Raw genomic sequence first — 57,671 nt, forward strand, 5'->3', positions numbered from 1 at the left:
CAAGATGACAATGCAGTAAGTCTTTGGAGGACACAGCGACTATGCCCTACCGCCATCCTGGACAGGCGTTTTTGTCGTGCTATGGCACGCTTCAGAGGGAACAGGATGTCTTAAGGTACGTCGAGTTTTTACGCCAAGAAGCTGGTCTGAACGATGACCCACCTATAGACCTAACGCTTATCTACAGCCACTTTGGCATCCCGACGCCACGACGAGCACCCTTAGATGAACAGCAGGGCATTCTGGTGGATAGCAGCACAGGCATCATTTTGATTAAAGAAGACGATCCACTTGTCCGACAGCGCTTTACGGAAGGGCATGAGCTGATGGAGTTGCTCTTTGACGCACAGGAGCAGGCACGCAGGGGTAGCTTTCTGCCAAACTGGAGCAGTGATCACAAAGAACGCCTGTGCGATCAGGGAGCCGCAGATTTGCTGATGCCGCAGGCTTCGTTTGTGCCCCGGTTGCATGAGTTGGAGGTGTCTTTGAGTACAGGACGATCGCTGGCAGCCCTCTACCAAACGTCCTTGCTGGCAACCCTGGTTCGCATGATGCAATATGGTGAGGGGGAACATGCGTTAGTGCTGTGGCACCAGGCCTTGACTCAAAAAGAAGCCGCTCAGAAACAATCAGCACGAACCACAGAGGCTCAAAAGAAAATGCGGATTTGGTGGAGTCTTCGTACAAGTGGTTGGCAGAGCGGCTTCATTCCCAAACATAAATCGATTGCCTCCGACTCGTTGATTGCCAAGGCTCTTTCTCAAGGACAGCCTTATAACGGCGCTGAGACGGTTCATTTCGGCTGGGGCGCAATTCAATGTCAGATTGAAGCAATGCCCTTGCAGTTAGGCAATAAACCTTGCGTTTTATCGCTGCTGCATTTGTAAGGGCAAAGTTTGCGGTTGTAAATCGTTCTTGACCATAACCATTGCTAGGAGTGCTGTTGTCATGTCTGAACGAGCCTATGATGTTGTCCTTTACGGTGCCAGCGGCTTTGTCGGTAAGCAGACGGTACAGTACTTTGCTAACCATGCCTCGTCTGAAGGGGTGCAGTGGGCGATCGCTGGGCGCAATCGTCAAAAATTAGAAGCCGTTCGAGCTGAGGTTGGTGTCGGGGTAGAGGTACTGGTTGCCGATAGCCAGGATCAGCAGGCGATCGATGCGATCGTCGCTCAAACCCGTGTGATTCTCAATACGGCTGGTCCCTTTGCTCTTTATGCGAATGCCCTGGTTGATGCGTGCATTCGGTTTCGCACCCATTACGTTGACATTACCGGAGAAACTCCCTGGGTCAAAACCCTGATCGATCGCTACCAGGCTCAGGCTGCTACTGATGGCACACGGATTATTCCCTGTTGTGGCTTTGATTCGGTGCCATCTGATCTGGGCACTTATCTGGTCGTTCGTCACCTACAACGAGAATGGGGAGTGCCTTGCAAAACGGTCAAGGCTTATTTTCAAGCGTTCGGCGGGTTCAACGGTGGCACACTGGCATCCGCAATGCATCTCTATGATTCATCAGGGGCAACCCAGATGCATGACCCTTTTTTCCTCAATCCTCCTGCCTCTCACTCTCAAGCCGAAGTTGATCGCAACCGTGATCCGCAAACGCCAACCTTTGATGCGAACCTCAACACCTGGGTGGCACCCTTTTTCATGGGAGTTGTCAACACTCGCATCGTCCGTCGTAGTAGTGCCTTGTACCAAGCATGGCAGGAACCTTATGGACCCGACTTCACCTATCAGGAGTATCTCAAGTTTGATGAGCCACTGGCATGGTTGAAGGCAACGGGTGTAACGGCTGGGCTGGGACTATTCATAGGGATGCTACAACAGCCCCAAACGCGATCGCTACTACAACCCATCCTGCCGAAACCGGGCGAAGGACCTTCGGAGCAAACGATGAACGAAGGTTGGTTTGCCTGTGCCTTGGTTGGCACTGCGATAGACGGGCGTCAGGTACGAGGACTCATTCGAGATCAGGGCGATCCGGGCAACCGAGCAACGGTCAAATTTGTGTGTGAAGCAGCCTTGTGTTTGGCACTACAAACCAATGAGTTGCCCGGTGGTCAAACACGGGGTGGCATTCTTACACCAGCAACCGGGTTGGGGGATGTTCTAGCAGAGCGCTTACGTCGGGTTGGAATGACGCTAGAGGTGAACTTATAGTTATAACTAGGTTGGGAACGCGCCTAGATTTTTCTTAGGGTGGTTGCAGTGAGCGTCCTTGCAACCCTGAGCATTCCTTAATTAGGCACAATGAAGCTGTTTCTTCGCTGTGGTAGGTCATCAGAGAACGAAAGCCGTCTGTCAAACTACTGGATTATAGTCAGGAGAGTGCCTCAGATCAGATTGTTCCCAAACCTACCATCGGAACACCTGCACTTGCATAACTGCTCCCTCACCAGCTTCAGTTGCATCGCTGCCATTAGAGACGCTTCAGGGTGTCATTGAACGCCTGACGTTTCATGCAGAGGGCTCTGGCTACATGATCGCACGGCTCAAGGTTGCTAGAGAGCAAGACTTAGTAACGATCACAGGCACCTTTGCCAATATCCAGCCGGGGCAGACCTTAGAGCTGACCAGTTTTTGGCGTAACCATCCTAAGTACGGGCTTCAGTTCCAGGTCACGCACTACTAGGAAACGAAACCAGCCGCACTCATAGGCTTAGAGAAATACCTGGGAAGTAGATTGATCAAAGGTGTATTTCGCGTTCGTTGATGGACTTCTGCCTCTACCAATGGCACCCCTGCCTATGCACATACAGCACGACAAAGAACCTCATGAGCTGCATTGAGCAGTACCACTTGATCCTGCTGTTCTCATTTTTTAGCAGTCTCCTGTTACTGCTGCCAAGTTAGCTCAGTTAACTGCGCTACCGTTTAGGCGTGAAGTTGAAAGCCACCCGTCCCGTCCGTGCCAAGCAAAACCTAGCAGCCCTTACGGCCTTTAAGCAAACCTCAGCGACGACCTCATCCTGCTCAAATAATATGCAGCGCTGCTCAGACCGGAGTTTGAACAGATGCGCTACTTTGCTCAGGACGAGAGTCGGTTTGGGTTGAAGATGACGGTTGGACGCTTAAGCACGAATTTAGGAGTCAAACCATGAGGCCGCTGGCAGTTCAAAGCTTTTTGGCTCTATGGAGCGGTGGAACCGACCACTGGAGAGCAGTTCTTTTTGCAATTTACCCATGTCGATAGTGAGTGTTATCAGCTTTTTCTCGACCAGTTTGCTCAAGCGTATCCCGATAGCCTCAACATGCTTCAGGTCGATAACGAAGCTTTTTACAAAGCTAAAGCGCTGGTGATTCCAGCCAACATGTCAGCTGTCACGCTATTTTGCGCTGGCGTCAAATTGATTGCGCTAAGTAAGAAGTATGAGAGGTAAACTACCTTTTACTTTAAGGTCTTTACATTTTTTTGTAGAAGGAAGCATTTTGGATTCCGTCATTGGCCTGTCAAATTAGTTGCGCCGCCTAGGCACCTTACGATAAGGGATTATAGCCTCTAGGAACTCTGTAAAAGGAGGTGTCAAATTAGTTGCGCTGTACCAAGCAGACGTGACTGAGTAAATCAAATGGCATGGTGGCTGTACGGTCAAACAAAGCGCTGCAAACCCTGTGGCAAACGCCCGTTCCACTAGGGCTTTGCTCAAGCCGCGTTCCCGATGCACAGAGAGCTGAAACCAGGGTAAGCAAACTGGCGCTAGCAATCAAATTGCGCTTGCTCTTGCGCCCAAGCAATGTCTACGCTGTAGCGCAAGAGCAATGGGTGCTAAGAGGATTCACATTACTACCAACCTGATTTAGTTGCTCTTGACCTGTCTGTAACCCCAGAGCATTCCCGCTCCAGCGAGCAGCAGCAGCCACTCAGTGGGTTCAGGTACAGCGCTAATATTCGATTGATTAGGCTGGGGCAGTTGTGAGTCTTCGACCTCCCGATTAAAGCGATCGGACTGTTTTTCTGCCTGCTTTAGCTCGTCGCGTTGTTGGTTGTTCACCAGCACCAGCATGGATGAGTAGGGTGTCACAATGCCGTACTGCTTAGCAGCGGCGTGAATGGCATCCAACTCGTTTAGCTGGTTCGGTTGCAGGTAATGGCTGAGATGAGTTGTCCACTGACGAGCAGCCAGCGCTCCAAACGCTTTCTGCTCAGATGTCGCAGTGGCTGTCGCACCATTTTTGGTGAGGAACCAGGCATAACCATCAACCAGATTTAAAAACGAGGTGCCTGCACCACGTGAGGGTTGGGTAGCAAGCCGTTGCATCACGGTTTGGACCTGAGTAGCAACGCCGCCGTCGCTGTCTTGAATTGCCTTTAAGGTGGCATCATCATACGCAAACGCCAGTCCACCTAAATGCACCAACCAGAGTGGGGCTGGCAGCTTTCCTGCTAGTTTAGTGTTGTTGTTCAGCTCGTAGCTGCCCGCATCGGTGATGACGAGAATGGCATCGTAGGGGCGATCGCCGCGCAACTGCTGGAACTGCGTCAGCATCTCTTTGGGCTGCACCATACCGTAGAAAACAGTGCTAGAGGGATCGAAGTTGCTTTGCTCCAAGCCCTCAAGGCGTTGGGGTTGAGCAGGCGCGATCGCCGTGAGATATAAATCGGCGCTGTTTTGTGGCAGGATCTTGTCTTTTAGCCAGCGAAAACTCTCTATAACCTCCGGTCGATGGGCTTCCATGCTGCGAGATTGATCGAGAATCACCGCAAAGCGTTTGCCCTGCGGTAGTTGGTAGCCGCTTTGAGCAACGGGTGTTGCCAGCAATTGGGCACCCCACGGCAGGGTCATTTGGTGCGAAGTCGGCGGTGTGCTCTCAGCAGGAAGCGTTGCGGGTAGCCACTGCTCTGAGGCACTAACTGTTTTACCGTTGACAAACCGCTTAGTTGCGCCCGTCCAGAAGACGTTGCGCTGTTCTCGCAATGTAGGCAACTGCCAACCTGACGGTTGCTTCAGCACTTTATATTGCAGCCAAAGAAACAGCCTCGGTGTCTCAGTTTGCGAACCAAGAGTTTGTGTCATCGCTGGCACTGGAAACGCCCGTAGGCGATACTGCTGCGGACCGACCTGCTCTAAAAGGGCAGGATCAACATTTCGCTGTACCTGGTTAGTATACACCTGTTGAGCCGCTCCGCGAGGCGCGATCGCAAACGGGTATTTCTTCGGAACCTTTGCTTCATCACTGAGCCACAAGCCTGTAATAGCAGCACTTTCTGGCAGCGAGAAATAGTAAAGCACTTCCTCCGGCAGGGTTGTCTTGTTTTGGTACACCTCGTAAAGCTCTACGTCTGCCCAATCGCCCTGCGGTGTAACAGTAAGGTGCTGTGACTCCAGCCATACCCGTTTCTGGTTGATATCATCCAGCCCTGCTTTTGCCTCACTCCGGTTAAAGGTAGACTGCAAGGCTTTTTGGATGGTAGCGTGTTCGCCCCGCAGAATGGGCGTATCAAAAAACTGGGCGTAGAGTTGAGCTGCTTTGTCAATGTCTGCTGCGGTGCCCTGGTAGGTAAAGGGAGCCGTTAGAACATTGAAGCCCTTTTGGATCGTTTGGGCGATCACGGTGGGAACGCGAAGATTACTTTGGTAATAGTCTTCCATCGCACTGCTGTTCGATCGCGGATAGCGGTAAGACGAGAGATAGGCATTTAGCAACCCACTGCGAATAGTGTCCGACTTTTTCAGCACAGACTGCCGCTGCTGATCAGTTTTTGGGGCTGGGTTTAGCAGACGGAAGGCGGCAATTTGTGGCTGTTGCTGCACCAGCAAAAAGGCTCCTAGCCCAACCGCTAAAACGGTTCCTATAAACGCCCTTACCTGCCAGGTGCCATAGCGAGTGCCCAGTTGCTTGAAGATACTGTGCAGCGATCGCCCATACATGACTGAGATGCCAAGCGGCAAAGTACATAAGCCAACGATCACAAGTGTCAAGGGCAGCATGATGAGTGCGTAGGGCAGCACGCTTGGCAGTGCCGCTAGCAGATTCACCAGGGTTGGCGGCACGTAAAAGCTCAAGATTGCCGTGGCGTACAGCGCGATCGCCAGCACCATTACTTGACCAGCCAGATGCCAGAGGTTCACGCGCAGCCAGTTTTCTTGCCGATTCAGCAGCCAGTGCCCGGTGATGATCGTGCCCAATAGCAGCGTCAGCAGTAAAAAGGTGGTTGGCAAGGTGAGATCGCGCAACCAGAAGAAGCGCGTCACGCAAATCAGCAACAACGGTGCTTCGATGCCGTAAAACAACTCAAACAGCGTCGCAGGTTTTTGCATGCTGTTACGGAAGCCCGCGATCGTACAAGTCGTTGGTACGCCGACTAAGCCAACAAATGTTAGCAGGAAGTTGACTGGCACCTGCCCGGTGACTGCATCGCTCAAGAGCATTAACCCCAAAAAGGGCACCACTCCCAGGTAGACGATCGCCAGTAAGGTCAGATTGAAGATCCAGAAAAAAGCGACAAAGAGGGTATTCATAAGTGAGAGGATAGGCGGCGGATACAAGTGTCCAGACCAAAGACTCAAGCCTTTTGTAGAGTCTCACCGAGCGACCGATAGATGTCCGTTACCAACACTTGCAGCTTTGGATCATCTGGGTTGTGGAATTGGTCAAACAAAATCGAAACCAGTGTCCAGGACGATTGCTGTCGCGAAGCTTCCTGCCAAAACCGAGTCAGAAAATCTCCTGTGGTTTGATCCGGTGCTTGAAACCAGTAGACAGCCGTTTGGGTTCTGTTATTTAAGGACAACCAGCGTGCCAAGGGTCCCGCAACAAATTGCTGTGGAGCGATGTGATCTAGGTGAAATCCACTGCCAATTAAACAGAGTTCGGGAGCGTGATGCGCCTGCAAACTGGGACTGCTAACTAACAGAACCGAGCCAGTGAGTCCTTGATAAGTGAAGCGCTGCTTGTGCGCTACTACATCAGGATGGTTGGCAAAAAAGCTCTGCTCAGTCGGTGTCAGTGGAATCGTTTGGGTCTGGGTTGCGATCGCCCAATCCAACTTCGTGACAGCAGGTGGAGCCGCAGGAGCAGGGGGATGAGGAATCAACGCGAGTGCTAGCAAGCAGGCGGCAAGCAGAAAGGGGAGTTTTGCGTCTGCAAGCACGTTGTTCTCCTGGTGATCGTTTTGTCCTGAAGCCATTGATCGCGGCACCCAGCGCAGCAGTAGCAAGGTGAAACCGCAGGCCACCACAAACGTGATAACTCCCAAGGGCACATGCAGTATTTCTGCTAAAGTGGCCTGCTGCCATACGTGTGCCACCAGCACCAGCGTCAGCACGCGAGCGATGTTAGTGATCGCTAGCAACCCCAAGTTTGCGATAAACACAACTAACCAACGTAGCCCAAACTGTCGCCGTTCCAGCCAGGTCGCCATCAACAAAAAGAGCGTACCTGTCCACAAACTTTTCAGCCCACTACAGGGCAAATCGACCTGAGCAATACCCGTATCGAGCACAATGATGTCCTCTGAGGACAAAGCAGCGACGTGCCAAGTTCTCAGGAGAAGCTCAACTGTGTGAGCAGTCAGAATACGGGCTGGAAACCCTAGTCCAGTGCTGTATTGTACTCCAAACGGCACCATAACTGCGATCGCCGCCCCAATGGGTAAACCCTTTCGCCAAACAGTAGACTCTAGAAATAGCCCCAGCAAACCATAAGTACCCAATAGTGCAAACACTACAGGCACCTGATCAAGCATGAGTAGCCACTGAGCAGCAATCATGCCGATGGCACTGCTCAGCAGCAGCAGTAGCGGACTCCAATGAAAAATTGGCACGGCTGAGAAGCGGAACTGCTGCCGATGGCGAACGCCTTGAATGAGCAAGAGTACGACCCCAGCCAGCAGCATAACCTGGTTAAACAATGAGATTTCTTGAACTGTTTGGATCAGCCAGCCCAGCGTAGCCCTATTCAGCAACAGCCAACTCAGCAGCAGGACCGCCGTAGCTGTTCGTTCTAGCTTGCTAAAGGTCTGCGATCGAGTAGCCAGACGCATTAAATGATCGCTGGTCATGCAGGATTCCTTCCGATTTGCTTAGTGACTCAGTGCGAGTAGACGACACCAACGGCGATAAGTAGACCCCTAAAAAAATAGTGCGTCTGACTTCACGGACACTGAGGGATATTGCGGAAAGTCAAGGCAAAACTACACTAATTTGAAGGCTCTATGAAGTTTGCGTAAAGGGCTTAAGGCAGAAGGGAACAGAACTGTATGTTAAGAAGCTTTGTGAAAAGTGTCTGGCGGCCGAAACCGTAACAACGAAAACATAGTCTGCGGTCGTAGACTACCTAAATGCAAAGTTGCAACCTGTGTCGAAGCACTAGCAGTTTAATACCTGGACGATGAAGACGTTTGGGTGCGCCGACCGGATCTGTAGCCATAGTTGGAGTCCGAATAAACAGAGCGCATGGTTGCGTTATAGCCAGGCGAAGAGTACACCGTAGTCGTCACACCACCGTTAACCCTTTTCACCACAGACCGAACTCCCGTGTGCGAGCGAGACGAAGCTGGGCGGCTGTAGGAGGAACGTGTTTGGCTCGAACGGCTGGCAGGTTGAGTGCGGCAGAGCGATTGCCTCAGGTCGATGACTTGCCCAGACGCAGTGGTCATGTAACAAGCACTATCAGACTCCACTGGTAAAGCCTCGGCACGCAAACCAGTGAGCGTCATTGAGGCAAGTCCAACAGCGGCAGCGATTGACCAAAGATGGCGGTTCATGAAGGCAGCAGGTACAGGTGCTCTTTAACCATGCACCTACAGAACTGCTACCGCTAGTCCGACTGCCGAGCCTTCACAGAATTTTCATTGACCCATGTTTAAACGAGCACGCGATCGCTACTACCAACGAGATCGCTCACCGCTAACCCTGATGAGGCTGAAGGAGTCGAGAGCCAACGAGTCGCAACCATGTTTGACCGCACCTTCCGCATCGAGATTGAAGCCTATGCTGGCTTTAAACTCGATCACGGTTCATTGTTAGCCGAGAGTAGTCTGCTAGGAAGGAAAAGACTGATCAGGCGATCGCGCTAACGTTTCGGTAAAACTACTGACATTGTTAACGGTGCGTTAGAGACACCTTAAAGTTCTTGTGAGATTGGTAAAGATTGGTACAGAAAATGGCAGCGCTCTTTGTAGCCCTCAGCAAATTTCTGACTTCACCACCGATTCCTTTACCCAGGACACCGCTATGGCAAGCGCCCCCATTCGTTTTTCCCAGTTCAATGCTTCACTGAACCGCAACGCAGAGGGACAGCTTGTTTCTGATCTGTCCACGCCAAACAATGCCCAGGTAAAGGCGGTGGCTGAAACAATCCAGCGCGTTAACCCCGATGTGCTCTTAATCAATGAATTTGACTACGTGACTGCTAACCCGCTTCAGCCTGTGCAGCTTTTGCAGCAAAACTATCTCTCTGTCAGTCAAAACGGTGCCACACCTGTTGAGTATCCCTATGCTTACATTGCGCCATCTAATACAGGTGTTGCCTCTGGCTTTGACCTGAACAACAACGGTGCTGCGGTAACAACTCCAGGTGCGCCAGGGTATGGCGATGATGCCTATGGTTTCGGTAACTTCCCCGGTCAGTTTGGCATGTTGCTGCTGTCTAAATATCCGATCGACACAGCGAATGTGCGAACCTTTCAAAACTTTCGCTGGCGGGACTTACCAGGAAACTTGCTGACGAACGACCCAACTGTAGACAAGCCTGCTACCGCCGTGAAGAAAAACCTCGGTGGCTTCTACACGGCAGAAGAACGATGACATCATCGGAGTGATCAAACCCGCGCACACTGTTGTCTAGCTCGTTGAGAAAGGTGACCGAGTTGCGGTTGAAGATTTGCTCTAAATCCCACTCCGCATCAAACACGTCAAAGCTGTCTTGAACACTGCTTTGACCATCAAACGCAAGGTTTCCAAGGTTCACAGATGCTCCAGTAGACTGGCTCAAATTGTCCAGGTTGTCCAATTGAAAATTCCGTAGAATGGCGCCTGTATCGGCAACTCCCTCAAAACTGACCACTAGATCATCGCCGTTCTGAGTCAGTATCAGATTGCGAGCGGTCAAGTCTGCACCTTTAAATTGGATCGTGTCTACTTCCGCGATCGTGTTTTCTGAAGGATTGGCACCGCGACCAAGCCCGCCGAAATTTACTACGGCTAGATAGCCCTCGCCTGCCGCCACTTCAGCCGTCCTGGCTCCACCCTCAGCCTTGACCACTGCCGAAAAACGCACTCCAAACAATGTTTGGTACATAAGGCGGTAAATTTCGGTGTTGTCTAAAGTGCTAGGCAGCTGTTCAGCATTCATACCGTAGGTTTTGGAAACAATGCTGCCAGGGAAGTCGGGTGTGCCGACCCACCCAACGGCAAAATTTCCCATGGCACCATCCAGACTAGCCATCGACGTGAATGGTCTCCAGGGAAAGTCAGCGCTCGCCGTGCTGCCATTCACACCATCCAGAAAATTACGAGTTGTGTTCGTCGTTGGGTTGACGTTGATAAAAGGCACTTGAGGCTCACTGTCGAGTAGTGCCGGGGTACTGGTGAAATTTCCGGTCGGACGGGCATACGGCACATACTGGACCACCTGTAAACCCCCGGCATCGCTGTCGGCAGCCGTAATCACCAGCGTGTTGGGATCTTGGCTATCAACGTAGTCTATGGCAACCCCGATCGCCACATCGGCTCGTCGAATCGCTTCCACCGCGCCAACCGCATTATTGTTGTTGGCAAAGTTATCGCTACCTTCTTCCTCAACCACTGCAAAGAAGCCATCTGGGTCTTGCTTGAGGATTTTGAGCGATGTATCCAGCATTTCAGCCACCGTCGGAGCGGTGGCGACGTAGAGCGGCTGTGGATTTGCTGTGTTTAAACCAAGTGCTTCCTCAGTGACATCATCAAAGGTATGAATAGCCGCAAAGACACCCAGAAGTTTCTGGGGTGGGTTTGATCCACTCACCGCTGCATTCATTTGCTCCTCGGTGTAGACCACTGTTGTGAATGAGCAGAAAATATAGCGCAATTTGCAAATGAGTTGCGCAACGAGTGAGAGCAGCTCCAGTCTAGTGTTCTAGCTTCTGATCAGTTGACATCCAACTGCCTTTAAGGAACAGCCATTGGAAGTAAATAGAACCCTGCAACGCGCACAGGTTTCAACTTTATAAGCTTGTGCTACCTATTTGCAAATTGCGCAAAATCTTTTGCTCAGTCACAACAGTAGTTCGGGTAGGTAAAGCCCAGGGCGGGCAGGAGAACGACTGTTCAGTCCCAATACCGACTCGAGCGAAAGAACGATACTGAGACCCGTGAGTGAACATGCGCCATGCTTGAACTCCAGCGTCGAGCGCGAATGCTTCGTTCGACCATCGGACTTGCCCTCGATCTCGACAATGATCTCGTGAGCCGTCTCACTGCCCCGGCGATGGCTGGACGATTCGTCAGTCACCAAGTCGAAGCGTACATCCGACGCCCCGGTAGCGGCATGGAGACTCGTGATGTCGAACGTGGAAAAAGCGGTGGCAGCGAGCGATCGACCGTCAACGGCTTCGATCTTGCCCTTGGCAGCATCGCCAGATAGCCAGACACGCCGCCCACCCTCGAATACTAGTGCGGCAGGAGCAGCCCCGTGTACCCGCTCCATGTCTTCGAGCGACGCTGGACCGGCAGGATCTTTCTCGTCGAGGATTGCGCCTATCCGCCGGATGGCTAGTGCAGCTACATTTCTGGCGCTGCACTAGCCATCCAGTGACTGGCGAGCACGACGGGTGCTGCGATCGCCAAGTCCGTTTGGGACAGCATCACTTTTGCCTGTTCCACCCGCCGATCAAGAACCCCGCTGCAAGCAGACGGGGTATGGAAGCAGATTTACTCCCGACCCCAAGGAGTCGGATTGCAAGCTTGACGTTTCGCCGCAGAGCGGCGGGGAATATGACCCATACTCGATTAAAGGGGTTTTTTATACGCTGTTGCATGTAGCGATCGCCTTTCTGCAAGGGGTAATGGAAGAGCCAAAGTAAACTCGTAATGCCATCTAATTGGGCAGAATGATTGGAGTACTGTAATGGTATTCGCAGCATGACTTTAGTTCCTCCTCTAGTTCCCCTTCAAGAAATTACTGAATTTCTTCAGCAGCTTACTTCGATTCCATCGATTGAATCGGAGCAAGCGATCGCCACCTTTGTCTTTGAAAAACTTGCCGCTCTTGGATTCGAGCCACACTTGATTGGAGGACTAGAGCATCCTTCCGTCATTTGTCATCATCAAGTTACAACTACAACGAAAACAATCTGGCTGGAAGCACGCCTTAATACCGCTTAAAGAGCGAGTAAGTTAGTCCAGTAGGTGGTGACGGGTAAGCAGTTGGCAATCTGCCCAGTATGGTGCATCCAGGTCTGTAGTTGGTCGTAGTAGTCAGTAGTCATCGCAAAGTCATAAGTGAAACAGGGAACGGTTGCCTGATAGATAGCTTGCCCGATCGCATCATCAGCATAGGCTCCTGTGTGCTGGTTATAAATTGCCTGTGCCGCTTCAGGCTGCTGATGGATGAAGTCAATGCCTCGTCGGAATACCTTCAGGAAAGCCTGGAGTTCTTGCCGTCGCTGCTGCAATAACTCTGGAGTCGTGATGAAAATGAGTTGACAGAAATCTGGAATGCCCCAATCCTTGAGGGCAAAAAACTGAGCATCATAGCCCCGAAGCCGAGCTTCAATCACTTCAAAGTTGTAGAACGCTAGCGTTGCACAGTCTGCTTTGTTGTCAATGAGTGCGTCTGTGTGGAAGAAACCATTGTCTACGGGGGTGATAGCATCATCAGTGAACTGACCGCCATCCGCCTCGATCATCGTTTTAGCGATCGCCTTTCCTAAAGCTGAAGGTGCGCCGGGGTATTGCAAGCGCTTGCCCAACATATCTTTGGGGCGCTCAATCCCTTGCCCTGCAAAGTACATGACCCCACCATTAGTGTGTAAAAACCGCGCCCAACCAATGACCGGATGACCGTTACTGCGATCTTCAACTAGATGCACTGGCTCCGTAATGGCAATATTGAGCGTTCCGTCCTGGATCTGGGTGATCGCATCAATGTGTTCGGATGGTTCAACTAATTCCAAATCGATATCTAGATCTGCAAACCATCCCTGCTTCAACCCCACCAGCAGAGGCACATGGTCTGGATTCAAAAACCATTCCAATCCCAAGCGTAACTTAGCCATTAGCCGCCAACTTAAATTTATAAGATCGAAATTGTCTTTCTAAAGCTTACCGTCTTCCAGACCCCTGACCTCGTAGAACCGATGACTAAGCCCTAAGTACAGGACAAAAGCTTGTGAAAAGTGAGTAGAAGAGGATTTCATGAGAATTACCACATTCGTCCATAAAACCCTCATGCATCAGGTTACTCTACTTCGAGATGCTTTGTGCCCTCGCTTGACCTGGCATGGAGCAAAATTAAGCTTTTTGGCTGCGTTTCTCATTGCTCTGTTGCAGGTGAAAACGGTAAACTTTTCCGAGTTGGCTACAGGCTTCAGCGGTAAGGCACAAATCGATTCACACTACAAACATCTGCAACGCTTCTTCCGCTCCTACGAACTCAATTACACTGAGATTGCGCAAACCGTTGTTGCTCTGATGGCTATTCCAGAGCCTTGAACCTTATCGCTGGATCGAACGGAGTGACCTTCGGCGATTGTGTCTTCAACATCCTGATGCTCGGGGTCATTCATGAGGGCGCTGCCTTTCCCCTAGTTTGGTGTCTGCTCGACAAGCGAAGCAACTCTAACAGTGATGAACGCATGCGGTTATTCAACCAGTTTCTAGAACGATTCGGTGAACGGTAAATCACTTGTCTGACGGTTGACCGGGAGTTCGTGGGCAAGGACTAGTTTGAGTATCTGCTGCATGATCCACTGGCACCCTTTCGGATCCGCATTCGAGAGAATCATAAACTGAGCGGGTAGTTCTAATGTACGGTCACTAGATATATGACGCGGGTCACACATTAATGTCGCAAGATGTTCCCAAGCTAAAAAGTTTGCAGCTTATGCATCATAGCTTCTTTTTTTTTGTCCTTGAGACCCAAAAACACTGTCGCGTGATCGATGTCGTCTTCCTGAGAGCCGCGCGATCAACGTCGTTGCTTTGAATTCAATTCATTGCATGGTCAATGTCGTTTATCCCAGTTCAAAGAAGTTTATAAATTTTCCAGGCTAAGGTTTGAGCAAATCGGCTTGGAGTTACCTCATTTTGAGGTGTGCAAAATTTCACGAACTTGGTTTTTTGCACAATTTGGTGATCATCTTTAACCACGTGACAACAGTTTGAATCTACTGAAGGGTGAGAGTGCTAAGAACAATTGACGTGGCTCAAGCAAATGATTCAGCTGAGTTTGTTGCCGAGGTCTCCGACCAAGTTTATGGAAGCAAGCTTTGGCATGGCTGCTTCAGGGGATGCAAACATTACCGATCGTTTGTCCTTAAAAAGTTTTTGCGACACAACCGGCGTTGTTAGGCACCAAGTCCGGATGATGAAAGTGGGCAGACTTCCATAGATTGAATCAATCCATCTTTAAAGGTGAAACGATGACCAACGTGCTCATCTGCAAGCACAATTCCAGCCAGATCGCGCACGACCTGATGGACCTCGACCAAGACCTGCCCACCCTCCACCGGGTGAAAGGCAACTGGCTCATCATGCAGATTGATCTCGCTCCATTGCTCCGTCCAGTAAGCACGGATTTCCTCATGTCCATGGACAAAACCGCCTTTGAACGCTCGCGGCAAAGCCACATCTGGCGTCATGAGGACGAGGGCGGCAGCAGCGTCACGCGCGTTAAAGGCCTCATACGCTGTACGTAACAGCTCAATTTCTGGTGCAGGTTGATCTGGCATAAGCGGTAGGTGAAAGAGATGGAACAGTGTCTAACTTGCGATTGGACGAATTTTTTTCCTTTTATTGGGATGCTTGTTACTATCGCCTTTTGTGGACGTTCCTACACTAGTCTTAGCCTCAACCTGCCGTCTCATCCAATTCTGCTAAAGTTATCCCAATCCTACTTGGGGTGTGAAATCTTGATTGGGTAAATCTATGGTGAGTCATTCAACCTCCACACTTGACTTTACAAACCAGGAGGAAGCAGCGCGAGTGCTGCCACAAACACCCTTAGTCGCTAGCTATCATACGGGATGGAAAGGGTTAACCTTCCTCCACTACTGCCATCCTCCCCATAAAACGGTGGAGCATTGCCTTCTACAACATTCACTGGTGATCACAGATCCCAAAAGTTGCTTTCAGGCAGAGCGTCGTTTGGATGGCAAATTTAAACACTACGCCCACGGTAACGGTCGCGTAGATGTTATTCCAGCCTTTCTAAGTCATTGGACAAACTGGGATCAGGAAGTCGAATTTTCGGTGATTGCGATTTGTCCAACATTGTTGAATCAAACCACTCAGGAATTGATGCAGCGTGAAATAGAACTGATTCCACAGTTTTCGATCGCTGATCCGGTCATCCAGTAATTAGCCCTCGCGCTCAAGATGGAAATTCAAACGGGTTGTATGTCTGGCAAATTGTATGGCGAGTCATTGGGAACAGCGCTTGCCGCTCGTTTGTTGCAGAACTATGCAGTCAGCAAACCTTCGCTTGAGTTCAAAACCGATGGTTTACCCCAGTCACAGTTGGCGCGAGTCATGGATTACATAAAGACCAATTTGGCACAAGATTTGTCGATTTTGGATTTGGCGAGCCTGACCAGCATAAGCGAATCTCACTTTAGCCGATCCTTCAAGCAATCAGTAGGCATTGCGCCTTATCAGTATTTGATGCAACAACGTGTGGAACGAGCTAAGCAATTACTGAAACAGCCAGCAATTTCAATTAGTGACATTGCTCTAAATTGCGGCTTTGCAAATCAAACTCATCTAACAAAAGTCTTTCGCCAGATAACAGGGGTGACACCCAAAGCTTATCAAAAGCGATGACCCAAAGTGGTTTTTGAGGTCACAATCTACACACTGCAAAATGTAAGCCTAACGCACAACTCACCTGCCGCCGGAGCGGAGGAAGCGAAGTGAGGAACGAACTGAAGCTACTGGGGCGTAGGCGGTCAGGTGCAGCGCCTGTGCTGTTTGTCGGTGAGTTTAGGCGCGTTTCATCTTGAAGTGGGTGTCATCTTCACCTTCGACAACGAAGCCTAGCTGCTCATAGAGCTGTCGTGCGGGATTCACTTTCAGCACTTGCAGAGTCACAGGCTGCTCCTGCCGTTGAGCTTGTCGGATAATTTTCAAAATAATGAGACTGCCAATGCCTTTGCTTTGGTGTTCCGGCAGTATTTGGATGTTGCCAATATGCACTCTATCTTTCTTGTCATCCACCTCAACGCGCCCAATCTCGTGACCGTGCAGCACGATAATCTGGTTGGCTTCAGATCGGAAATGCTGCTTAAAATAGCTTTGCTGCCACACCTCATCCCAGCCCTAAGTCGCTTCGATGTAATCATGCATAGTTATGCCATGTAAGGCATACAAGAAGCCGTAATCTTTTGGTGTAGCAAGGCGAAGTTTGATGACATCTTCCATACGCTTTAGTTTCGCCTTCAGCACTGCCACGCGCAAATAGCACAACTATGTATTCACGGTCAGATCTGCTGAATAAGCACCCTACTTCCCAGACTTATCTGTCAGATCCACAGGATGCTACCCTCCTTATAAGGAACTATACAGAAACTTTGCCGGTTAAGTTCGTGTTTTCGAGGCGTTAACCATCAAAAGTGATGGTTAATCCTGGAGATTAGGGGTGTTATCTAGCATTGTTGATGGATAACACCCCGGTTCTGCCGCAAGAATTTCTAATGATGAATGAGCTGCATCATTCACATTGCTCTACGTAGCAATGCCAAAGATCGATTCAATATACAATGTTCCCTGGTTTTAGCTCTTTCACTTGTCCTTTTCTAATCATACTTAGCGCTTCCATCCCGCTTAAGGTCATCCTCGCACTATTAAATGATTTGAATCCTATCATCGGGTTCACCATCCGCGTGATGGTTTGATGATCTTGCTCAATGACGTGATGCAAAGACTGGCGCTGCCTCAACTCGGCCTCCTCAGCGCTCGTCCCTTCTTCCTTGAGCGCATCCATTGCTACTGGGTAGGCGACATTCTTGTCCACAGTGCTGACTCGCGGAGCTTGCGTGTGCTGTGTTTTGAGCACCTTGCGGAAAAAGCGGGCGGCTGCCTTGCCATTGCGCTTTGCACTCAGTATGCAGTCAAGCGTATTACCCTCTGAATCAACTGCTCGGTACAGGTACTTCCACACGCCCTTGCTTTTGATCTAAGTCTCGTCCACCCTCCATAAATCATTGGTCGGCTTGAGGCAAGGACGAATGCATTGGTCCAACACTGGCGCGTACTGCAACACCCTATGATTGATCGTCGAGTGGTCTACCGCCACCCCCCGCTCCTGCATCATCGCTCCTAAGTCGCGATAGCTGAGGGAGTAACGGCAAGACCACCGCACATTGAGCAAGATGATTGCGGGCAAGAAATGCCACCACTTGTAGCTTACTTCCCGCAGGGTACAGAGCAGGAGTAGACATTGGAGTGGAAAAAAGCAAGGTTAAGCTTACCAACCTTACCATTGACCAATTTTTGCGACACAACTAACAAATCTATAGCACTACTAATTCGTCCGATCGATCGGTCTAGCTCTACGAAATCGGGGGAGCTGCAAAGACTGTAAATTTAGCAATCTATTTATTCAAGGACGACTGAGCGTTCTTGATAGCAGATTGAGCCAATACTGCATCCTCTAAACGCTTCACGCCTTTTGATAGAAAGTCAGTGACAGCGCGATCGCTCTGGGCACGATCAACATCAGTAGGGGGTGCAAATACAATTGTTAGGGAAATGCGATCGCCCAAAGTTGAAACTCCGACGACTCGTTCTGGAGCGTTGCCAGACAAAACAGCGGGGGCATAAAGTGCTTCAATCCGAATCTTGTCGTACTGTTGCGGGATCTTAATCAGACCTAGATTTGTCACCACCAGATGAAACGTCAATTGCTTCAGTATCTCAGCGAACGCAGCAGTGTCCGGTAAGTTTGCCATTGTTGCTTGCCGCCGCTAGGAATCCTCGACCAGTTGTTCAGCCATATCAGTTTGTAAAAGTTGGGATTTGACTGATCGAGCCACATTCCAAAAGGCAGAATTTGGCTTAAGCGAATGAGTCGTCATACCACTGTTAACGTAAAGCCCAACCGCATCAAGCATTGGTAGGGAGAGGTGTGATCGCACATTCACCGGATGTACACATTGCACTGGATCGCTCGATCGAAGAGGTTGTTGCATCAAGGCAAGCAAGAACGCAGCTGTGGTCTGCTCGGCTCGACTGCGTTCAATCAGTTGCTGTGTCAGTTCGGCAGAGAGCATCGCCCTGCGAACATGAGGTTGGGGACGACGAGAAATAGTGGTTGAATAATGGACACCTTCACCCATCACTTCTGGAGCGGGTGCAAGCCGAGGAAACACTTCTTCCAAAGATAATGATGTAGACAAATCAAACGGCTCAAAGGTTTTGCCTTCTAGTGCTTGCACAATATCTCGCAGCAGGTAAATGCTTGACGTTGCATCTGCAATTGAGTGATGACAGACAATGATTAGTTCAGAGTTGTCTCCCGCTTGGAGTAGCACCATTCGCAGCAGCGGAGCAACCTGCTAATCAAGCGAATAAGTCATCTCTAGTTCGAGTTCTCGTTGCTAGTGCTGATCATCGATTCTGGAGACCCACTGCACTGGAATTTCACCATCGATTTCGACAAACTTCGGTCGTCCAATCTCATCTGTGACGATACAGACTTGCAGCAGTGGATGGTGATGCTGAACCTGCCGAAGTGCGATCGCGAGTTGGTTCGGACTAAACTGCCCCTGTAGTTTCGCGACGATCGCAAACTGTAAGGGATGGAGCTGGTCCCAGAGCCAAAACCAATGTTCAAACGCACCTAAATACCGTTCCATGAAAGACTCCTAATGAAGGGCAACGAGGCTAGATGATTTTCCAACTGTTCAATTAATGGGTGAAGAAGCCTAACTTCTCCCTCTCAAAATCCTGACCTTGAGGTTACGTCCTACACGAAAAAGATTCCAGTTTCTACCTGCGACCAGCCAAGTTAACTCACACAAAGTTCCTTTTTCTCCAAGAGACTTTCGTTGAAACTTTCCTCTCAATTTTCTCGCTATATCTAGACACTGTTTAGTTCCCCGCCCCTCAGAGAACGAGCAAATACCGACCCCATTATCTTTAATGGTCAAGGTGTACCAGCCTTTGTTTTGCTTGCCAGTAGCACTGAGACGGGTTAAACCTTCTGCATGCTTTCCTACATTGCACAGCCCTTCTTCAAGAAATTGACAGAGTTCCCGCTTTTGCTCGAGACTTAAGTATTTCTCCTCAATTCGATCGAACGAGTAAGCTTTAACTTTGAGTGTTTTAAAGTAGGGGAAGTTTCGCTGAAGTGTATGGCTGTAGACTTCATAGAACAGGTCGCGAATTGGCAGCTTTAAGTCTAGAATTAGACCACTGCCAAGACGGAGGCTTTCCTTTCGATCGAGCGCTTCTCGTTTCAGGTATTCGCCAACTTCTCTGATTTCGTAGTTCAAATTCTTCAGTTCTTCGAGTAATCGATATTGTTCTAAATCTTGGTCTTGGACGTGCCTCAATATATTGGCTAATGTTTGCAGAGGTCCGTTATGGATTATAGTAAACGTCCGTTCAATGGTACGTTGGCGGATCTCGATCTGAGATCTCAAAAATCGGACGTATTGATAGAAAGCACTCAAGATTGCACCATTGATGCCCAAAGTTAATAAAGCAGGCGCTACTGGAATCCACCATCCCCTGACGATAAAGGCATAACCAATTCCAACTAAACCTAGGCTAGCAACGGCAACATATACGAGATTTTTTAATGGAGATTGAGTTAGCCGACCCAGATAAATTGCTAAAGCGCCCCAACCAATAATCCAGAGATATTCCCAGCCCTGCGACCATGTCTTTAAAACAGGGCGTCCGTCGAGAACTGCGCTAACAATTTGGCTAGCAACATGGGCATGAAATTCTACACCATAAATTTTCCCCGGCGGTTGTAGATTAGCAATCGCAGAGGTATCGACAAAGTCTTTAATACTAGGAGTCGTCACCCCAATGAGAACGATGCGATCGCGTAGCACATTGGGATTACCCTTTCCGGTCTCGATGTTGTTAATATCTTTAAGCGATAGGGTGCGAAATCGCTGCTGACCGTTGCGGTAATTAAGAAGTACCTGAATACCAAAATCATCAGCACCTACATAGCCGCCGGGATTCAGGGAAAAACGAGGGAGTTCAGTGGAACCAAATCGCATCGCTTCGCGATCGTGAATACCATTGGTGAGTTCCATGCCTTCCACCTTAAGATACGTTTCTGCCAGTCGTAAAGGCAGGGACAAAGCATATTTTTTACTATCTTCAGGTCTATACGTTCCAAGGATTGCACGCCTAACATTACCATCATCGTCGGAAAGAACATCGACAAACCCAATTTTTTCTGGAGGTAAGGTGGAAGGAGGCTTAATAGCAACGGGCAAAACTTTTTCAATTACAATTAGATTTTTGATGTCTTGAAAGGTTGAAACTAGTTCCGTATGTCCGGGTTCGACGGGTATATCCCTAACAATATCAAGACCAATCACTCTAGGTTGGTATTTCTGCAACGTTCTGAGCAGTTTGGCAATTTCGCGATCGGGGATAGGGTAGTTTCTTATCTGTTGGATATCCTCCTCATTAATTCCGACAATCACAACTCGTTCGTCGATCGGTTCCCAAGGTCGTAGACGGAGAAAGGAATCAAGCGTTACCCATTCTACCAATTGCAACGCCCCAGTCAGGCGAACGAGTATGACCAGTCCTATAGCAGCAAGTCCTGGTAATGCTCCTGCAAACCAGATGGGAATTTCTTGTTTAAACTTGCTCCAAAGACTTAACAACAGTTCCTTCCTTAGCAAAATGGCTCAATCAATAAACCCCTCTTCTCTAGCTTGTTTCTCCGTTTGGATGCGAAGACTCTTGCCATCTTCAGGGTAAACGCCTAAAACGTCTTGAATTTTAGTCCAGTAGTGACGGATTGTTCTAAGGGATACATTCATGCGATCAGCGATAAGTTTATCTTCTAATCCTTCTTCGAATGCTAGATTGAGTACCTCGATCCACTCTGGCTTAACTTCTCCTGGTGGCATTTTTAGGTCTTTGGTGTGGGTGATTCCTTTAAGGGCTAAAGCAATTCGGCTCAACATCTCTTGGCTGGAAAGTCCTTTGTCGGCTACAGTGAACCCTCCTTCGTGAGTATCAATGTCTGGTTTAATTCGCACCAGTGCTTTGACATAACTGCTCTGCACAACCAGATTGAGGGTGGGATAGTTTTTCATTAAAGTCCCCAGGCTTTTAATGCCTTGATTGATTTCGGCAGTGCCTCCAGAGGCTTCTGGCAGGGAGAGGTCTACAACAACTAAGTCAGGCGAGAATGCTTCAGTTTGCTCGAGTGCGTTCTGAGTGGTTTTAGCGGTGAGAATTTCAGACTGTGGGTAATGCTGTTTCAGCAGGTCGATCGTTCCATTCAGGATTAGTTCATGGTCATCTACCACAAGTATTTTGAGCGTCTCTTGTTCTGGTGAATTTTGGCTCACGATTAAACCCTTTTGACTTCAGATCTCAGTTCTCAACATTTGGAACACATCAGAATTTGGAGCACAGATAACCAATACACCCCCGTAACTTTCATTACTGCTGTCTCAGTGAATGATAAAACAAATCATCGCCCTAAACCATAAAAATGGTTGACCTCTATAGGGTATAAAAACTTACTAAACAATACATTGCATACCTGTACCAGCCTAATTACATAGGTGTGCAATTAGATTAGCTCATTTAAGTCATGAACTTGACATAGGCGGTTAAGGCATCTCTTCTATTCAACTTCTACCATGTAAACCAAGTAGATAGTTTTGACAGAACAAGGAGAATTGTGCAATGCACACTCAACGAATAGGAGGCTTATACAAGCTCTACTGCATAGGCTGGAGAAATGGCTCCCTTAAGTACCTTTCCCCTCTTGAGCACAAGTTACTCAGTATCTTCCTTTGCTATCGCAGAGGCTATGCCGAAGGGGCTGAGTGGAGACATCAGCAGTGCTTGAAAAGTCTGCGATCGAGATAAACCCACTGGGTGAACACCATTTCTAAGGACATGGGGTCAGTCAAAGTCCTTGCCCATCTACTCACCCACTACAGAGTTGTGCAATGCTAACTACCTTCATAAGCAATAGGACGTACAAACTTAAGTACTTAACTTGGCACGGAATACTCTGACTTCAATCTATCTATTCGTTGTACCAATTAAGCAAACACAGCTTGAAGTTGCAGCAAATTGTCAAACCCTCCACATCCATGAACCCACGCTTTAGATGCAAAGAACAGGTTTATAAACGATGAATAAGTACTTCCCTGTAAGCATAAGGTAGAGGCTAGAGACACCTAATCTTAACGATTGCAATGCTGAGAGCAATGCGGCGGTTCTTTACCCTCAATAACACCAAAAACAAAGGAGAGTAACCAAAATGGCTTACAAATTTATTACTTACTTCAGCAACTGGGCACAATACCGCAAAGTAGGAGAATTCTTACCTGATAAAATTGACCCCTCGCTCTTTACACACATCAACTTTGCTTTTGGTATGTTCGGCTTTGTGAGTTGGAGTGTCGATCCGAACGAAACACGAACCGGAGAGCAACGCTATACAGGTGACTACACCATTCAACCTGTAGAACATAATGATAAAGGAGAACTGTATCCGGCGATCCAGAGTTTAAAGCAGAAAAACTCCAACCTCAAAACGCTGCTCTCAATTGGTGGCTGGAGTTTCAACACTTGCGATGATACGCCTGAGTCAGCCGGAACAGAAAATCCCTATGGTCCCTTTACCTGCCAATTATTCAGCAAAATGGCAGCCGATCCGAATGGTAGGACGCAGTTTATTAAATCTGCGATCGACTATGCTAAAAAAAACGGCTTTGATGGCATTGACCTCGACTGGGAATACCCTGGCGACTCTAAACGAGGGGGGCAAGATGCCGATTATGATAATTACCTGGCACTGCTGCAAGAGTTCCGTCAAACTGCTGGGCAAGATTTTCTGATCACGATCGCTTCTTCTACAGTCCCCAAGGGCAGCAAAACGGGCGATTCATTCTTTCAATGGCTGGCTCAGTGCGGTGAATATTTAGATTGGTTCAACGTCATGTCCTACGACTATCACGGGGCTTTTGACGATCCCAACACAGTGGGAACAGGAGCCAACGCGCCCCTCCTGGAAGATTCCGTACTCGATGGTATTTTTAACATCAAAGATACGGTGGAATCTTACCTGAAGGCGGATATTCCCAAAGAAAAGATTGTGCTGGGATTACCTACCTACGGACGGAGTTATGTTGTTGAAGACCGTACCGATGGTCTTGGAAAGCCTTTTAGTGGGCCTGGACCCGCAGGACCTGGAACACTCACCCCTGGTATCCTCTCTTACTTTGAAATCCTTGAGAAAATTGATAGTGGCGAACTTGACGTATTGAGGTGGGACGAACCTACTTTAACTCCCTACGCCTACAGCACTAAGACTGGACTTTGGGTGACTTATGACAATGAGAAATCACTCGGTTATAAAGTCAGCTATTTGATTGAAAAAGAGTTGGGAGGTGCAATGGTATGGGCGATCGATTTAGACAAGTTTTAGCGATTGCTCTGTTGCACCTGCACACACTGAATCTTTAGCAATGGGAGACTGTTCCATTCAAGCTGCTATAGCTCGAAATCAGTTGCTCACAACATTAATTCAATTTGGTGTTTCGTACATCACAACAATCCTAGTTTACGAGAAAAAATTATGGCTGCTGACTCAAACCGTTTTCCGCTCCAGACCGCGATCAAAAAGATTTTGGATGACCCAAACTCAAGACCAGAAATACCAGGATTAGAACCAGAACCAGAACCAGAACCAGAATGGTCGCTCCCACGACCCGGAATTCTTCGTGGTTCATGGTCTGAGAGTGTTCCGGTATCTAGCTTCACGTCCCTTCAAGCCGGAGGGACAATATCTAGCTTCACGTCTCTTCAAGCCAGAGAGACAGAAGATATTCATACCCATCGCCTGTCGGGCTCTCCAGCCGTGGCAGTCTTTCAAGACACGCTTTACTGCGTCTATGAGGGACCGAATAACGCAGGTGTGCTGCATTACTGTACCTTTGACGGACAGAACTGGTCTAGCGATACACCACTAGATAATCAGACAAGTGGTTCCCCTGCACTAGCAGTCTTTCAAGACAAGCTTTACTGCATCCATCAGGGATATGGAAATGATGGTTGGCTGTATTACTTTACCTTTGACGGACTGACCTGGTCTGGTAGTACAAAACTACCCAAGCATGGCACTTCAATCACCGAACGTCGTTACCCCTGTGCTTCTCTAGCAGTGCACGGAGGATCGCTTTACTGTGTCCATGAGGGACAGGGAGGAGGAAAGGGTTGGCTGTATTACACTATCTTTGACGGAAAGACCTGGTCTGAGGACAAACCACTAGGTGATCACGGCACAACTGGTGGAGGAACTCTCATAGAGATGATTGGATCTAGGGGGGTGGGCAGCAGGCTGGTCTGCATGCATGAAGGGAAAAACGCGTCAGGGTATCTGTGGTATACCACATTTGAAAAAAGAGGTTCAGGTAAGGACGCAAAAGAAGTATGGACTTCAGACGCTGAATTTAAGCTTTACGGTAAGATTACCAGGCATGTCATATCTGGACCTCCCGCGTTGGCATCAGACTTTAACGAATTCTATGCAGTTTTTGAAGAACCGGGAAACGCAGGTTACCTTTCTTCCTTTAATAATGTAGAGCGTGTGCCAGAATGGCTCAAATATGATAATGGTCAGACCACTGGGTACATTGATACATCTGGTTCTCCCGCTCTTGTAAAATACAAGGACAAGTTTTACATTCTGAGTCAGGGACGAAGAAATAATGGTTTGCTTCAGATAACAACACAAGATTTCGATAAGCCTACCCCTCCAGGAAAAATTCTTCTAATAGATGCAAATGAAGAAAAAGACTCAGCCACTACGGCTACCTATAACCGAAGACGTAAGGCGCTTTACCCCTACGTAAGTACTACCAGATTTAACAATAGTGTCATATCGCTAATAGGCAGCGAGATGACGCGCACTAACGTTGAAGTCAAACTCAGAGACCCCGATGTCATTTTTTGTTCAGCTTCGGGGCATGGGCTATTCGACTCGCTGTATGGACGAATGGATGCGGAAGGCGTTTATGAGAAGGTTATTGGAAAACGTCAGTTTCAACCTCCTGAGGCGAAGGGCAAAATCTTCCACTTCCTTGCTTGTCATTGTGGATACCCCAACATCGGACTTGGAGTAGATCTAGTATATAACGGAGCATTAGCCTTTGTGGGCTATTCCAAGGCATATCAACTGTTGCTCCGTGCCCGAAGAGATTTTCTGGACACCGATATAGAAATCGATATCGCTTTGATAGAAGGTCTCAGTGTTCAAGATGCCTATGATAGGGCTATTGCAAGGTTTAACGAAACGATTGCAAGGTATAGAAAAAAAGGGTCAGCCGAGTATGATCCTGAAGCAGCAAGCATTCTAGAGTACAACAGGGACATATTAGTATTCTATGGGAATAAGTATGCCAGGCTATATGCACCATGGGGTGGTGGATGAAAAGAATGACATATTACTTCCTTGCCTAACAAATGTTACCGATCCTAGTTCACAACTCTAGAAAGAGGTAAAGTCTCATGGAATCAATGAAAAAACTGTTACAGGAAAAGGGCTTGTGGGATTTACCCATTGGGTATCACAACGAATCTAAAGAAATGGTTGCCCTCGGAAATATTGCTGATCCCTTAAACGCTCTTCAATCGATTAGAAGCCTTGATCAATCCCAACGGGAGAATCTAGTGATAGAACGCTGGAGGGCAGGCGGTTGGTCAGATCTCATCTCCGATGATGAATCAATCACAGTAAATCGTGCCATCAAAGAGGTACAGGAAAACACAGAGTATGGGCAAGATCTTGTCAAGCTCCATATCAGGGCAATTGAAATGCTGCTAGAGGATCTGACTGCCTAGAGCACCAGTCAGGACAAACGCATCTTTCAATAAAAACCTATCAATTTCATTAACGCCTAAAATAATCGCATTAACGCTGTTGATTGACATTAATTTAGGCGATCTCTTTAACGCTTGAAAGAGAAATCAGACAACAAATTCTAATTATTGTGTAATTTCACAATTTAGTTTTTGTCAAGATGAATTTAGATGCACTTGCCCTGATTCTCTAGGTGAGAAATCAGTTGTGGGTTTGACGGTAACGCCACAAGGCGATCGCACTACAAAACGCGCGATCGCCTCGTTTAAACAATTCTTGATGCACATAGGCAAACCTCCGATCGTCCCTACTGGCAATTTTGTATACGCTGCCTAGTAATGAAAATTCGCGCTTGTGTCTTATAGCTAAACTAACGTTTGCTCAACCAAAACTATGATGATTCCAATCCAGTGTTTTCCGAACAAACGCATCATCAAACTAGTTACTAGCTGTACCTTGAGCTTAGTAATGATTGTAGCTCCAGCAGCTTTAGCGGTTTATACACCCGGCACTCAAAAGCCCGTTCCTCCAGGTAGAAAATCGGATGGAGGAACGACTAGAGGATGTTCTGGCGGAGGTCTGCCGCTAACCGTTCTTGCCTCGCGTAATTACGTTGGACGAACGATTTCTCGGCATCCTACATTTGCCTGGTTTGTTCCTCGTGGTTCCGCCTCTAAGCCCATGGAATTCACAATCTACGAGTCGGTTCCAGGCGGTAAACCCAAAGAAGTTCGCAAGCTACCCTTGCAGAGTTCGCCGGGAATTATGAAGTTATCTCCATTCTTGCAGAATGAACCAGGGCTGCAACCAGGGAAAGAGTATTTCTGGCAGGTTGTCATTCATTGTGATCCCGATAACCCATCCGGTGATTTAGTCAGCGAGGCAAGTATTGAAGTTGTAGGAATGCCTGCCGTTGTGCAAAGTAAATTGAACAAAGCAATCAATAGCGTTGAAAAAGCTAACATCTATGCTGAGGCAGGTTTATGGTACAACGCGCTAGATGAGGCGCTCAAACTAGCTGAAGCGTCGAAACTGGGAGTAGCAGGTTCAACTTTGTTAAACGATTTGGCTCAATCGGAAGCACCAGAAACCATATCAGAGTTACCACTTAAACAACGAGACGCGATCAAGAAACAAATTGAAAATTTGAAGCAGATTGCAAACAGCACACGGTGAACGACAATGATTCGCCTACTGCTCGTAGACGACCAAAATTTTATTTGCCTTGGGTTGAAGGCAGTGTTAGAAGTAGAACCCGACTTAGAAGTGGTGGGAATTGCTGAAAATGGAGAAACTGCTATTGAGCAGGTAGCTGCGTTACAACCCGACCTAGTATTAATGGATATCCAAATGCCTGTGATGGATGGTCGAGTCGCGACGCGAGCCATCTGCGAGCAATTTCCAGACGTAAAAGTGATTGTCTTCAGCACCTTTGACGACAATCAGTACGTCATTGAAACACTCAAAGCTGGGGCAAAGGGCTATTTGCTTAAGGATATGCCGCCAGAAGAATTAGTGCAGGCGGTTCGGTTAGCGTATTGCGGATACAGTCTTCTGGGACCAACGCTGTTGAAAAAGCTAGCAACCAGCATTCCTGACTTGAAACGGGCTGAATCACTATCAGCCTCACTAGATTTAACAGCGTTAACGCCTCGTGAACAAGAAGTTTTACGGTTGATTAGCGATGGCTCTACCAATCGTGAAATGGCAGCGCGGCTTGAAATCTCAGAAGGAACGATTAAAACTCATGTCACTCATCTGCTCGATCGCCTCAACTTAAGAAATCGTACTCAACTTGCTATCTACTCTAATTCAATCTTTAAGGAAAATATCTGCCCATGCAGAGCTGCTACTCATGAGCCAGTCGGTGATAGCTAGTAGAAATTGAATGGAGCCTTCGCTGATGAGCATGGTTATACCGTTTCACTTTTTACTAAGATTCAGTTCAGGATGCACTAACGATCTTTTTGAAGAAGCCTAGTTTCTTCGCGTAAGGTGCATATCGCCAATTTAGATCAATCAAAAAAGGTTCCTTCAACACACTTGCGATCGACAATACAGGGACTTTTACCTCCCCGCTCTAGAGTGACGAGAGTGAGTTGTTTTACGGCTGCCTCCATCACAATTTGACCTACACGAATTTCTCCTGTAAAAAAGATGTAGTCAAACTTCTGTGTTAGCAGAACACAAGCTATCTCAACGCCACTTTCTAGAACCGCGACATACCTGGAATCAAAGGTTTCTTTGACCAACTGAGCAACGACATGCGAGGTCGCCGGAGCCAACTCTGAGGGCTTGAGAATGGCACAATTTCCGGCAGCGATCGCCCCTATCAGGGGCAACATTAGTAGCTGAGAAAGTAGCCGAGAAGAATAGTTCCAGGGTCTAATAATAAGAATGACCTCTAGCAGTTCAGATTGCACCTATGCTGTCCAGGCTACTGAACCAAGGGCAGTTTCACCTTACGAGGCTTAACCTAGGATTTGACCTGCTTGAGGACATAGTTCCATTCATCCAATACTCCAAGCTTTAAATAGCAACTAAGACTTCCGCTGGTGCAGCATTTCTATAGAAATCTCCAAACTAGATTTCATGCGTCCAAAAGCAGCAGCTAAGGCCCCAATTTCATCTTGCGAATTGTCTTTAAAGTCAACACTCATCTCACCAGTGCTGATAGCATGCGCTGCTCCGGCAATGCGTTTGATTCTCTGGATTACAGTTAGCTTGAGCAGGAAATTAATTAACAGAATCACAACAGCAAAAACGCTAAATAGTATCTTCATTAGGGCAAACAGCGATCGATTGACGCTATCAAACACGGCTTCAGCAGGCACAGAAACCACCTGAGCCGTAATCGGATCGTTCAATTGCCAACCGAAACCATTGTTCGATCCGTAGATTGTGATCTGACTCTTAGGTGCCATTTCTGGAGCTGTGTGGCATTGAAGACAATTTGGGTCTGTGATGGCAAAGGGATGAGCAATGTAAAAAACTTTTCCTTGGGGCAACGTCCGAAAGCCAGAAAGTTCTTTTAAGTCTGGTTCTTCACGAAACCGTTCAATCAGGGCGGTTTCAAATTCATCTGCCTTGTCTCTTATATTTGTAGGGTTCAACGTGGCATCTTTATAAAAGAAGTTCGCGTAGTTTTCGTGCTGACGCAGCTTTTCAAACACCTCCCTTACGGCGTACGTTGGCACTGACTCTGGAACGAAGGCAGGTGTAGTTTCGATTTTCTCCGTAAGTGAAGGATCTTTAGGAATTTGGGTTTCGAGTTTCTCTGTGAGTGCAGGATCTTTAAGAATTTGGGTTTCGGGTTTCCCTGGGAGTGCAGGAGCGCTGGGAATGTAGGTTTGGAGTTCCTCTGTAAGTGGAGGATCGCTAGGAGTCTCGGTTTCGAGTTTCTCTGTGAGTAGAGGAGTGATGTGAGCCTGGTTATACTCTCTGACTGAATTCATGGTTTGCATCAAAAGCGCTGCTTGAGCAGTCACTTCAAACTGTGCCCTCTGCTCCAAAACATTTGCTAGTGCCGCTCCACTCAGGCTGATGCCGATGATAAAGACAAGAAGCAAAACTAAATTAAATTTGGTGCTAAGCTTGGCATTTCTAAACCGCCTTATCATCAACATTAATGACCTCAAATCTAATTGGCTGTTAGCTAGCAGTGATTAGCCAACGGTTAATAATCTTTGTCAGTGATTGCTTAACAACTCCTACGGGTTAGAATTGCTACCTCGCGCTTGCAGCGATCGCTCACGCCTTTGAGAACCGCTATCGGGAGCCAGCCGTCGTCTAAACGCACGTGCCTCTAGAACGTCGGGAATCTTCTGTGCCAGGGTATCGATCAACTGATTGCGGGAGGTTGGAGCAGCATCCGTCATCACTTCCTCTACAATCAGAGCAGCGATCGGACCAATGCTGTAAGCGAGTTCTTGCTGACACCGTTCGATCAAGATAGGATCGATTAACTGACCAATTTGGTTCGTTGCGTCCGTCGTTTCTGGATCGTCTGGAGCAACAGAAAGGAGGTATTGTTGACGAGACGTTTCAGTGGATGCGGCTTGAATCGGTGCTTGAACGTTAGGCATTAGGCTTATCCCTGACACAGGTGCAGCCGTAGTTGCAATTCGGGTTCTGCTTTGAGACTTCCAGTGCGGATACCTGAGGAACGGAAAGGAAGCGACTCTTTTGGCAAGCGCCCAAAACAGCACATAGCTAGCTAACAAGCGCTCAAACGAGCTAAACCGGGATTCCCTTAATTCTTCAATCACCGCGTGTTGGTCGGCTGGAACCGTTTCTTCAAGAAAATTGGGCTTACTTTCTAACACGATCGCCTGTCTAAACCCTTTGTGAGCGATCGCCGGATTATGTCCCAATGCAACAATGTCTGGACCAACACCCAGATTCCTGACCCCATCGGCTTGCTTACCCGTCATAACGACCGCATCCTGATCATTTTTTTGCATTTGGCTGCGGCGACCGTCAGGCACTCCTAAAAATACCAACGTACCCCTAGTGATGCGGTGCCCAAATTCATGCAACATATCATCTTGTGGGTTGGCTCCATGCACATCTAGAGAGGCAATTCCACAGCTCAGGGAAAACAGTTTGCTCACGTAGGCTCTTAAGAGTTGATTGACCCAGGGCACATCCCCAATGACTAACGTTCGTTTACCCACGCGCGCTAGAGGCTGTCTACCCTGCAAACAGCGCAGTCCCAGCGTCCATAGCCAGGGACCAAAGATGGCAACCCCAATATCCACCAAGATGAGAACCGGACTAGCCAATTCTAATAAAAACAATTGGCTCGATAAGCCAGTGGCTAACAGCAGCCCACGCAGAATCGTCTGAGTCACTGGCAGGATAGATCCGTACGGGATTAACCATCCCAGCACGATCAAAACATACAATGCATGAATGCCCCAGACTAGTGGACCTTCGGTGATATGCCAGGACCACTTGCGCCCCTGTCTTACCAGCGTTTTGTTCTCCGGTGATTTGATCGCGGCTCCCCTGGTCGTGGTTCCGGTGAGCGAAACAAGGCTGCGATTGAGAAAATCTACCTTAATGGTTTCCAGCGTGACTAAGCTTTCTTGGGTCAGGGTCATTCCAAACGGGCTGGAGTCGGGAAACGTTTGTCGGATGCGTTTCGCAAGATGCAACAGAATTTCTGTCAGCGTCGCCTGAGTGGCGGCAACGGTCACGGTGGCAGGTTCAGCCGTTCTGCGTCCGCTACCGTTGATGAAAATTCTACGGCTAAATGCCGCTCCTAAGAAATAAGATTGAGTAATTGCAGATCCCATCAAGCTATTCAGTTCTCCAGTGAGAATAAACAGCCCGCCAATCACTCCCTGCTGATGGAGCTTATCAAAGGCAGCAGTTGCCTGCAACGTGGGAAAGGTTTGACCAGACTGACTGATGGCTAGCACGATCGAGTCTTTGCCTAACTGCAAACTTTGAGAGTCGTGCTTCAATTGCCTCAACACCTGATTAGCTGACAGCGTTTTGACATTTAACAAGGGAAAAATGGTTGTTAAATCCTGAGCGAACCGTTCGCCTAACCACAGGCTATTTTCAATGCCAGTAATTAAGAAATCAACGGTTTGCAACTGCCCCAACTCGCTGCCCAAGCCTGCTTTAACCAGTTTTTCTCGCTTCTCGTCAAAGTGCTTCACTTTTTCGATTAAGAGATCTGCTAAGTATTCTGCACTTTGACAATTAAACGAGGATGGGTTTCTCCATAAGGTCTCGATCGCTTTCAGCACCTGCGGAATGTCCCGAATATCACTGGCGACGGGATCTTTGGCATGAGCGTTAGGACTTTGAATGTAGGGGTTCCCTTGCATCGGTATCCATCGTTTTCCTAGCTCTGACGCCAGCAGTTCGCGGCGTTCTGTGATGGAATAGATCGCAATGTTGTTTGCACCGACTAAGGCAACTTCTCCTGCTGTTTGGTCTAAATCTAAGCGGTAAGAGTCAGGCATCCCGACTAAAACAGCATGGACTGCGGCGGTTTCCGATGCGTAAACCATGTAGTTTTCCGGCAAGTTAAATCCAATCGTCATTGGCTGACCTTGAGCACCTAGCACCAGATTCTCCTCGCTTAAAGTGGAAACCGTGACCAGACCGAAGCTGCCCTCGGCTTGTGACATAAATAGTTGCGTTGCCCGATATAAATCATTGTGCAAGAACGCCTCGATCGCCCCTCTCACAAAAGCGAGTCGCGTTTCCTCACTCCACTGTCCAAACCAAATGTGCTTGCTAATTTCTCGAAAGACCAACGTTTCAAAATACCTGAAGTCGTCTTTAGTGAATGAGTCTTTTGCCTCATTGTGCCGTTGCCAGATTCTGGCAAAGATCTCAGCCCAATCGGCTAACGCTTGCTGGGAAGGAGCCGTATTCGGTGCTGCTTTCGCTGGTTCTTGTCCCCCAAACGCGGCTTCAACTGACTCGGCAACCGCAAGTTGATAAGCCAGTCTAACTGAGGCATCCCACATTCCCTGAGTGATTAACAGATCCATCATGCCGGCGATTTTTGGGGAATCTCCGTTTGTGGAGTTGGGCGTATGTAAGACTCGTTCGAGCCACAAGCCTAGTGTTGTGTTGTCGATCGATCTGCCAAAGATTCTCCAGGCGTCAAAGTCTCCGTTATGGGTAATGCGGTGATTGACGTTTTTGCGGCGGCAAATCCATTTCCCATCTTCAACCTGCCAAACCTCCGCGTCTCTTGCTGGCATCCACTCATGCCAATGTGTCTCAAGAATCGCGGGCGGGCTGCTCGTTCCATAACGGTAGTGCCAGGCTCCAGTAACAACGGATTCCAACGGCTTGCTCTTTGCTTTTGAGACCGCTTTGCGTCTGACCGGGGCAAAGGCGGCTTCCAAAGCATGTGTTAAATTGCCTCGCTTTTGATTCAAGATCTTTTTGCCAACAAATATAACTTGGTTATTTTTGTTGCGTGCTAAAACCAGTCCACCTCCGGCTTGCTCGCCGCGAATCTCGGTTTCACGACCCATTTGCTTAAAGACTTCCACAACTCGAACTGGCAGAAGCTCTTGGTTGTCCTCAGAAATTCGTTTACCTAAAAAGCCAAAATTACCGCACATGATTTGTTTCGTCAGTTGAAGTTGTCATTGATTCAGGTCTTAGAGCTATTGCAGAAGTTGATTTCTGCTATGTAGCTGTAGGGCTGATCGGTTCCCGCTGACTAACTTCTGCAAGGATTCAATCCAAATCGCTAAACTGTTTACTCGATCAAGATCTTCTTTGTGTTTCACAGGATGTACTTTACCACTGTAAATGCATTTGTGAGTGTATTAAAGAGTAATTAATTGAGCACGACGAAGGCAACTTATAACTCTTCAGAGCATAGGTGCTTTGATCAAATTATTCTTCTAGCTCAGGGAAGGGTTTCTATCTCTAACTTTCGCTGAACTATTCTCTAACTTTCGTTGATGTCGTGAAATTGTTTGCGACTTTTGTTGTAGTTATGGCACTGAATTCTTAACTAAGTGAATTTGACTTTAGTTACTTCAGATGCAGCAATGATTAAAGCAGTAGTAGGGCATTGTGTTTGCATTACGGATTAGAATGCTAGGTTAAGCGAAATCCCATTGATCCTGGGGCATATTTTGTGCCCATTGCTTGATGAAAGCGTTGGGTGGTGCATCGAGAACCTCTTTAGGAATTGCTTGCCACTAGTCAAAACTTGCCTAATGCGTAATGATTACAAGCTCATTCGGGCTCTTTGGATTTGTCCATATTTCTTTGCTTTGGTTGTTTTCTTCTGAAAAACGTCTTGAATCCCATCTTAGCGACTTGAAGAACTTTGCTTAGACTTCCGTTGAGGAGCCACTCATTTAGGTTTAGATAGTTCTATTGGGAAAGGATAAACACTAGGGCAATGCTGATCATATGGTCAGTATTTCCGAACATGACATTTGTTCAGCGTCCTGTCTCTAGAGCACTACCCTAAAATCCAATCAGTTCCATTTTTCTTTTCACATCGTCAAAAAGTCGGAATTTATTCGGGAGAAAGGTCTGAATTTGCTTGTAAAATTCGCTTCAATGCTTTACTTCATCGCCTGTGAACACGCCTGAGCGGTACTCTAGGCTTGTGGAAAGGAAGGCAAATCAGACGAGTGGTGGTGCCATTGGGTAAAGGATAGAAGAAAATCGCTAGCATTAGGTTCTGTATCCTACTGATGATTAAGTGATGAAATGCGAATTTCTCATGCGTCAGTTTTACTGCTTAGTCACGCTTGTCTTAAATCTCACCTGAGTATAATGAACTTCACTACTCAACTTCTTGTAGATTCTTACAATAATTTGTCATATTCTTATGGTTTTAGCGCACCTACTTTAGTGTCACTTTCATCCTGTTTCAATCCAGCGGTATACTCTGACCAGTTGCGGACTTTCTAGCTCACAGTGATATTTAGTTTTTGATGGTACTTCAACCCTTTCACGATGCTCCGTCCACAGCCTTTTTTGTGCAACGCTGCTCTCAGGAGTAAAAATTATGAAAATGCGAAAACTAGGCAGTCAAGGACTCGTGGTTTCCGCATTAGGATTAGGCTGCATGGGCATGTCTGAATTCTATGGGAGTCCTAATGATCAAGAGTTGATTGCAACTATTCATCGTGCTATTGATCTAGGCATCAATTTTCTTGATACCTCAGATATATACGGTCGATTCATCAACGAGCAGTTAGTTGGGCAGGCGATTCGCGATCGACGCGATCAAGTGATTGTGGCAACTAAGTTTGGCAATGTTCGCACACCTGATGGGCAATTTTTCGGCATCAGCGGCAAACCTGAGTATGTAAATTCTGCCAGTGATGCTTCCTTGAAGCGCTTAAGCATTGATACAATCGATTTGTATTATCAGCATTGCGTTGACCCAACAGGACGAGACTGGCACCTAGAACCAAGGGGTGTGGACTTGCTACCGCATGATGGAGCCGGAGCTTTTTGGCAGCAGTACCCAAAGTAACGAGAGCGGTAGAGTTCGTTTGCCACTCCATCGTTTTTGCAACACCATCCATTGGAACTCAGTACACTTCAGGAAGAAAATTCAATGCTTCAAACGGTTGTCATTATAGGAGCGGGTCCAGTTGGACTGTTACTTGCCCATTATCTACTGCGTCGAGGGAAGTATCGCATTGAGCTTTATGAGCAGCGTCCTGACCCGCGTTTGGTAGATGCATCGCAAGACCGTACGTTTCCGCTCTCGCTTCAGGCACGAGGGAGAAAAGCACTTCGCCAGATTAGAGGGTTAGAGGAGGCGATCGCTGCTGCTGGTGTATTCTGCAACGGATCAAAGATTTATCGTCAAAAAGGGAAAACCCGTGAGATTTCGCGGGTAGTGCCGCTGCTTACGATTGACCGCAATCGCCTGGTGATGATTCTCTTACAGCACTTAACTCAAACCGACAATTCAGAACAACTCACCGTGAAGTTTGGCTGTCAGTGTGTTGGAGTAAACCGGAGCGCGAAGACCGTGACGTTGCAGCCAGAGCAAGGTGAGGCGTTCACCCTTACCTATGATCGCTTAGTAGCAGCAGATGGAGTGCGATCGCCCATTCGTGACTATTTAGTTCAAGATGCAGGCTTGCAATGTGAGCAAACCTATATCCCGGATGCCTATAAGTCAGTGTTTCTTACTCGCTTAAATCCGGTTCTAGGGTTGGAGCTAGAACCGGACAAAATTCATGGGTGGAATCGGGATAATCGGACACGAATGGTAATGGTGCCTCAACCGGGCGATCAACTGAATGGCGTTATTACTTTTGATGCCCAGGACAATCCGCTCTCAAGCTTGACGACACAAGAGGAAGTCTTACCATTCTTCCGCGAAAACTTTCCCTTGTTTGGGCAGTTGATGTCAACGGAGGAGGCAGAAGCATTCTGGCATCGTCCAGTGGGGCAAGTATTCACGGTACGGTGCGATCGCTTTCATGAGGGCGACAGCATTTTGCTGATGGGAGATGCAGCCCACGCCGTCTCGCCAGCAATGGGGCAGGGATGCAATGCATCCTTGGAAGATGTCCTGATTTTTGAGCGCTTGTTGGAGCAGTATCAGGATGATTGGGCGTTAGCATTACCCACCTTTTCTGAACAAAGAGTACCTGATGCTCATGCACTTAGGGAATTGTCAGATTACTCATTTCCACGCACGAAGTGGTTATTCGTTGAGTTTTTTTTGCGATCGCAGATCAGTCGTTTCCTACATCAATGGTTTCCACAGTGGGTGCAGCCGTTTGTCTTTGATCTGGTGTTCGATCACGATATGCCTTATTCCCAAGTATTGAACCTGCACCAGGGCTGGATTAATAAAGTGAAGCGATCGTCGCCTCATCTTGCATGAAACGTTGCCTTCTGCTTCGAGGGAACAAGCTAGACAGTTCCTTTGCATCTAAAAGGTCGTAAACTGGCTCATGCTGATGCTTTTGATGAAATCGTAGGACGGGAACTAGCTCCCGGTTTAGATTTAACCAGCGATGAAGCGATCGCGGCTTACAAATGTTCGTCAGTAATAGTGAAGATGGTACATTCCGTCTACAGGGCAGCAGCATAGGTAAGTGTTTGGAAGCCCTGGCTGTTGATCGCCCCTATCAGGCAATGAACCTTTCCGGCGTAACTAAAACAAACGCGCAAAAGAAAACATGGCGGGTTTTGGGCACAATCGAACGTTCGATGCAGGTTGTGACGAATTAGAAATTGCTTTGATTAAGCATGGAGTGCTGGCGATGCAGCATAGAATCATCAAAATTCTTGAGTTTAGTTTGGTTGTTGTGTTGATTGCAGGCGCAATTTGGTTTGTCAATCGAGTGGGTATTGATCAAATTAGAACCAATGTTGCTCAGTTTGGCATTGGGGCACCTTTCATTATTCTGTTGCTAAGACTAACTAGTATTGTGGTTCCTGCCTTGCCCGGTACAGCGTATGCGATTTTGTCAGGGGCGTTGTTTGGATTTGCACAGGGTTTAATTGTGATTGCGATCTCAGATTTTTTTGCCTGTGCCACTAATTTTTTCCTTGCCCGTCGCTATGGTCGCGGAGTGGTACAGCGGCTCGTCGGTGAACGCTTGATGGAAAGGCTCGATCGCTGGAGCCAGAAATATCTTGAGGGCAATTTCTTCTTGATGACAGGTGCCTTGATGACTAGCTTTTTTGACTACATTTGCTACGCCGCTGGTCTCAGTCGAATGTCCTGGAAGCGCTTTATGAGCGCTTTAGGGTTAAGTATTGTGATTGTAAAACCTCCCCTTGTGGCGGCTGGGGCTGGCATTTTGCAAGGTGAGAAGCTATTGATCGGCGCTTCAGTGTTAGGAGTGTTGGCGATCGCAATCATCACTGCCTGGACGCGACGTAAGGGAAATCAAATTGCTAATCTGGATCGGTAGGTGACTCTGCATATAGGTACTTTATTTAAATTCGCTTCTGCAAGGTTGCGAAGGTGAGTAACGTAAACACACCAACGGTGCTATAAGTCAGCTGCCAAATAGTTCAATGAGTGATTATGCTGTTTGTTGAGCCGCAGCAAGGTAGAGAGGTAGATTAACCTCTACAATTGCAGCAAGCATTAGCATAAGGTTCCCAGAAAGGTTGTGTTGCAAAAACTGGTTAGTGGTAAGGTCGATAAACCCACCCACAGCTAGCTCCTCTCCAATCGCTACTTCGGTATGGTCAACTTAACTAGGTCTGCTCAGAATGCAGCACAATCATGCTTCCATCATCAGGTGCGCTCAATTGATGCAGCAGTTTTCAGGCAAATGACTGCTTGCAGCTCAACGAGCGAGATTAATACTACAAGCTTAGACTTGGCGTGAGCTAGCTACTTATTCCACTATCCTTTAATGCGCCACCAACGATTCCGACCGATCAACGAAAGGTAGAGAACGTGTCAGCGAAAGTTGGAGGTGAAAACCCCTTCCTGAGCTAGAAGTGCAATTTAACCCAAGCACTTACACTATGAGCAGTTCTAGGTTACCTGCATCGCGTTCGTTCAAGCCACTGGAGGTCTTAATTATGCAGTATAGATTGGTGCTACTGACAACAGCTAGTTGAAACGACGAAAGTTTGATGTCGAAATCAATACACTATATCGGGAGTTTTATTGTGGAGAAGGAATCATCGATCGCTGTTTCAGAGCAAACCTGTACTGACTCTGATAAATCACATGCGCCACAGATTGAGGTTTTAGCAAGTGGTTTGGATGGACCTAGAGGGTTAACGTTTGGTCCAGATGGAGCACTCTACGTCACTGAAGCTGGACGAGGAGGGCCTGGAGCTAGCATTCCATCTCCCAGTGTCCCCGGTGCAGTTCTGTCCTATGGTGCGACAGGTGCGATTACTCGGATTCAAGATGGTATTGTCGAAAGAGTAATTACGAGTTTACCGTCACTGGCATTACCAGACGGTAGTGACGCGGCAGGTGTCAATGATATTGAATTTGATGCCTATGGCAATGCCTACGCCATTATTGGCTTTGCAGGTAATCCAGCACTGCGTGACAGCGTTATCCAGGTGCCCGATTTCAGCCAATTGATTGCAATCGAGAATTTTGACGGTGGTGCTTCCTGGACACGACTCGTAGACTTGGGAGCCTACGAGCAAGCCAATAATCCTGATGGGCAGGACGTAAACACGAATGTTTTCGACTTGCTGATTGAAAACAACACAGCCTACGTGCTTGATGCCGGTGGAAATGATTTGCTCAGCCTGAGAGCGTTTAGCAGTGCGGGACCAACTTTAGAGACAGTGTTTCCTACACGTACCGCCATCAATCCCTTCACAGGTGAGGAAATCGTACAACAGTCGGTACCGAACTCTATTACTGTTGGTCCAGATGGTGCCTTTTATGTTGGTGAATTGACAGGGTTTCCGTTTCAGGAAGGAAGTGCGCGAGTTTATCGCATTGGGGCAGAGGGCGAACCGGAAGTCTACGCGGAAGGTTTCACCAACATCATTGACCTGGCATTCGATCAATCTGGTGGTCTTTACGTTTTAGAGTACGATGCCGATGCCATTTTGAATGGTGGTGAAACGGGTGCTCTGATTTATATTTCTCCCGATGGCTCGACTCAAACTACGATCGCTGATGATGAACTCATTAATCCCACTGGCTTAACCCTGGGTTCTAATGGCGATATCTATATCTCAAACAAGGGCTTTGTTCCGGGACAGGGAGAAGTGCTGCGAATTCGTCCAGGGGATTATCCATTCAGTCCTGATCCACTGTATAACCAGGTAAAACACTATACAACGACGATCGCTGCTGATGGTGATCCGGCAGATGTTTACTACCCCGTTGTGCCCGATGCAACGGCAGATCAGTTACCGATCGCCCTAATGCTACAGGGTGCTCTGGTCGATAAAGCTGACTACTCCAACTATGCAGAAGAAGTTGCCAGTTATGGATTCGTTGTGGTTGTCTCTAACAATGAACGCACTGTCAGTGGGCCTGATGGACAAGCCATTACTGGGCTTCTGGCAGATCAGCAACAGGTGAAAGATGTCCTTGATCAGATGAAAGTGGAGGATGCCGCTGCTGACTCACCCATTTTTGAAATTGTGGACACTGAAAAATTGGGGCTTCTGGGACACTCCTTTGGCGGTTATGCGGGATTGGCTGCCATTCAAAACATCAATGATCCAGCGGTTTCTTCAGGTGACTATACTCGCCCCCCTGAGCTGATGGCAGGTGTTTTCTATGGCACTAACTTCCAGTCTCCGACGAATAGCGGTATATTTCCACCCATTGATAACCAAGATATTCCAGTTGGCTTAATTGCAGGCACCTTGGATGGTGTCTCTGATTTTGGTGAAGTGGCATCAACCTACGTGAAGATTCAAGACCCACCGAAGGCGTTGATTGCTGTTGACGGTGCCAATCACTACAGCATTACCAATGAAGATAATGTTGCCCGTGATCCGAACCGTCCTACGCTTGATCAGGCAACTGCTAACGGAGCGATCGGTCGCTGGAGTGGGCTATTTTTGCGATCGCACCTACTGGGTGATCAGGGAGCATTTGATTATATCTACAACACAGGCGGCGACCTTGATCCAAATGTGAGTGTGATTAGTCAAACCCCATCAGGTTCTTAGCTAAGGTCTCTAAAGGACTGTACAGCGACCCAAGAGCTATGACACAACTTTCTATTACCGAGAACATGAGTAATGCAGAGACAGTCGTTGGTAAAGTGCTACTAATTGGTCAGCAGTAACAGAGGTTATCGAGTGACATCTGCGATTGTTGACACAGTGTCTCAAAGATGAAACGTGCTTACCATGGGGACACGTTGGCGGCAGAAAGCAAGTGAACTCAACGATGGCAGCTGTAGGCGCGCTCTGTCCTATACGAGAAATCGCGTTTGTGCGCTGCGTGACATGAGTGCAGGAGCTGCTACAGCATTTCGAGCTGTCGCCAATAAAGTGTTGATGTTGCTCTACTAAAAATCAGAGCACTATACAAGTGCAGCAAGAAAAACATCTGCACAACATAGAACGTTGTGACGCCAAGAGATGTGACTTGCAAAACGACCGTTCTAAATCATCAATTACGAAAATAGCATTGTGGAGGCTTTGATGAACCAATCTTGTGTCATTCCGGTGGTTAAGTCGCCGCATGAATACCAGGCTTACCGTATCAGTCCAGATGCCACGAATCGGTTAGCAATCGTGTTTGATCCAGCAACCGTTAATTTATCAATCACTTACTGCATTGAGATTTTTGATGTTGGTGGAAAAACGCCACCCAATCGACATCAGTTCGCGACAGAAATGTTTTTTGTGCTGAGAGGTGAAGGCATTGCAGTTTGTGATGGCAAAGAAATTGCGATTCATGCTGGAGATACCTTGCTCGTGCCGCCAACTGGGGTCCATGCAATCCGCAATATTGGAGCGGAGCGTCTATACACGATTACTATTATGGTACCGAATGAGGATTTTGCCGAATTGATTCGTAGCGGCGTGCCAGCTGAACTTGATGCCGAAGATTTAGCTGTGCTGCAATGTTGATCGCACCACAATTTGTAATAGTTAAAACTTAATCTGGTTCTTCTTGTAAAAGATATTGCCCTTTGCCAAGGAAGTATCAAAGATGGTAGTTTTAAAAAGGTAATGATAGCTATAAGTTCTTCTAGCTCAGGTTTTCAGGACTTAAAGCTAACTTTGTAGACCTGAAGTAGCTCGACTTTTTTCACGTCTTTGCAGCAACACATCTGAGAGCATAACGAGAAAATCAGCACTGTGGCTTCTGTTTTAGACCGATACTTGGAGCTTCTTATACGACAGTATCTCAATCAAATTTAGACTGACAAGGTGTTTCAGCCATCATTATCTTTAGGACATGACCCTAAGGGTCAGTCTTGAGGGGCACCGCTTGACTTGCCCACGTCGCAGCTACCAAGCGCTAACAAGACCAGAGACTAAGTGTAGAGCGACGAATTAGCTGGTCGCAGCGACAAATTAGAAGTCAAGTTTTTTACGCCTGTAACCATTACTAGAAGGGCATTTCACTTTTAGCGTTTCTGATATGAGGCTGTAGAAATCGCTTCAGCAGGCGGTGCAGAAGGAGTTGAATTGATAACAAACAATCTGCCGTTCTGGTCAAATAATTCGTCGCCTTACACATATAATTGATTACACCCAACGAGATTTCACCAAGGACTCAATCAAGTACGATATTATCTTTGATGCCTTTGGCAATCGTTCTTTAGCAGGCTGCAAATCCGTCTTGCAACCATAAGAGTTTCGATGTCAAAACACAGCCCTATTCAGGAAACTATTTTCAGAGTTTGCTGACAGTGTTGTTACCGAGCAAAAATACAAAGTGATTTTGCTCAAATCAAATCGGCACGATTTGATTGATCTGAAAGAGCAAATTGAAGCTGGCAAACTCTGCTCCTGCATCGATCGCACCTATCCCTTATCCGAAATTGCTGATGCGCGCACCGACAGCGAAACAGGACAACCAGTGGGCAAAATTGTCATTGCGATCGCAACCTAGAAAAACGTTGATTATACGATGCACCATCCTCGATCTCAGCATATTCTTGAGACCTTTCAGGCTTTTCTAACCACGCCGCTTGCTGCCAAGTTGCGACAGCACAGTCAAGCGGACTGGGACAAAGCGGTGCTGGACTTGTTCCACCAAACGGCTGTAACAGTGCCTGCCTATGGTTCGTTTCTGCACACTCAAGGCATTGATCCGGCTACTATTCAAACGATCGTAGACTTTCAACACCTGCCTCTCACCACGAAGGACAATTACCTGCGGCACTACTCGTTGGCGCAGTTGTGTCGTCAAGGGCAACTCGAAAGCTGTGACATGATTGCCGTTTCCTCTGGCTCCACCGGACAACCTAGCTTTTGGGCGCGATCGCTGGTGGATGAATTTCAGATTGCCACCCGCTTTGAGCAAATTTTTCACGATAGCTTTCAAGCCGATCAGCGCCGCACTTTGGCGATTGTGTGTTTTGCCCTAGGAACCTGGGTTGGCGGGATGTACACTGCAAGCGGTTGTCGTCATCTGGCAAGCAAAGGTTATCCTCTTACCCTGATTACCCCTGGAAACAACAAAGTTGAAATTCTGCGAGTCGTTCAAGCCCTCGCTCCCCAGTTTGAGCAGGTGGTACTCCTGGGCTATCCTCCCTTCCTGAAAGATGTGATTGATAGTGGCATCACTCAAGGTCTTGACTGGCAGGCTTATCGCGTTAAGTTGGTCATGGCGGGGGAAGTGTTTAGTGAAGCATGGCGATCACTGGTTGGCAGCCGGCTTGGTTCTACAAACTACTGCTACGACTCGGCTTCGCTCTACGGCACGGCGGATGCTGGAGTGCTGGGAAATGAAACGCCTTTGAGCATTTGCATTCGTCGTTGGCTAGCGGATCATCCCGATGCGGCACGATCGCTGTTTGGCGAATCCCGGCTGCCAACCCTGGTGCAATACGACCCGCTCAGTCGTTTTTTTGAAGCCCAGGACGGAACACTGCTATTTTCCGGTAACAATGGCATTCCCCTCATTCGCTATCACATCGCCGACAATGGTGGCTTGATCACGTATCCACAAATGCTGCAATTTCTGCAAGAGTGGGAATTTGATCCCATCCAGGAGCTGCAAGGCAACCGGGGAGTTTATCCCTTACCGTTTGTCTATGTGTTTGGGCGATCGCACTTCACCGTGTCTTACTTTGGTGCCAACGTCTATCCTGAAAATGTCACGATCGGCTTGGAGCAAGCGCCAATTTGTGAATGGGTGACTGGAAAATTTGTCATGCAAGTGACGGAGGATGCCGATCAAAACAAGCATCTTACCATTGTGGTGGAGTTGGCTCCCAATGTCACAGGTAATGAGGAGAAGCGAAGGGCGATCGCCACTGCTATTCACCAGCAGCTGCAACGACTCAATAGTGAATTCGCGAACTACGTGCCAGAGGCGTACCAAATGCCTCACATCACGCTGTATCCAACGGGTGAGCCGAATTATTTCCCTATCGGGGTTAAACATCGCTACACCCGCTCATAACGATCGTCCTCAGTTACTCTGTTCAAGCAGCACCTCCTGAATTCATCTGACGCAGTTCAGCTGCAGTTCTCAGTGCATCAAATTAGAAGTTATTGGCAGCATAAAGTTTGACTTGTTGCGCTACCTTTTTTGCTCATTCACACTTGCCTCATCCCTGCATGGATTCACTTGAAGTGGAAGTGATTTAGCTTAAAACGGCTGGTAGCGTACTGAGAAGAAGAAACCGTTGTCTTGCAGCGAGTTTCCTCGATCGCTCACTGAAATTAAGGGAATGCCGTAGTCCAGGCGCAACGATAAACCGGGGATAATCAGCCAGCGCAAACCCAGCCCTAAACTGGCAATTGTCGCTGGATCGGGGTCAATATCTCGATTATTCCAAGCTGTACCGACTTCAAAAAAAGGTACTAGCTGTAATATTCTGGGGTCTAACGTTAGAGGAACACGAACTTCAACTGAACCCAGGATGCCATTGTCGGAAACCAGTCGATTTTGTTGGTAGCCACGAACGGTATCGACTCCACCAATACTGAAGCGTTCTAAGGATAGCAAAGGGTCTGGGGTGAGCTGAGCATCAATTCGTGCGACTAACAGATTTCTAGGTGATAGCTGCTGCACCCACTGAAATTGCCCTAACCAGGCAAAGAACTGCCCGTCAGTCCCCGTGTTGTTAATCGTTGCATCAAACGCATTGATCCCAAAACTAAACTGAGAACGAGCGGCTAAGACTCGTCTTATGCCACGATCGACCCAATCTTGAGAAAAGCGAAGCACCGTCACTTTGGCTTTTCCATTTTCGGGACCTTCTGTGAAGGAAAAGGGAATGTCGTTAAGAATATAGGTTTGGCTACGTCGCAGATCCAAAGATAAGCCTAAGGCAAATTCACGGGTAGGTGTTCTGATGATCGGTTGACGCAACCCAAAAGCATAGGTTTGAGTTTCACTTCTGATCCCGACATCCCGGAAATCTGCTTCAGTGATGCGGCTATCGCCATTGTTGTAACGGAAGCTAAGAGTACCATTACGAGCATTGATGGGAATCGAATAGCTGATGTCGTAGAGGTTGAGTCCTTCGGTACGACCGTATTGGGCTGCTAAGCGATCGCCAAATCCTAACAGGTTATCATGACTCGCTTCTATGCTGCCCTGGATAGAGCCAATGCTGGGCGATTGATTATTGTCCATGCCGATCGCTGTGTGAAAGGCGGGGGCTTCTTTAAGAGAAACTCGTAAGATATTGCGACCAGGAGTGCTGCCTGCGGCTAACTCGGCGTTCACTTGCTGAATTAGAGGATCGAGTTGCAACAGTTGCAGGGCTTGTTCCAGGCGTTGTTGGTTTAAGGGAGGGGAGGTGGCATGTTTGAGGCGCGATCGCACATAGCCTTCTCGCAATTGCCTTAGCCCACCGATTTCAATTTGTTCAAGTTCGCCCTCGACGACTTGAATTTGAACGGTACCACTGCTGAGATCTTGATTGTTGGGCAAGAAGGCTCCAGAGGTGATGTAGCCGTTTTTAATGTAGAGCTGAACAATCGCCGAGCGCAGTTGAAGCAATTCTTCAAATGTGACGGAGCGGTTCTCGTAGGGCTGGGTTAAGGCAGTGATTTCGCCTTGCAGGACGGTGTTTCCCAGCACGGCTACTTTTCTGATGAAGAAGCGATCGCTCGAAGGGGGAGCCACTTCAGGTGACTCTTGGGTTGGGGGAGTTTGCAGTTCGGGTTTGGGTGGTACTGTCGGCGTTTCACCAGGGAGCGGACGGGGCGATTCAGAAGGTCTGGGAATCGTTTGCTCGACCGCGTCAGGTGCGGTTGGGGGAATGGTGACGCCAGATGAGGGGGTGGATTGAGCGATCGCACACAGGGTAAGGCAAGTTGGGGTCGCAATGCCAGAACCTAAGATGACAACCCACCGATTGATTGGGTACAGATTCATAGTGTTGAATTAATGACATTCTCGACTCATTACGAGTTTGCCGTTTGAAAGTTGGTATACACCCTGCGGTTCGACTATGGGGTCGCCTTTCTGCCAGGGACGATCGAGGCTGGAGTTTAAGGCTGTACTGTCACTGGGTAGCGTTTCCATATCGACGGTGGGAAAGCTGGACATTTGGACATCGCCAGGACGCTGCGGTAAGCCTCCTGCGCCTGTGATGGTAAAGCGTCCCTGGGTGGGTTGATTGCGGCGAACAATGCAGCTAGAAGCCAGAATGCTGTCGGTGTTGATCTGGTTTTCCGGTAGCTCGGTGAGGCTGTTTTGGATAAAGGTAGTGTCCGGTAAGAGGATGGTTCCTGAAGCAATGGTACCGGTGGCATTGACATCAACTCGGTCATTGCCCTCCAGTGTGGCAGGGTTTGTGTTACGAGGTGCCGGACGGTAGTGTTCGCCGAAGAATGCTGGAGTATCAAGGTTGATATTTCCACCTCTGCCATCACGAGAAAAAGCCAAAATATCACTATCACCAAACGCGAGGATCGAGTCAGCTTTCATGTTAATGTCGCCGCCGCCGCCTTCACCAGAAGCAACATTACTTACAATGTCACTATCACTAAACAAGCGAATAGCACCAGCGTTAATAGTAATGGCACCTCCGGCAGAGCGAATCGTGTTTGTTTGAATCGTGCCATTGTTAGCTTCTAGGGTGTCTCGAACTGTAATGTCGATATTGCCTGCTGTTCCTTCTCCAATACTACGGCTGGATATGACTGCCCCATCGCGCACTAGCAACCGCCCCGCGTCAATCCGTAAAGCATCCCCTGCATTCCCACTTCCATTACTTACAGTAAACAAGCCACCAGGACCATTTGCTCTGGTACCAGTCAGCTCAACCAAATCAGTTGCTTTAAGAAGCAGCCTGCCGCCCTTGCCTTGACCGAAAGTACTAGCTGATACCACTGCGCCATCGCGCACCACTAACCGTCCCGTGTCGATCGTCAAGGCCCCTGCATTCCCACTCCCTTGACTCTGAGTAAATAAGCCACTAGGAAACTGACCATTGGCTGTGGCACCAATCAGCTCGACCGACTCAGCAGCGGTAATCTGTAAGCTGCCGCCCTTGCCTTGACCGAAAGTACCGGCTCCTACCTGTGCTCCATCCTGCACTCGCAAGCGTCGCGTATTAATCCTTAACTCCCCTGCATCCCCGCTTCCTTCACTCTTCGCAGATACACTACTAGGAACCCGACCATTGGCTGAGGTTCTTATTACCTCGACCGACTCAGCAGCAGTAATCTGTAAGCTGCCGCCCTTGCCAAAACCTAAAGTATTGACTAATATCTGCCCTCCATCACTTACCAGCAAGCGCCGCGTGTCGATCGTCACATTTCCTGCATTTCCACTTCCTTGACTCACAGCAAATAAGCCACTGGCAAACCGATTATTGGCTGTGGCACCAATCAGCTCGACTGATTGAGCAGCGGTAATCTGTAGGTTGCCGCCCTTCCCTGTACCGAAAGTACTAGCTGCTACCTGTGCTCCACTCTGCACCAGCAAGCGCTGCGTGTTAATCCTTAATTCCCCTGCATCCCCACTCCCTTCACTCTGCGCCAACAAAGCACTGGGAACCCGACCATTGGCTGAGATGCCAATCAACTCGATCAACTCACTAGCCCTAATCTGCAAGTTGCCGCCCTTGCCTGCGCCGAAAGTATTGACTGATACTACTGCCCCATCGCGCGCTAGCAAGCGCCCCGTGTCAATGCTCACATTTCCTGCATTCCCACTTCCTTGATTCACAGCAAATAAGCCACTGGCAGCTCGACCGTCGGCTGAAGTGCCAATCAATTCGATCAACTCACCAGCCCTAATCTGCAAGTTGCCACTCTTACCTGTACCGAAAGTACCGACTGATACCTGTGCCCCATCGCGCACTAGCAAACGTCCTGTATCAATCCTTAGGTCTCCTCCAGTTCCCGCTCCTGCCACATCAGCAGTCAGCGACGAACCCTCACTCAAAAACACCTCGGTTGCCCGTACCAGTACCCCTCCGCCATTTTGTGTTCCTAAGGTGTCAGCCCAAATATTCGAGCCTTGCGCCATCTCCAACCGTTCACCTCGAATCTGAACGTCACCACCTCCTACTCCACTGGCATCTACAATTGCCCCGTTCGATAGTTTGATGTTGCTAAAATTACTCACCGAGTCATAACCCAACACAAAATCGTTCCCACTCTGACTCAAACTGACTTGACCCACTCCCGCCACACTGCTGAGTTCAATGCGTCCTTGGGCTGCGGTCAGTCGCCCTCCATCTAGCAGCACATCTCCACCTACTAGCGCTAGAGTTCGGTCCGATCGCACCTGGAGTCCTGGATTAAGACCGGCTGAATTACGTTGACCAAAAGAACTAGAGGCTTGGGAACGATTGACAATCGGTTGAGCAGCAACGGCATTAAACCACAATGCAGAAGGACTCACTGAGAGTAGATTACTTGTTGCGGGTTGGGAAGCACTGAATAGTCCCGTGTCGCCCAGCTTGACTGCATTCGCTGTCGTAGCCACAAAAGAACCCTGAACATCTAAACTGGCAGCAGATCCAAACACAATGCCGTTGGGATTAATCAAGAACAAATTGGCAGTGCCTAACACCCCCAACCTGCCTAAAATATTCGATTGATTCGCCCCAGTGATGCGAGCGAGAATGTTATCAATACCTGCGGGATTGGCGAAATAAACGCCTCGTCCCGCACCAATATTGAATTGCGAAAAACTATGAAAGAGGTTCGTGCCGCGAATTGCACCACTGTCAATGCGATCGCTTTGAATCCCCCGAATCGTGAGGTTAGGTGTTACGACAGAACTTTCAGCCCCTAGCGTATTATCTGGCACAATTTGAGCCAAACTCTCCTTTATTGGGAGCAAGAGTGCCCCGGTGATCGCAACGCTACCAACCAGCTTCAACTGCCAACCCTGATTGAGTAAGCTAAACTTCGTCATAGCTAAAGCCTCCAAAAGTAACTCAGGTATGCGATCGCATCGTTCTACTTCAGCAATAGTCATCTTAGGGTGGAACTAAGGCTCATTCGTGCAGAAATCAGGCTAATGCCAACAAAGTTACCAAAAGCAGCCACGTATCACCTCAGCACGGAATAAACTTAAAACCTCAGCTAAAATTCCTGTGGCAACTTACCCTATCCTTTCATGCCAAGCCGACACCGCCAATTCCGTGTCCGCCGCGTCCTAGTCGTTTTATTCCTCAGCAGCCTCACAATTTGCCTGTGGTTGAATCATCTTTCTTTTACTGGGCAGGTAACCTGGGGAACAGCAGCTACCGCACAATCTCCCAATCCTAGCCAACTCGTACAAAAAGGAATTGAACACTATCGGACTGGAGACATGCAAGCGGCGATCGCTGTTTGGCAAACTGCCTTAAGCGACTATCAAAGCACCAACAACCTTACCAACCAGATAATTGTTCGAGAAAAACTCGCCATCGCTTATCAGCAAATTGGTCGATTTGAGGCAACGATCGACCAATGGAAACACGCGATCGCTAACGCTCGTCAGCAAGGTGCATTCGTGCAGGTAGGACGGTTGCAGACAGAACTTGCTCAAACCTACAGTCGATTGGGACAAAATCAAGACGCGATCGCGCTTCTATGCGGAGCTTCTGAAATTAATGAGGATTGTATTCAAAGTGAAGGAAGCGCGTTGCAAATTGCCCGAAAATTGAGCGATCGTCAGGGAGAAGCGGCAGCTTTAGGAAGCCTGGGAGAAGTATATCGCCTTCGAGGAAATTATGACAAAGCGATTGCAGTTCTAGAGACTAGCTTAAAGATTACTCAGGAGATCAATCTCTTAGCTTATCGTTCTTCAGTGCTGAATGGTCTGGGAAATGCTTACTCTGGTAAAGCTCAACTCAATGAGCAACGTGCAGGTTCCGCTGAGTTAAGAGGCGCAAAGATTAAAGAGAGTGAATTCATTGAAAAAGCTGGATTCAATTACATAAAAGCTTTGAACTATTTCAACAACAGTCTCGAAATCACCCGCGCTCAAAACGATCGACCAGGGCAGATGCAGGGACTCCTTAATTTAATTCAACTTTATTACCGCTCAACAAACTTAAAGCTACCTAATACTTTAAATCAGGCAGAGCAAGCCTTACAAGAAGCTTTATCCCTACTAGAGCGTCTGCCCGATTCTGCTAACAAAGTTTTTGCAGCGATTAATTTAGCCGAACTCGAACAGCCTGTTGTTAAGAAGTCCACTTCGCTTCAAACTCAATGCCCATCCCGAAAACTTGAAGATGCACAAGCCGAGAAACTTCTGCGAACAGCCGTTACCATTGCTCGAAACATTCAAGATTCTCGCTCCGAATCGTTTGCTCTAGGTAAACTCGGCCATCTTTATGAGTGCCGCAAAGATTACAATAAAGCCTTAGAGTTTACCCAGCAAGCACGCTTTGCCGCCGACCAAAACTTACGCGCTAAAGACAGCCTCTACTTATGGGAATGGCAGGCAGGGCGAATTTTCAAGGCAGTGGCGAAAGAATCTGAGGCAATGGCTGCTTACGAACGTGCAGTTACAACGTTAGAGGATATCCGAAGCAGTCTGCTACTTGCACAACGAGACGTGCAATTTAGCTTTCGGGATACTATTAGTCCGCTCTACCGAGAGTTTGCTCGATTAAAGCTAGAACGGGCTGAATCGCTGTCGATCGCCAGTCAAGCGTACCAAACGGAACTGGATTCGGCACTCGATGCGATCGATTCTTTGAAACTTGCAGAATTGCAAAATTACTTCGGTAATGATTGTGTCTTTGCTGTTTTTGATCAAGAACGAGTTGATGATTTAGAGAAAGAAGATACTGCTGTCTTTAGTTCTATCATCATGGAAGACCGAACGGCGATCGTGGTCAGTCTCCCGAATCCTGAACATAAACTCAACCCTAAAACTAGAAGAAGAATAAAGAAGTTTCAATGGATAAGTGATACGGCAGAACTTAAAGAAGGAATCAAAAAATTTCGTTTAGATATACAGAAATTCTATGATCCCACTGACCCTTTTTTAGCACTAGCACAGAATTTATATAACTGGATTATTCACCCTTTCGCCTCTGATTTAGACGCAGCACAAATTGAAACGCTTGTCTTCATCCAGGACGGACTCTTACGCAGTGTTCCAATGGCGGCACTCCATGATGGTCAAGACTTTCTCGTTGAGAAATATGCCATTGCAACAACTCCTGGCCTGCGCTTAACTTCTCCTAAACCTCTAAATGTTCAAGGGCTGCGGACGTTAGCTTTGGGGTTAACCGAAGCAGCAACCATTGATGGTGAAAAATTTCAGCCGTTGGCAAATGTCACCGATGAAGTCGATCAAGTCACTCAGCTATTTCCAGGTAGCAAAAAACTCTTGAACGAACAGTTCACTCCTCAGAGCTTAGAGCAAGAACTGAAACAAGCAGTTTATCCGATTATTCACATTGCCACTCACGGTCAATTTGGCACGATTCCAGAAGATAGCTTTTTAGTGACGGGTCGTAATCAAAAGATTACAATTACTCAGCTAGAGAGCGGCATCCGCCGCTTCAGCACAGGTTCAGAGCCAGTAGAACTGCTGGCGCTCACCGCTTGTCAAACCGGGATCGGAGACGATCGGGCTACCTTGGGTATGGCTGGTATTACCGTACAGGCAGGTGTTAGAAGTGCGTTGGCTTCCCTTTGGTATGTCGAGGATGCTTCTACACAAGAACTCGTTGCTAGGTTTTACAATAACTTACGATCGTCAATGAGCAAAGCAAAAGCTCTGCAGGAAGCGCAGAAGACGCTGATTCATCAGAACAAGATTCACCCCACTCAATGGGCACCCTTTATCCTCATCGGTAACTGGCTTTAGAGCTTGAAGTTTATTCGCTGATTGTTAGCTGTTAAAGCATTACTTAATCGAATCTAACTAAAGTCAAACACAATTAGTTGAGAATTCAGTGCTATAACTACAACAAAAGTTACAAACGGCTTCAATACATCAACGAAAGTTAGAGAATGAATCAGCGAAAGTTAGAGATGGAAACTCTTTCCTGAGCTAGAAGACTAATCTGGCTAGAGCAGTTATGCTACGGAAGCCCCACCGTGCAAGCATACATCAAACTGTTCTTCAAAGCTGGTCTAACTGGTAGCGATCGAGTTTAACTAACTTCAAAATCTGGTAGTCTTTTTTAGTAAAGGATGAGGAAAAAGAGGGCATCTTCTCAACAGTTTGATAATTGCAGGCGAATCTGTTCGTTGTAGTGATGGATGAAATGCCAAATTGCGACGAGATGATTAGCCAATTCCTTAGAAAAGGACAGCGTCTTTCGCACTAATCGAGACACTCGTTGCCTTAAGGTATTGTTGAAGCGTTCTATATAGCTTGTTAAACCTGTTGCTTTGCCGACTGCACGATGCCGTTGACACGGGAGGACAGCCTGATAGGCATTACAGTAGTCGGTGTAAAGCATGGCGCATTGCCGATACACCCCTGGCATAGATTGCCACAACGCTAAAGCAGACTCTGCTGAACGCTCACCAATGTGACATCCCACAATCTCACGGGTCTCGACATCCAGCGCTAGCCAAACCCACTGCTTGTTCCCTCTGCCATCGACAAAGGACCACAATTCCTCCCTTTGTACGGCTAACGACCCTCTGGGTTTGGGCATCACCTGCATGTGGCGCGGCACCACCTTACAGCAGCGATTCACATACCCTTGTAACCAGGATTCTGAGAGCTTAAGCACACGGGCAATACTGAACAGCGGGATCTTCGCTAACAGCAAGCGGTCAATCATGACGATGCTGTCTTTTTCCCGAGGTTTCTGCTGCGGATTGTCCACAAACTGACGACCACAGTCGCAGCATTTATAGTTCTGTTTACCTCGTCTGGTGGTGCCATTTTTCATGCTGTCTTCGGAACCACAGTTGGGACAGCGCAGAAAGGGAGGGATGCTTGACATCGGAGATGAAGATGGCAGCAAGCCCTTATTTTATCGACCCTTTACGAAAAGGCACTACCTGACTGGTTTCCAGCGCTTGAGCATCATAGCAGTGGCAGCAAGCGATGCCATATTGTGGTGCACCCGTTAAGGAGCCGAACAGCTCATTTTGCTGATGATGTGATGGAAACAGCTTGTGGCTTACATAACTTTTGGCTCACGCATCAGAAGTTAGTGGCTGTCTAGATAGCAATTCCTGAAAAAGCGGCCTATTTATGGTTCTTTCGCTTTATCTCCGCTTAAGTTTACTGCTTCTCCACCAAAGGTCATTCGAGGTTATGCATCGCTGATGCCAACAAACCACATCTCGGATACAAGGCACCTACGGTGATCATTCTCTTAGCGCTTCTGCGTCAATTTTAATCTCAACACCTGACTGATAAACTCTCTGTTCCGTCGTTCGCGGCTGATCAAGCCGCCTGATCTGCCAATTGATACAACTTATCTCGAAAGCTTTGGGCAACTGCTCATCTCTAAGAACATTTGGTTACCGCTGCTGCGCTTTGATGTCTGGATTAAGTCAACTTTGATTACCAAATGGATTCGGCTGAAGAAGGGGTATGCAGTAGCAAGACTGGGTCTTCAATGAAGCAGAAATTGTGGTAGCAAGGCTTGGTCAGATCCCAGCCAAGATGTAACAGCCGCAAGGCAATCGGCGATCGAATTACTGTCCTCGCGGGGTTTGTTCTATGTTTGGACTGGGAAACGTTTAACTAAGCGGTCATTGGAAATCGGTCATTGTTTTCCGTAGTCAGTATGGGCGTGTGACGACCTGTGGAACTTGATACCTGCTGACCGAAAGGTAAATTAACATTAGAAGCTTGATCGCTTACCCAGTGCCAAGATCCTGCAAGCAGCCCAGAAGTGGTGGGATGAACCTTATCTTCAGGCAACAAATCCCTTCAAAGATCTAGTTTAGAATCAGGAGAAAACACAATTTCAATTGCTGTCGATCAAGAACTCTACATAGTTGGAATCGATCTACTCTATCTATGCATCCATCGAGCCAGTGAGATTAATTTAATTCAAGCCAAGCCGGACTAAATAATAAAGTTAAACAAAGGAGTTTATTTCGCTATCGGCGTAAAGCCTTTAAGCAGGCTAGGGACTTCTCTCCTTCATGTACTGTTTGACAGCCAACAAAAATTCGCATAGAACGGGCGTAACGTTGTCCGACCGCCAAGCGATCGCTATTTCAACTTGTGGTGTTGTCCCTGCTAGTGGTTTGTAGACAACCCCTGCCCGTTGCAAATTTTGGAGTGAAGCCGGAACGAGTGCAACTCCCATGTTCGCTGAAACTAAGCCAATAATTGTTTGCATTTGAACTGCCTCTTGCACCACTTTGGGACTAAAGTTTGCCTGCTGACAAAAACTCACAATTTGATCATAAAAACCCGAACCAAGATAGCGTGGAAACAGAATAAAAGACTCATCGGCAAGTGAGGCAATGGGAATGGTCGTTTCACAGGCAAGTGGATGCACCTCAGGTAACGCAACCACCAATGATTCCTGCGAAATTGGCTCCAATTCCAGGTTTTCATTCTTGAGGGGTGGATGACAAAAACCAATTTCAATTTGATGATTTTGTAATGCTTCTTCCTGTTGAGTTGTGGTTAATTCCCGCAATACAAGGTTCACATTTGGAAATTGTTGCTGATATTGAGACAGAATGGCGGGCAGAATGTCGTAGACAACGGTACTGGTAAAGCCAACAACGAGAGTTCCAGTTTCACCTCTGCCTGCTCTTTGAGTATCGCTGGTTGCCTGTTCTACCTGCGCCAAAATGCGGTAAGTCGCCTGCAATAACACTTGTCCTGCTTCGGTTAACTGCACCTGTCGCTTTGTGCGGCGGTCAAACAGTTCGACTCCTAACTCTACTTCTAGTTGCTTGATCTGTTGACTGAGCGGCGGTTGAGCGATATGCAACCGTTCGGCAGCCCGATTAAAGTGTAGTTCTTCAGCAACTGCCACAAAGTAGCGTAGGTGACGTAGTTCCATTTTTGATATGTTTCTCGTCTCAAATCTCTCAAATCATATATTGGACATACCTAAAAACGCTTCCTATACTCCAAGAATAATCAAGCATGAGCCTTCAAAGGGAGCGAAAAGATGTCAAAGAATTTGAGAAGCCAGAAAATTACACAGGGTTTGCAACGATCGCCCAACCGCGCACTTCTCCGTGCCGTTGGTTTCAAAGATGCCGACTTCACTAAACCCATTGTGGGAATTGCCAGTGCTCACAGTACCATCACCCCTTGCAACATGGGCATTGCACCCTTAGCCACAGAAGCCGAAGCAGGCATTCGAGCAGCGGGTGGAATGCCTCAATTGTTTGGCACAATCACCGTTAGCGATGGTATTTCGATGGGCACAGAGGGGATGAAATACTCGCTGGTCTCCCGTGATGTGATTGCAGACTCGATCGAAACGGCTTGCAATGCTCAAAGTATGGATGGGGTGCTGGCGATCGGCGGTTGTGATAAAAATATGCCCGGTGCGATGATTGCGATGGCACGAATGAATATTCCAGCAATTTTTGTCTACGGTGGCACGATTAAACCAGGGCACCTAAACGGGCAAGATTTAACTTTAGTGAGTTCTTTTGAAGCCGTTGGACAGTACAGCGCAGGCAGAATTGATGAGGCGATGCTGTATGCGGTCGAACGCAATGCCTGTCCGGGCGCGGGTTCTTGCGGCGGAATGTTCACGGCAAATACGATGGCAACAGCCTTCGAGGCGATGGGCATGAGTTTGATGTATTCGTCTACGATGTCCACGATCGATCTAGAGAAGGCAGAAAACACAGCACTGGCGGGGAAAGTTTTAGTCGAAGCGATTCGCAAACAGATTTTGCCGCGAGACATTATTACGCGAAAATCGATCGAGAATGCCATTTCAGTTGTAATGGCAGTAGGTGGCTCGACCAATGCAGTATTGCATTTTTTAGCGATCGCCCATACTGCTGAAGTACCGTTTACGATTGATGATTTTGAAACCATTCGCGAGCGAGTGCCGGTGCTGTGTGACCTCAAACCATCAGGGCGTTATGTGACGACTGATCTCCATGCCGCTGGTGGAATGCCCCAAGTGATGAAAATGCTGCTGACACACGGTTTATTGCATGGTGATTGCTTAACGATTACAGGAGACACGATCGCAGAACGTCTGAAAGACATTCCCGAAGCACCCCCTGCCAACCAGGATGTCATTCGTCCCTGGAGTAATCCCATCTATGCTCAAGGACACCTGGTCATTCTTAAAGGTAATCTGGCAACAGAAGGAGCCGTTGCGAAAATTACGGGCGTTAAAAAGCCCCAAATGACAGGACCAGCACGAGTATTTGAATCTGAGGAAGACTGTTTAGCCGCCATTCTTGCAGGCAAGATCAGTGCAGGCGATATCCTTGTGATTCGCTATGAAGGACCCAAAGGGGGACCCGGAATGCGAGAAATGTTGGCTCCAACTTCAGCAATTATTGGTGCGGGTCTAGGTGACGCCGTTGGACTGATTACCGATGGGCGTTTTTCGGGTGGGACGTATGGCATGGTTGTTGGTCACATTGCACCGGAGGCCTTTGTCGGTGGAACGATCGCGTTGGTGCAGGAAGGTGACAAAATTACTATTGATGCTCCGGGGCGATCGCTCCACCTACACGTGTCGGAGACGGAACTCGAACAGCGTCGTGTTACCTGGAAACCACCAGTACCGCGTTATACACGAGGCGTCCTGGCAAAATATGCCAGATTAGTTTCTACAAGTAGTTTAGGTGCGGTGACCGATTGAGTCCAGGTAACTGCTGGAGTGTTAAGGGAACTATCATTGCTGCTCTTTTGGGTGATTTCGGGTCATGGAAAACTCCAACATTTCTCAAGCCAAAATATAGCAGTTCTAAATCAGTTGTGAGATTGAGAAGCTTTGTGAGAAAGGATTCCAGTGGAATTATTTCTCACAATTCAGATAGGATCGCTATAGATGGCTTACTTATCCTGCCTAGTCAGCCCTAAGGTTAGGATAATATTTTCGTTGAATTGACGAAACTATGAAAGTAGAAGTTGTCCCGCCTGATCCTGCATGGCAAGAAGAGTTTCAGAAAGAGTCTAGGCAGCTCGCATGGGTGATGGGAGAAAACATCGTTGCCATCCATCACATAGGCAGCACTGCAATTCCAGGCATTTACGCCAAACCTATCATTGATTTTTTAATTGAAGTCAAAAGCATTACCACAACTGATGAACAGAACGGGGCAATGGCAGCAATTGGATACGAAGCAATGGGCGAATTTGGGCTTGCTGGTCGGCGCTACTTTCGGAAAAATCGTTCACCTGAGGTTAGAACCCACAATGCTCACACGTATGAATTGGGCTCGTTTGAAATCATTCGCCATTTAGCTTTTCGTGACTACATGATTGCCCATCCTAATGATGCTCAACAATACAGTAAATTGAAACGGCAGCTAGCAAAGCAGTATTCTCACGATATTGAAGGCTATATGGATGGCAAAGATAAATTTGTCAAAATAATGGAGCAAAAAGCACTGCTTTGGCAAGCAATGACTTGACGTAACGTTTAGAAACGATGATGGAGCGATTTCTCCAACTGGGAGCGATCGAAGTTTCCATCGTTTGATCTACAGTGGTGGCTGACAAAATGATTTAAAGCCAAGCGTAATCAGCCTGCATCTTATAGCTTCTTGAAATAGCGGGCGATCGGTAATAGTCTGAAACCGAGTTTTTCATAGGTATGTCGGGCGGGCGCATGACCTGGATCACCACCAGTTTCGACCATTGCAATCGACATTCCAGCTTTTTTCATCCAGTCAAGTGCGAATTGAGTCAAAGCACTACCAATACCACAACCTTGAAAAGCTGGATCGACCGCCACCATGTAGATTTCACCCATGTAAGTCTCTGCATCGAGTTTTACAGCCACAAAGCCTGT

Annotated in this window: 47 protein-coding genes and 2 pseudogenes (1 of these 49 running past the window's edge); 28 read left to right on the forward strand and 21 right to left on the reverse strand. The window is 47.9% G+C overall.

Going from position 1 to position 57,671, the window contains the following annotated elements; all coding sequences use genetic code 11:
* Positions 1–41 precede the first annotated feature (41 nt).
* From H6F86_RS17310 to H6F86_RS17325, 4 genes are all read left to right on the forward strand, one after another.
* Positions 42–887 carry an ImmA/IrrE family metallo-endopeptidase gene (locus tag H6F86_RS17310; RefSeq protein WP_190449982.1) on the forward strand — a complete coding sequence of 282 codons (846 nt, stop codon included), beginning with the start codon at positions 42–44 and terminating at the stop codon, positions 885–887.
* A 61-nt stretch (positions 888–948) separates the two neighbouring features.
* Positions 949–2,169 (forward strand): saccharopine dehydrogenase NADP-binding domain-containing protein, encoded by a 1,221-nt coding sequence (locus tag H6F86_RS17315; protein WP_190449983.1) that lies wholly within the window; start codon positions 949–951, stop codon positions 2,167–2,169.
* Between the two features lie 319 nt (positions 2,170–2,488).
* Positions 2,489–2,641: a hypothetical protein gene (locus H6F86_RS17320; RefSeq protein WP_190449984.1), complete on the forward strand. Its 153-nt coding sequence runs from the start codon at positions 2,489–2,491 to the stop codon at positions 2,639–2,641.
* Between the two features lie 508 nt (positions 2,642–3,149).
* Positions 3,150–3,389: a hypothetical protein gene (locus tag H6F86_RS17325; RefSeq protein WP_190449985.1), complete on the forward strand. Its 240-nt coding sequence runs from the start codon at positions 3,150–3,152 to the stop codon at positions 3,387–3,389.
* Between the two features lie 417 nt (positions 3,390–3,806).
* On the opposite strand, the gene H6F86_RS17330 is transcribed toward H6F86_RS17325, so the two are convergent.
* From H6F86_RS17330 to H6F86_RS17340, 3 genes are all read right to left on the reverse strand, one after another.
* Positions 3,807–6,470, reverse strand: a complete 2,664-nt coding sequence (locus H6F86_RS17330; RefSeq protein ID WP_190449986.1) for a TIGR02921 family PEP-CTERM protein — start codon at positions 6,468–6,470, stop codon at positions 3,807–3,809.
* A 44-nt stretch (positions 6,471–6,514) separates the two neighbouring features.
* Positions 6,515–8,011, reverse strand: a complete 1,497-nt coding sequence (gene xrtO, locus H6F86_RS17335; RefSeq protein WP_190449987.1) for an exosortase O — start codon at positions 8,009–8,011, stop codon at positions 6,515–6,517.
* 315 nt (positions 8,012–8,326) lie between these two features.
* Positions 8,327–8,716 (reverse strand): hypothetical protein, encoded by a 390-nt coding sequence (locus H6F86_RS17340; RefSeq protein WP_190449988.1) that lies wholly within the window; start codon positions 8,714–8,716, stop codon positions 8,327–8,329.
* 370 nt (positions 8,717–9,086) lie between these two features.
* Between H6F86_RS17340 and H6F86_RS17345 the strand changes: the two genes are divergently transcribed.
* Positions 9,087–9,758 (forward strand): endonuclease/exonuclease/phosphatase family protein, encoded by a 672-nt coding sequence (locus H6F86_RS17345; RefSeq protein WP_347240576.1) that lies wholly within the window; start codon positions 9,087–9,089, stop codon positions 9,756–9,758.
* Here the strand turns inward: H6F86_RS17345 and H6F86_RS31925 are convergent.
* Positions 9,706–10,989: an alkaline phosphatase gene (locus H6F86_RS31925; protein WP_206756051.1), complete on the reverse strand. Its 1,284-nt coding sequence runs from the start codon at positions 10,987–10,989 to the stop codon at positions 9,706–9,708. The two genes, H6F86_RS17345 and H6F86_RS31925, sit on opposite strands and share 53 nt — an antisense overlap.
* A gap of 429 nt (positions 10,990–11,418) precedes the next feature.
* On the opposite strand from H6F86_RS31925, the gene H6F86_RS17355 reads away from it, so the two are divergent.
* The 3 genes from H6F86_RS17355 (at position 11,419) to H6F86_RS17365 (ending at position 12,314) form a co-directional block, all read left to right on the forward strand.
* The gene (locus H6F86_RS17355) at positions 11,419–11,574 is read left to right on the forward strand and encodes a hypothetical protein (RefSeq protein ID WP_190449989.1); all 156 of its coding nucleotides are present in this window, start codon (positions 11,419–11,421) and stop codon (positions 11,572–11,574) included.
* 187 nt (positions 11,575–11,761) lie between these two features.
* Positions 11,762–12,013: a hypothetical protein gene (locus H6F86_RS17360; protein ID WP_190449990.1), complete on the forward strand. Its 252-nt coding sequence runs from the start codon at positions 11,762–11,764 to the stop codon at positions 12,011–12,013.
* A 58-nt stretch (positions 12,014–12,071) separates the two neighbouring features.
* Positions 12,072–12,314, forward strand: a complete 243-nt coding sequence (locus H6F86_RS17365; RefSeq protein ID WP_190449991.1) for a hypothetical protein — start codon at positions 12,072–12,074, stop codon at positions 12,312–12,314.
* Here H6F86_RS17365 and H6F86_RS17370 read toward each other — a convergent pair.
* Entirely contained in the window at positions 12,311–13,207 is an 897-nt protein-coding gene (locus H6F86_RS17370) for an ABC transporter substrate-binding protein (RefSeq protein ID WP_190449992.1), read from the reverse strand. The genes H6F86_RS17365 and H6F86_RS17370 overlap by 4 nt on opposite strands.
* 139 nt (positions 13,208–13,346) lie before the next feature.
* On the opposite strand from H6F86_RS17370, the gene H6F86_RS17375 reads away from it, so the two are divergent.
* A complete protein-coding gene (locus tag H6F86_RS17375) occupies positions 13,347–13,643 on the forward strand; it encodes a hypothetical protein (protein WP_190449993.1) in 297 nt (98 codons plus the stop codon).
* Between the two features lie 854 nt (positions 13,644–14,497).
* On the opposite strand, the gene H6F86_RS17380 is transcribed toward H6F86_RS17375, so the two are convergent.
* Positions 14,498–14,881: a nuclear transport factor 2 family protein gene (locus tag H6F86_RS17380; protein ID WP_190449994.1), complete on the reverse strand. Its 384-nt coding sequence runs from the start codon at positions 14,879–14,881 to the stop codon at positions 14,498–14,500.
* A 196-nt stretch (positions 14,882–15,077) separates the two neighbouring features.
* On the opposite strand from H6F86_RS17380, the gene H6F86_RS31600 reads away from it, so the two are divergent.
* Positions 15,078–15,509, forward strand: a complete 432-nt coding sequence (locus tag H6F86_RS31600) for a hypothetical protein (protein ID WP_199305346.1) — start codon at positions 15,078–15,080, stop codon at positions 15,507–15,509.
* A gap of 39 nt (positions 15,510–15,548) precedes the next feature.
* A complete protein-coding gene (locus tag H6F86_RS31605) occupies positions 15,549–15,971 on the forward strand; it encodes an AraC family transcriptional regulator (RefSeq protein ID WP_199305347.1) in 423 nt (140 codons plus the stop codon).
* 159 nt (positions 15,972–16,130) lie between these two features.
* Here the strand turns inward: H6F86_RS31605 and H6F86_RS17390 are convergent, their stop codons facing one another.
* From H6F86_RS17390 to H6F86_RS17420, 7 genes and pseudogenes are all read right to left on the reverse strand, one after another.
* A complete protein-coding gene (locus tag H6F86_RS17390; protein WP_190449995.1) occupies positions 16,131–16,454 on the reverse strand; it encodes a GNAT family N-acetyltransferase in 324 nt (107 codons plus the stop codon).
* Between the two features lie 417 nt (positions 16,455–16,871).
* Positions 16,872–17,565 (reverse strand): annotated as a pseudogene (locus H6F86_RS17395) (IS6 family transposase).
* Between the two features lie 175 nt (positions 17,566–17,740).
* Complete coding sequence (locus H6F86_RS17400; RefSeq protein WP_190449996.1) at positions 17,741–18,097, reverse strand: hypothetical protein; 357 nt, start codon at positions 18,095–18,097, stop codon at positions 17,741–17,743.
* Positions 18,098–18,112: 15 nt separating this feature from the next.
* Positions 18,113–18,682 carry a hypothetical protein gene (locus H6F86_RS17405; RefSeq protein WP_190449997.1) on the reverse strand — a complete coding sequence of 190 codons (570 nt, stop codon included), beginning with the start codon at positions 18,680–18,682 and terminating at the stop codon, positions 18,113–18,115.
* 63 nt (positions 18,683–18,745) lie between these two features.
* Positions 18,746–19,003, reverse strand: coding sequence for a hypothetical protein (locus H6F86_RS17410; RefSeq protein WP_190449998.1), 258 nt, complete (start codon positions 19,001–19,003; stop codon positions 18,746–18,748).
* Positions 19,004–19,072: 69 nt separating this feature from the next.
* Positions 19,073–21,007, reverse strand: coding sequence for a CHASE2 domain-containing protein (locus H6F86_RS17415; RefSeq protein ID WP_242033572.1), 1,935 nt, complete (start codon positions 21,005–21,007; stop codon positions 19,073–19,075).
* Between the two features lie 24 nt (positions 21,008–21,031).
* Positions 21,032–21,703, reverse strand: coding sequence for a response regulator (locus H6F86_RS17420; RefSeq protein WP_190449999.1), 672 nt, complete (start codon positions 21,701–21,703; stop codon positions 21,032–21,034).
* Between the two features lie 929 nt (positions 21,704–22,632).
* Between H6F86_RS17420 and H6F86_RS17425 the strand changes: the two genes are divergently transcribed.
* From H6F86_RS17425 to H6F86_RS17445, 6 genes are all read left to right on the forward strand, one after another.
* Positions 22,633–23,802: a glycosyl hydrolase family 18 protein gene (locus tag H6F86_RS17425; protein WP_190450000.1), complete on the forward strand. Its 1,170-nt coding sequence runs from the start codon at positions 22,633–22,635 to the stop codon at positions 23,800–23,802.
* A gap of 150 nt (positions 23,803–23,952) precedes the next feature.
* Positions 23,953–25,806 carry a hypothetical protein gene (locus H6F86_RS17430; protein ID WP_190450001.1) on the forward strand — a complete coding sequence of 618 codons (1,854 nt, stop codon included), beginning with the start codon at positions 23,953–23,955 and terminating at the stop codon, positions 25,804–25,806.
* An 86-nt stretch (positions 25,807–25,892) separates the two neighbouring features.
* Positions 25,893–26,216, forward strand: coding sequence for a hypothetical protein (locus H6F86_RS17435; RefSeq protein WP_206756052.1), 324 nt, complete (start codon positions 25,893–25,895; stop codon positions 26,214–26,216).
* 226 nt (positions 26,217–26,442) lie between these two features.
* Entirely contained in the window at positions 26,443–26,571 is a 129-nt protein-coding gene (locus H6F86_RS32875; protein ID WP_277881685.1) for a hypothetical protein, read from the forward strand.
* Positions 26,572–26,703: 132 nt separating this feature from the next.
* A complete protein-coding gene (locus H6F86_RS17440) occupies positions 26,704–27,411 on the forward strand; it encodes a DUF928 domain-containing protein (protein WP_190450003.1) in 708 nt (235 codons plus the stop codon).
* 6 nt (positions 27,412–27,417) lie between these two features.
* Positions 27,418–28,113: a response regulator transcription factor gene (locus tag H6F86_RS17445; protein ID WP_190450004.1), complete on the forward strand. Its 696-nt coding sequence runs from the start codon at positions 27,418–27,420 to the stop codon at positions 28,111–28,113.
* 137 nt (positions 28,114–28,250) lie between these two features.
* Here H6F86_RS17445 and H6F86_RS17450 read toward each other — a convergent pair whose 3' ends face one another.
* The 3 genes from H6F86_RS17450 to H6F86_RS17460 form a co-directional block, all read right to left on the reverse strand.
* A complete protein-coding gene (locus H6F86_RS17450) occupies positions 28,251–28,580 on the reverse strand; it encodes an aldehyde dehydrogenase family protein (RefSeq protein WP_242033573.1) in 330 nt (109 codons plus the stop codon).
* Between the two features lie 195 nt (positions 28,581–28,775).
* Complete coding sequence (locus H6F86_RS17455; RefSeq protein WP_199305348.1) at positions 28,776–29,804, reverse strand: DUF3365 domain-containing protein; 1,029 nt, start codon at positions 29,802–29,804, stop codon at positions 28,776–28,778.
* A gap of 141 nt (positions 29,805–29,945) precedes the next feature.
* Positions 29,946–33,338 carry a hypothetical protein gene (locus tag H6F86_RS17460; protein ID WP_190450006.1) on the reverse strand — a complete coding sequence of 1,131 codons (3,393 nt, stop codon included), beginning with the start codon at positions 33,336–33,338 and terminating at the stop codon, positions 29,946–29,948.
* 1,415 nt (positions 33,339–34,753) lie between these two features.
* On the opposite strand from H6F86_RS17460, the gene H6F86_RS17465 reads away from it, so the two are divergent.
* From H6F86_RS17465 to H6F86_RS17500, 8 genes and pseudogenes are all read left to right on the forward strand, one after another.
* The gene (locus H6F86_RS17465; protein ID WP_190450007.1) at positions 34,754–35,227 is read left to right on the forward strand and encodes an aldo/keto reductase; all 474 of its coding nucleotides are present in this window, start codon (positions 34,754–34,756) and stop codon (positions 35,225–35,227) included.
* Positions 35,228–35,311: 84 nt separating this feature from the next.
* Positions 35,312–36,601 (forward strand): NAD(P)/FAD-dependent oxidoreductase, encoded by a 1,290-nt coding sequence (locus H6F86_RS17470; protein WP_190450008.1) that lies wholly within the window; start codon positions 35,312–35,314, stop codon positions 36,599–36,601.
* A 155-nt stretch (positions 36,602–36,756) separates the two neighbouring features.
* Positions 36,757–36,951: a hypothetical protein gene (locus H6F86_RS17475; protein WP_190450009.1), complete on the forward strand. Its 195-nt coding sequence runs from the start codon at positions 36,757–36,759 to the stop codon at positions 36,949–36,951.
* A 32-nt stretch (positions 36,952–36,983) separates the two neighbouring features.
* Complete coding sequence (locus H6F86_RS17480; RefSeq protein ID WP_190450010.1) at positions 36,984–37,640, forward strand: VTT domain-containing protein; 657 nt, start codon at positions 36,984–36,986, stop codon at positions 37,638–37,640.
* A gap of 679 nt (positions 37,641–38,319) precedes the next feature.
* Entirely contained in the window at positions 38,320–40,347 is a 2,028-nt protein-coding gene (locus tag H6F86_RS32335; protein WP_242033574.1) for a ScyD/ScyE family protein, read from the forward strand.
* Between the two features lie 480 nt (positions 40,348–40,827).
* Complete coding sequence (locus H6F86_RS17490; protein WP_190450011.1) at positions 40,828–41,259, forward strand: cupin domain-containing protein; 432 nt, start codon at positions 40,828–40,830, stop codon at positions 41,257–41,259.
* A gap of 802 nt (positions 41,260–42,061) precedes the next feature.
* Positions 42,062–42,250 (forward strand): annotated as a pseudogene (locus H6F86_RS17495) (zinc-binding dehydrogenase); the annotation flags it as partial.
* Positions 42,251–42,268: 18 nt separating this feature from the next.
* Positions 42,269–43,768, forward strand: coding sequence for a phenylacetate--CoA ligase family protein (locus tag H6F86_RS17500; protein ID WP_190450013.1), 1,500 nt, complete (start codon positions 42,269–42,271; stop codon positions 43,766–43,768).
* Positions 43,769–43,957: 189 nt separating this feature from the next.
* On the opposite strand, the gene H6F86_RS17505 is transcribed toward H6F86_RS17500, so the two are convergent.
* Complete coding sequence (locus tag H6F86_RS17505; RefSeq protein WP_190450014.1) at positions 43,958–45,697, reverse strand: ShlB/FhaC/HecB family hemolysin secretion/activation protein; 1,740 nt, start codon at positions 45,695–45,697, stop codon at positions 43,958–43,960.
* Positions 45,698–45,706: 9 nt separating this feature from the next.
* Positions 45,707–48,697 (reverse strand): filamentous hemagglutinin N-terminal domain-containing protein, encoded by a 2,991-nt coding sequence (locus tag H6F86_RS17510; RefSeq protein ID WP_190450015.1) that lies wholly within the window; start codon positions 48,695–48,697, stop codon positions 45,707–45,709.
* A gap of 204 nt (positions 48,698–48,901) precedes the next feature.
* Between H6F86_RS17510 and H6F86_RS17515 the strand changes: the two genes are divergently transcribed.
* Complete coding sequence (locus H6F86_RS17515) at positions 48,902–51,598, forward strand: CHAT domain-containing protein (protein WP_190450016.1); 2,697 nt, start codon at positions 48,902–48,904, stop codon at positions 51,596–51,598.
* A gap of 352 nt (positions 51,599–51,950) precedes the next feature.
* Here H6F86_RS17515 and H6F86_RS17520 read toward each other — a convergent pair whose 3' ends face one another.
* On the reverse strand, positions 51,951–52,694 hold the full coding sequence (locus H6F86_RS17520) for an IS1 family transposase (protein WP_190450017.1): 744 nt from the start codon (positions 52,692–52,694) through the stop codon (positions 51,951–51,953).
* 1,140 nt (positions 52,695–53,834) lie between these two features.
* On the reverse strand, positions 53,835–54,731 hold the full coding sequence (locus H6F86_RS17525; protein ID WP_190450018.1) for a LysR family transcriptional regulator: 897 nt from the start codon (positions 54,729–54,731) through the stop codon (positions 53,835–53,837).
* Between the two features lie 111 nt (positions 54,732–54,842).
* Between H6F86_RS17525 and ilvD the strand changes: the two genes are divergently transcribed.
* Complete coding sequence (gene ilvD / locus H6F86_RS17530) at positions 54,843–56,516, forward strand: dihydroxy-acid dehydratase (protein ID WP_190450019.1); 1,674 nt, start codon at positions 54,843–54,845, stop codon at positions 56,514–56,516.
* 256 nt (positions 56,517–56,772) lie between these two features.
* Positions 56,773–57,291, forward strand: a complete 519-nt coding sequence (locus H6F86_RS17535; protein WP_190450020.1) for a GrpB family protein — start codon at positions 56,773–56,775, stop codon at positions 57,289–57,291.
* A 122-nt stretch (positions 57,292–57,413) separates the two neighbouring features.
* Here H6F86_RS17535 and H6F86_RS31615 read toward each other — a convergent pair whose 3' ends face one another.
* Positions 57,414–57,671, reverse strand: partial view of a GNAT family N-acetyltransferase gene (locus H6F86_RS31615; protein WP_199305349.1) — the 3' portion only. Its footprint extends 18 nt past the window's final position; the window shows 258 of its 276 coding nt (coding positions 19–276); its start codon lies off the right edge, out of view; it ends in the stop codon at positions 57,414–57,416.

The organism is Phormidium sp. FACHB-592, assembly GCF_014695795.1.
Lineage (GTDB): Bacteria > Cyanobacteriota > Cyanobacteriia > Leptolyngbyales > Leptolyngbyaceae > Stenomitos.

Coding starts and splice junctions, on each gene's coding strand:
- H6F86_RS17425 (WP_190450000.1), top strand. CDS start 22,633: ATGGCTTACAAATTTATTACTTACTTCAGCAACTGGGCACAATACCGC.
- H6F86_RS17400 (WP_190449996.1), bottom strand. CDS start 18,097: ATGGCAAACTTACCGGACACTGCTGCGTTCGCTGAGATACTGAAGCAA.
- H6F86_RS17375 (WP_190449993.1), top strand. CDS start 13,347: ATGAGAATTACCACATTCGTCCATAAAACCCTCATGCATCAGGTTACT.
- H6F86_RS17535 (WP_190450020.1), top strand. CDS start 56,773: ATGAAAGTAGAAGTTGTCCCGCCTGATCCTGCATGGCAAGAAGAGTTT.
- ilvD (WP_190450019.1), top strand. CDS start 54,843: ATGTCAAAGAATTTGAGAAGCCAGAAAATTACACAGGGTTTGCAACGA.
- H6F86_RS17500 (WP_190450013.1), top strand. CDS start 42,269: ATGCACCATCCTCGATCTCAGCATATTCTTGAGACCTTTCAGGCTTTT.
- H6F86_RS17475 (WP_190450009.1), top strand. CDS start 36,757: ATGTTCGTCAGTAATAGTGAAGATGGTACATTCCGTCTACAGGGCAGC.
- H6F86_RS17445 (WP_190450004.1), top strand. CDS start 27,418: ATGATTCGCCTACTGCTCGTAGACGACCAAAATTTTATTTGCCTTGGG.
- H6F86_RS17520 (WP_190450017.1), bottom strand. CDS start 52,694: ATGTCAAGCATCCCTCCCTTTCTGCGCTGTCCCAACTGTGGTTCCGAA.
- H6F86_RS17405 (WP_190449997.1), bottom strand. CDS start 18,682: ATGGTGCTACTCCAAGCGGGAGACAACTCTGAACTAATCATTGTCTGT.
- H6F86_RS17330 (WP_190449986.1), bottom strand. CDS start 6,470: ATGAATACCCTCTTTGTCGCTTTTTTCTGGATCTTCAATCTGACCTTA.
- H6F86_RS17525 (WP_190450018.1), bottom strand. CDS start 54,731: ATGGAACTACGTCACCTACGCTACTTTGTGGCAGTTGCTGAAGAACTA.
- H6F86_RS17470 (WP_190450008.1), top strand. CDS start 35,312: ATGCTTCAAACGGTTGTCATTATAGGAGCGGGTCCAGTTGGACTGTTA.
- H6F86_RS17490 (WP_190450011.1), top strand. CDS start 40,828: ATGAACCAATCTTGTGTCATTCCGGTGGTTAAGTCGCCGCATGAATAC.
- H6F86_RS17340 (WP_190449988.1), bottom strand. CDS start 8,716: ATGAACCGCCATCTTTGGTCAATCGCTGCCGCTGTTGGACTTGCCTCA.
- H6F86_RS17440 (WP_190450003.1), top strand. CDS start 26,704: ATGATTGTAGCTCCAGCAGCTTTAGCGGTTTATACACCCGGCACTCAA.
- H6F86_RS17460 (WP_190450006.1), bottom strand. CDS start 33,338: ATGTGCGGTAATTTTGGCTTTTTAGGTAAACGAATTTCTGAGGACAAC.
- H6F86_RS17380 (WP_190449994.1), bottom strand. CDS start 14,881: ATGCCAGATCAACCTGCACCAGAAATTGAGCTGTTACGTACAGCGTAT.
- H6F86_RS32335 (WP_242033574.1), top strand. CDS start 38,320: ATGTCGAAATCAATACACTATATCGGGAGTTTTATTGTGGAGAAGGAA.
- H6F86_RS31600 (WP_199305346.1), top strand. CDS start 15,078: ATGGTGAGTCATTCAACCTCCACACTTGACTTTACAAACCAGGAGGAA.
- H6F86_RS17370 (WP_190449992.1), bottom strand. CDS start 13,207: ATGGCTAAGTTACGCTTGGGATTGGAATGGTTTTTGAATCCAGACCAT.
- H6F86_RS17355 (WP_190449989.1), top strand. CDS start 11,419: ATGGCTGGACGATTCGTCAGTCACCAAGTCGAAGCGTACATCCGACGC.
- H6F86_RS17515 (WP_190450016.1), top strand. CDS start 48,902: ATGCCAAGCCGACACCGCCAATTCCGTGTCCGCCGCGTCCTAGTCGTT.
- H6F86_RS17320 (WP_190449984.1), top strand. CDS start 2,489: ATGATCGCACGGCTCAAGGTTGCTAGAGAGCAAGACTTAGTAACGATC.
- H6F86_RS17480 (WP_190450010.1), top strand. CDS start 36,984: ATGCAGCATAGAATCATCAAAATTCTTGAGTTTAGTTTGGTTGTTGTG.
- H6F86_RS17465 (WP_190450007.1), top strand. CDS start 34,754: ATGAAAATGCGAAAACTAGGCAGTCAAGGACTCGTGGTTTCCGCATTA.
- H6F86_RS17450 (WP_242033573.1), bottom strand. CDS start 28,580: ATGTTGCCCCTGATAGGGGCGATCGCTGCCGGAAATTGTGCCATTCTC.
- H6F86_RS17505 (WP_190450014.1), bottom strand. CDS start 45,697: ATGAATCTGTACCCAATCAATCGGTGGGTTGTCATCTTAGGTTCTGGC.
- H6F86_RS17365 (WP_190449991.1), top strand. CDS start 12,072: ATGACTTTAGTTCCTCCTCTAGTTCCCCTTCAAGAAATTACTGAATTT.
- H6F86_RS17315 (WP_190449983.1), top strand. CDS start 949: ATGTCTGAACGAGCCTATGATGTTGTCCTTTACGGTGCCAGCGGCTTT.
- xrtO (WP_190449987.1), bottom strand. CDS start 8,011: ATGACCAGCGATCATTTAATGCGTCTGGCTACTCGATCGCAGACCTTT.
- H6F86_RS17310 (WP_190449982.1), top strand. CDS start 42: ATGCCCTACCGCCATCCTGGACAGGCGTTTTTGTCGTGCTATGGCACG.
- H6F86_RS17430 (WP_190450001.1), top strand. CDS start 23,953: ATGGCTGCTGACTCAAACCGTTTTCCGCTCCAGACCGCGATCAAAAAG.
- H6F86_RS17410 (WP_190449998.1), bottom strand. CDS start 19,003: ATGGAACGGTATTTAGGTGCGTTTGAACATTGGTTTTGGCTCTGGGAC.
- H6F86_RS31605 (WP_199305347.1), top strand. CDS start 15,549: ATGTCTGGCAAATTGTATGGCGAGTCATTGGGAACAGCGCTTGCCGCT.
- H6F86_RS17510 (WP_190450015.1), bottom strand. CDS start 48,697: ATGACGAAGTTTAGCTTACTCAATCAGGGTTGGCAGTTGAAGCTGGTT.
- H6F86_RS17435 (WP_206756052.1), top strand. CDS start 25,893: ATGAAAAAACTGTTACAGGAAAAGGGCTTGTGGGATTTACCCATTGGG.